Genomic DNA, 57,671 nt, shown 5'->3' with positions numbered 1-57,671 from the left:
ACCCACGGGTTAACCTCACCATACAAATAGAACCTGAATTTCTTAAGCTCTATCTTAAACTTCTTAAACCTGAACTTCTTCAATAGACCGGCCGACAGTTCCTCTAACGATTTGGCGCCGTCTTTCAGGCCGGTTTTAAGACCGTTCAGCACCAGTCGCCCGTTCTCCATAGCGGCTTTGGCGCCATCTTTGGCAATTGTGCCAAGTTTGGCTACGTTTTTAAGCTCTTTTGCGGCCAGGTTCCTGGCTGCCGATTTTCCAAACTGCATTAAGCCTTTCGCGCCACCCTCTTCGGCTGCTTTGATGCCCCCTTTTATGCCTTTTATCATTTCGCCGCCGCCAATCAGGTCGAAAATAAAGGCCATTATCAGTTTCACGAAGGTACGGGCGAGTGCCATTGCACCCTTCGCAATTTGCCCCTGCCATGCCGATACTACATACGTACCCAGGAATACTATGCCGTCCGCGATATCCTGTGCGGCAAACAGGGTGGCCAAAAGCTCCATTATCACCGGTATCGCCGCGGTAACAGCACCGCCGGTTACCACTTCGAGCACTATACCCGCAAGCAAGCCTGCAATAAGCCCTGCTATTACCTTACCGCTATTTTTACCCCACCATGTTGATATGGCAGTTTTTATCTGCCCCAGCACATATTGACCACGCTCCCATGCGTTTTTAAATGGCCCTACCTTGCCTGCGTTATCCACTACCTGCTCAGCTGCGCCTTTAGCGGCATCTATGGTTCCGCTATCGGCGCCCTTCATCGCTTCGGCCTTAGCGGCGTCTGCCTGCGACGCGTCGGCGCGGGCATCGTCAAGGGCTGTTTCATTTCCCGGCGTTCCTCCAAATTCTGTCTCACCATCGCCTTTGGATTGCAGTTGTTCGGCAAGCGCCGGGTCGAGCTGCAGGTTTTCAACTACTTCGTTGTTGACTACATCGTCAGCTGTTAATGCCTCTTGTTCTGGTCCCGGTTCTTTCTTGTCTTCTATGCCCAGCGCCTTTTTGCCATATTCCAGGGTTTCAAAACCATTACCGATCTGGGTTTCGTCCTTGCTCTTATCGTAGCCGATTTCATTTGGCAGCGGGTTGGTAATGTCCTGGCCGATCACCTCAACCGATACCTGCGACCAGAAATGATCAGGCGCCTGGCTTGCGGAGGTCACCAGGTTGGCAAGCCCCTGCAGAATCTTCATCAGCCCGACGGTTAAAAACTTTAGGGCATCTATTAGTAAATTGAACGCCTTCTGGTAAAGCGATAAAATAAAATCGAGCGCGGCACCAAGTGCATCCAGCAGCGCGTTCACCGCCTTTTTTAAATCATCGGCCCATTTATTTACAGCGTCAACGCTGTAGTCAACAGCGTCGTCAATATAGCCGTTGATTTTCTTGGCAAGGTCCGGGAAGGCGGCGAAGGCAATATTTACAAATGTTTTCAGCATTTCACCAAATGCTTTTATCAGGCCTACTACTATATCGCGTATGGCATCGATTAGAATATCTACCGCCGCCTTAACTTTTTCTATTATAAACTTTACGGCCTTGCGCAGCTCATCGAATATAAAGTTGACTGCATCTTTGATACTATCCCAAACATCACTTAAAAAGTCGCCGACGGCGCTAAAGAAGCCGCCGCTTTCCTGTTTTTCTTCCGCTTCCTTCTTTTTAGCCGCCGCTTTTTCATCAGCTTTAGCTTTTTGATCAGCTAAATCATCCTCGTTCTTTTTATATTCAGCTTCTATGTCATCGTTTGTCTTTTTTACTTTAGTATCTATTTCACCACTCTTCGAATCACTTTCCTGCTTTACAGAATCATTGTAGTCTTTTGTTATTTTTTCATTTTCAGCCGTCCAGGTCTCACGTTGCGTACTTACTTCTTTTTTTGCCTTTGCCTGCTCCTTTTGTTGATTTCGTTTTGCGAGTTCTGTTTGCTCGTCAATTTGCCGCATCTTGTCCTTTTTCTCCTTGTCCTTGTCATCCTGCATTTTGGCAGCTGCCTCGTCATTTTTTTGTACCTGGGCAGCGGTTTCAACCTGCATTTTTGATAGGGCGCCGGTATTAAATGCTGCAACAACTTCGGCCGATGCCTCCGGTGGTTTAACAGCCTCGCCGCTAACCCGGGCAGGCGGCGTTAACTTGTTTCCGGGCTTAAGCTTTCCGGGTTTAAGGTCGGGGTAGATATTATTTTCGCCGAAATCCTGTTTAGTAAGGGCATCGGCATTTGTTTGCTGTTGTGTTACAAGGGCTTCCTGCTCGGCGCTTTCCTTGTTAATTTCATTGGGGTCCGCATCATTGGTAAGGTCGGGTTTGCGCCTTGGCCCCAGCGAGGTGCTTATACTGTCATCAGTAGTGGGCAGCGATGCAATCGAATTGCTCAACGCCTTTTCAAAAACACCCCTGTCGTCAACCTGGGGCTGTGCCAAAGCCGGTGGGGTTTTCACAATCGGTTTTTCGGGTATTTTAATTTCCGGCGTGTCGGCTTTAGGCTTTTCACCACCAGCTTTTTTCGCTGCAGCAGCAGCTTTTTTTGCCGCAGCTTGTTCCATGGCTGCACGGGTGGCGATGGTCTTTTCGAGCGTAGGCAGGCCGGTCGGTTGGTCAATAACCGGCATATCTTTTTGCAGGTCGTCCTTCTCTTTACCGTGTATCTGGTTTACATCGGCATCGGCACTCTTCATCGAGCTAATGAAGTCCGTTGGCTGCTGGTGCTGTAATGATGCCAGGTAGGCTGTTGTGCTTGATGTATCGGCTTTCGGCGCTTCGGCCGACTTGTCTTTATCTTTTTCAACCGGCTTTACTTCCTTGCCTTTTTCACCGCCAGGTGCGCCTTTTGCAGCGCTACCACCTGGTGTTGCACCGGGGCTTTGTTTTGCCGATGGCGGAGCGCTCACAGCGCCCGGACCACCGGGGGCCGCTGTTGGAGCAGCCACAGCAGGTGCTGCCATTGCCGGGGCAACCTGTACTGCGGCTCCGCCGCCGACACCGCCATTCGACATTTTGCGCTGCAACAGGCTTGGAGCAACACCATTTTGCTGTTGCAGTACATGTGTCAGCTCGTGCGCCAGCAGGCGTTTACCTTCGGCATTTTCCGGTGTAAACTGCCCGGTGTTAAAATAGATATCGCTGCCATGGGTAAATGCCCTGGCTTGTATGCCTTTGCTCATTTCGGCGGCCCGGCTGTCGGTATGCACCCGTACCGACGAGAAATCGGTTTGGAAAGCACTTTCCATAAACCTTTTTGTACCAACCGGCAAAGGCGCACCACCCGATTTAGAGCTGTTTAAAGATGACTGCCAGGAGCCTGCGGCCTGCGGTTCGGCGGCGGATTTACCTGCCTCGCGCATAACTTGTTCTTCGTCGACTTCATCGTTTTTCGCATTGGTATTGGGGTCTTCCTCCTTGCGCATAACCTCATCGTCGTCCCCACCATCGTCTTCGCCGGTATCTGCGGATTCGTCATCCTTGCGCATTACTTCTCCGTCTTGGCCACCGTCATCTTCATCAGTATCAGCGGAGTCTTCTTCCTTGCGCATTACTTCGCCGTCTTCACCGCCATCCTCTTCATCTGTGTCTGCGGAGTCTTCTTCCTTACGCATTACTTCTCCGTCTTCACCGCCATCCTCTTCATCTGTGTCTGCGGCGCTTTCCTTTTTTCGCATTACCGCCTGTTCATCCGAATCATCAACGGCGCCTTCTTCCTTGCGCATCACCGGCGTTTTGTCCTTATCCTCATCCTCGCACGCATCGCATTTGCGCTGAACCACATCGCTGATATTACCGGTTAAAACTTCGCCGGCGGATGGCTCAGCCATCCGCATTACCTTATCGGCCATGCTGTCGGCTTCCTGCTCGTATTTATCGCCGGGTTTATTTACTGTAAGTTTGGGCTGAACAAAAGGCTGCCTGCCCGGGTATAACGGCACAACGCCAAAATTGTGGGTATATGGCGATGCCTCCCGTGTCCTCTCGGCGGTTGCTTCCTCCGTGTCGGCGGTTTGCTTAGCAGGCGGTTTGCTTTCAACACGCAGCGCAGTTCTTTTCGATTGCCCCTCTGCGGTAGCCTTCGATGTTAACTTTGCTGTTGCGGTTAAACTCATTTTAGCGGTGATGTTTCAAAAAAGTTGTGATAAAGAAAGCACCGGGGATCAGTCAGTGACAAATATCAAATTCTCCATATTTTGCACGGCTAACCTGTAGCCATTGCAATAGTTTGTAAACAAGTTCAGCAATTCTGGCTTGCTATTATATTCAATACATAAAACCTGGCAACCTACGGCCTGTAAATCAATTTGTTGAAGGATTGTCCAGTCGCTGCCCTCTGCATCTATCGAAATAAAGTGAAATGTTGGCCTCAGTTCGTTGTAAAATGTGTCCCATTTTACCAGTTCAATTTCGCATTCTGTAAACTCCACATGGGGCCAGCGTTTGGTTTCTTCAAAGTCGGCGGTTGAAACAAGCCCTTTGTCGTGCCCGTTTGGAACGTGGTTGCCGCTTTCCCAAAACTTTACTTTTTCATCGCGGTCGCCAATACCAAAATTGTAGATATGAACATTGGGATTTAGGCTATGGCGTAAAAACAAATCGGCGCAACTGCTTCCGGGCTCTACAAGATGTGCATGCCAGCCGTTTTCAATCAATAACTTTGAGTTACTCAGGTCAGTGCCATTATTGGCGCCAATTTCAAGCAGCGTGCCTTTAAAACCACCGAAATATTCTAAAACAAACTCATCTTCATTATTTTGCGAGTAGCCCATATTTTTTACCTGTATTTCACGATGCAATATTTAACCCGAAATTGATTTTCTGGCGTTCGCTAAACAGGTTAAGGCCCTGGTCCCAGGTGTTATCATTTCTTATGTAGAGAGCGTCCCTGTCGGCCTTGCCAACGCTGTAATGTTTGTGTTCAAATAACAAAGTTGAAGTGATTACCCTGCCCAAGATATGCCCAACAGCAGTTAGCTCGTTATCGCAAAACATATGCAGATAATCAGGGTGATAGATGTAGCCAAAACGGTTGTAGTAGGCCCTGTCCATTATTGGCAGGGTAATTAGTTCGGGTTGTATGCCGTCCTGGGTCTTCATTAAAAAATCGGCTTTTCCTCCTACTTCCGCAAGCAACAGCGAATCCCAATGGTCGAAAGGATAAAAATCGTCGGAGATAACGATAAGCAAATCGCTCGTTGCTATTTTGGCGGCGTTGTTTATGGCGTCGATAGCCGAACGGTTGGCATTTGAAGAAAACATAACCTGTTGCGGAAACAGTTCGAGGTAGCTTATCCTGCTTTCGTCATCATCATCCAGCGACAGGATGTACTCAACCTCGTTATCGGCGCTGTCAATCCAAAGCAACGCGGTTTCACAGGCCTGTTGCGCGCGATTGCGGCTGGGATGAATTAAACTGATTTTCATAAAATCCGGGGTCGGATTAGTTAGGGGACTATTTTACCCGCAACCCGTTCACCGGGTTGTGCAGGTGGTCGCATTTTATTTGATGCTCGTTCCACAGACTAAAAGCGCTGCCGGCATCAAAACTCATAAACGCATCGGGGAAGTGCCCAAGATTTTGCGGATCGTACCGGAAGGGAAATTTTTCAATCAGTTCCCTTTTATACACGCTGCAGCCCGACAGGCAATGACCGGTTGGCTCCAGGCTGGTAACAGTGCTGTCAAAATCATAGTTATGGAAGCCATGGTAATACAAGCCGCCAACTATTCCCCAATTTGGGTTTTGCGCGTCGAGCCTCGATATTCCGTCTTCAAATCTGCTCAGCAGGTCGGCAGGTGAGCAAACATCTGTTTCGATGATCAAAAAGTATCGCAGGCTGGTTTGGGTAAGGTAAATGTCGCGAAGGAAATTAACCGAATCGCATACGTTGCGCTGAAACTGGCTCACCTTAGGTTCCTCCGAAACTTCAAGGTGATAAACGCGGAAGTTGAAATAGCCCCGTTCCTTAAAACTGGTTTGCAGCTTGTTAAAATAGCTATCGCCAATAGTATTATCCACCACAAACACAGGCTGCCCCGCGGATACTTCAAATAAATTACTAAAAAATACCTCATCACAGTAATCCTTTACTTCGTTGGTGTAAACTGCTATGAAATATTTAGGCTCCATTTTTTATTGTTTCAAATTTAATTGTTTGCTCAGGTGGTTCATTCAGCCACTCAAAATATCCATTCCTGAAATTCGACTGGGTATTGGCGTGCTCAATAAAATAAAATTCTTCTTCGTTCAGGTCGCTGTAGCGAAGGTACCAGGGCAGGTGCCTTACCGTAAAGTCGCCGGCTATGCGCAGCGCATTAAAATCAGGATGTTCGGGTTTGTGCAGCAGGCAAAAAGTGGTGTCTACCATCGCTTTATAAACGTCTTTTTCCAGCTGGTTTATCCAGAATTGTTTTTCCCAGTTTATCGAACCTGTGAAACAGTTTTTATAACATTCTTCCGGCACATCATCAATCCTTAAAGCCAGGCCAATCTTTTTTTCGTCGTATTTTAACATCACCGCCTTCATAACTTCCAAAAAATCATCTGGCATCAACGGGTTCAGCTCCAGGTCAGAATCTGAATACACGATGTATTCGCTATCGATACTATTCAAAAAACCACTGTCAAATAAACATGCAGCACCAAAATTCTCCCTAAATCTAACTACTTCCTTGTCTGGCAACGTCTCGTACCAATCCAAAAGTGGTGGATAGCTTGAATTATTATCCAATATAACCACATTGGTAAATCCACGCTGCTTTAAAAACCCGTACATATTGCGGGTTGAGGTTAGGCGGTTAAAATTATTAAGGATGATAGGCGTATCCTTCATTTAAAAATCGGGGCTATTACGGATTACTAATTTTGGTTATTCCAGTAAGCATGGTTACAGAAATCGACATTTTTGCAATACAACGAGAGCACTCTTGGCTGTTCGCGGTACGAGCCTATCCAGAATTCGCAGCCCAGCCGTTTGTTATTAAAAGCATCCCACAGCTGAAATCGCGGGTTATCATAATACTGGCGGAAGTCGGCAAGTTTTCTGATGTGCCGGGTTGAGGCGTACCAAAAATTGCCACAAAAGTGCGGCACGGGCTGCATCTCGCGCCAGTTAACGCCGATGATATCGTATTCAGGCAATTGCGCCACGCATATTTCCCAGTTGTCAACCAATTCGCGCATCATCAGGCGGCGCCATTTAGCCTTGGTGGTATCGCCCGGATTGCTCACCCCTTTGCTGTGCAGGTACAATACAAAGCCCTCGTTTTTACGGGCAAACTCCTCAATGGCCAGCATAGCGGGCCTTTCAAAATTGGTAAATTCAGTATCATGGAAAATTACATTTATATCCATGTCCAGTTCACCTGCTTTAAAGTATACCCACAGCAGGTCATCATCGTTGCCCAATAAGGTGAGGTTGATATCGTTAAAGCCGTTTGAGCGCAACTGCTGCATCGCCTCGGTGAACACCTGTTTCCAGTTATGCATGCAAGCCACGTGAAAAAACACTTTTACAAAGGCCCGCATGTATTGTGCAACAGATACCTTGTAGGCCTGCAGCAGCGGGAAATGGTCTTCATAAGTCAGTTTTTCCGGCAGTTGCAGTAATTTTGGCTGTTGCTTTTGCGAGGTATCTATAACGGCGCAGCCCCAGTCCATGTCGACCAGCGTGCATTTATATTCAAGGGTATCAAAAAACCGAAGCGCAGCTTTCCAAACCGTACCGTTCCAGTTCTCACCTTCGCTAAATTCAGTCGCTTCTCGCTGGTGCCAGGCATCTGGTGGGTCGCAATCATGAATAACTATTACCCCGCCCGGCGAAATAGCGGCCAACGCATTATTTATCTCTTTAATCACCTGCTCCTCCTCGTGGTCGCCGTCAATAAAAATGATATCAAATTTCTCATTGTTGTGGTGAAAGAAATTATCGGGGCTACCATGGAAAGTAGCGCCGGGATGGGGCCCCACGCCTACCTTATAATCGCAGCAGATTTTATCAAAGTGAAAGTGCCGCTCTTTAAAGCCAATTTCCAGGTATTTGCGGCCCTTGCGCAGGCTTAAAAGCTGGTTAATTAACTGTGTTTTATTCATAAAAATTCAGGCAGATTGTTTTTCAAGTATGTTCTTCTGTAAAATCACCAGGCTGTCAACTGTGTTGATTTTACTGTATGTTCCGGTTGCCAGCAGTTCGCCAACGAACTTTTTAACGCCGGGAAAGTAGTCGGCATAGTCATGAAAAGCCACATATCCGCCCGGGACTACCCATTGCGAAAAGTGGCCAAAATCCATCGAGACATTCTTATAGTCGTGCAAGCCATCAATCAGCAGGAATGTTACCGGCTGCTCCCATTTTACGTTATACGATTTATCTACAATGACATTTACCTTATCGGATACCCTTGCGCTTTCAATGTTATTTTTAAACATTGATAGTGATGGCGGGAAAATGTTTAGGCCCGCATCTTCTGCTCCCAGCTTACCATCGTGGGTGTCAATGGCGTTTACCTTTGCATTCAAATTGAATGTTTTAACCACGCTGGCTAAAAGCACGGTAGCCTTTCCATGGTAGCTTCCTATTTCAACAATATTATGAGTATTTTCGGTCTCCTTACAGGCTTTCAGGGCAATCCCCATCAGCATATTGGCCTCCGCATCGCTCAACCAGCCCTCTATTTTTCTAATTTTGCTGATAAACGCTTCCGGGGGTTGTGGCTTAGGTACCATGTTGTGTGCAACATAAATGTCACCGTTTCCAGCTGTATAGCTTTGCCCCTGTTCCCTTAGTAAAGTGCGGATTTGGTTATTGTATTTGCGTTCAACCGGGTGTACCCAGTAGATATCATTTTTTTGCTGCGCGATTTTGATATCCTCAGTTGTTACCGGTGTTTTAAAACGCACAAAATCATAGCTGCAGGGGTTGTTTATCACTTCGTACCCCAGCATACTAACCATGGTGGGTAAAATAACCTCTTCGGTTGCCCATATTTTTGTGCGGCTCATTATGTGCTGCAAAAGCTTATTTTCTTTAAACTGCCTTGTCAAATCGCGCACGGCGTCAACCATAAAAACTGACGACGGCCAGAACGTCCAGTGTACAAATTTGCTTTCCCCATCCGGGAAACTATTTATTAAAGGCTTCCATAGCTCATACTCGTTATAAGCCTGTATAGCAACGCGGTTCACAGTATTGTCGGCCAAAACCCGTTCGCTATTACTCGACAGCATGCCGATACCGGTGGATGATGCCAACGATTTAGCCAAAAACGAAGCATAGCCGCTGCGTACCATAAGCTGGTCAGAGTCTACAATGGTAAAGGTGTCAAACTCAAAATTTGCCAATGCAAACTCCATGCATTTAAGGGCGAAGTTGTGCAGGTAACCCCACTTAAGCGGAACGGCGTTTGGATAAATAACAGCGCCAAATTTCTCAAACGGAAAATCGCTTTTAAGCAAACTATAGTTTGTTCCGCCGTTATATAATATTATCGGCGAAACCGGGTCGTGGTAGCGAAGATTTTTTACGAGGTCAATTACGCAATCAAGCTCTTCATGTACCAGGCAGGCATAAATATTTTTCAATGGCTTCACCGCCGGCTCACGCTTTGGCTGTTCATTTAAATACCAAAAAGGCTTTTGCGGATGGTACAGGTTTCCGTTTTGATAACATTCCCAGTCATCGCCCAGGGTTTCGCGTAACTTATCTAACTGGTATGGGTGCCACCACGCGCCTTCGGTTTTTTTAGGGCTAACATTACGGTCATGAATCATGTGTACCGCTATAGATGAATCGGGCAACACGCAAACTTTGTCTGGGGTCGTGCTCCAAACAAAAAGACCATCCATGCCCACGTTGATATCGGCAAACCGGTGCAACAGCCAGAATTTCTTCCGATAACAAAGCGAACTGCCAATCAGCCAAACGCGCTGATCGAAAGGATAAATATACTCGTGTGCGCGATTAAGGCGCACATCGTAATACAGCAACCTGTTGATGCCGCAAACCTGTATTTTGGGGTTTTGCAAGGCTTCCACCTGGTACTCCAGGCGGCGGTCGGCATACCAGTCGTCATCATCCCAGTTGGCAATAATTTCACCGCGTGCAAGCTCACAAGCCATGTTAAGCTTGGCCCCCAGGGTAATTTTACTGTGTAACCGGATATAGCGGATATTCTCCGCTTCGGGGATAAGGTCGTCAACGGGGCTTTCCCCGTCGTCAATAATAATTAGTTCTTTAGGTTGATAGGCCTGCCTCAGGAAATACCGGATTGCATGAGGTAGAAATTCCCTCCGGTTGTAGGTAGGCATTATGCAGGATACAAGTGGTAATTTTGTTTCCAGGGCTACTTATTGAATTTGGCATTAAACATTTCTTTAATTGACGCCTGCTCCTTGCGTACAGCCTCGAGCTGTGCGGTCAAGTCGGCAATATGCTTGTCCTTCGCGGCCGCATCGTTTTGGGTAGTGGTTAGTTGTTCCTGCAGCTTCGCTATGTCGGCAGAATGGTCTATTGTTGCAGTTGCCGCCGGAGCAGCTGAGGCGGGTGCCGTTGCAGTAGTATCAGTTACCACTGAATAATATTTTACCACGCCATTTTCCTGGTAAAGTTTAACAGATTCTCCCGGCGCCAGTACAGGGTTAATGCCACTTACCGATTGCAATAAGTCTTTATTCAAACCAGGATTGTAATCTACAACCTGGTATGGAATATTTTGATCGGTAAGAGTTTGCCCGGCTGCCGCCACATTCGTATTAACCACGCTGTTGGCCGGCACCGATACCTTCAGTGGAGTCAGGTTAATTTTTGATATCGCACTCATAACCGAATCACCCAAAACACCAAACGAGGTACCCACCTGGCTTTTTACCTGGGTCATTACTCCGGTGAAGTCCGACTGTGTTAAAAACACGGCTGCTTTCCTCATTTGTAAAGTATTCACGCGGTCTTTTCCTATGGGCTGTACGGCTTCACGGCGTATTTTAATGGTAACATCCTCCTGTGTGCTGCCATTCCATACCACGTAATCAGCAGTACTGGTTAGCAGTGTTTTACCATCCACATCATACACATTAAAAAAAAGATCAGGCGTTAGGCCACGGGCCAGGTTGGGGTCGGTCAGCGCCATATTGAACCTGCCATTTTCATCGGTTTTGGCTGTCCCGAGTATACCTTGATCCAATACATCTCCCGCAATTAGTGTTGCGCCGGTTGCAGCGTTTTCCAGGGCTGTAACTAACAGTCCTGCCATCCCTGTTTTTTCCACGCTATCAACCACCTGCCCGGTTACTGTTATATTGCTTATGTTAGTATCCATCTTTTCTACTGTTTAAATTTAAATCAATAATCAGGTCAAATTTTATTTTTGATAGTCATGCAACAAAATTTGGTAAGCGCTTCCTTCATAGCCAGTAATATTGGCACGGTCGAGAGCCAATGCCCTACCGTACGGAAGGTTTTTACATACTTGCGCTTACGGAAATTGCATATCTTGAATACCTTGTTTGTGTCAATATGCACCACGCCCAGGTAAACTTTATCATCAGGGCCGCAAGTTGGGCAATCAATAAGGAATTGGTCGCAGAAGGCATCCTTCAGGAATTCCAGCAAATGGGTAAATATCTGCTTGTACGCTTCATCCATACCTTTTTTGTAATTCGCAATATCCGCAGGCGGATAATTGGTGAAGTCAGGCGGATTGGCGAGGCTATAAACTTTTTCAAAATCAATCAAAGTAATTGTATTACCTACTGAATTTAAAACGTATCCCCTGCTGTTGTCGGCGCTTACGGCCACCACACTCGGGAATATCTGAACCGGGATACTTGCTTTGTCAAACTTAATATCACCGCCGTTCCTAAGACTGTCAAGCGGCACCCTCGGCATCCAACTGTTATCGCTATACAATACCAGCATTTGGTCGTTAAAACCGGCGAGGTGCATTGTGTCACTTGGCTGAGGAATCTCCTGGCTCGGATCAGCTGGAAACTTACTTATAGTAAACGCACCATTGTTCTCCGTCATTAAACTCCCCATAACCCTGATATTGGGCGATACAGTCTTATCAGTACCCGTTATGTACAAAACGCCTTTATAAAAAATAATATCATCGCTAAACTCTGTCCCTGTAAAAGCAATTGAAGGACCGTTTTCGCTATTTTTAGTGGGAAAGTAAATAAACAGTTGTACTGCAACAAAATCAAAGGTGGTATTCGGGGCTCCGTTGGTAAATGCAAATATCAACCCTTCGCCATCTACATTTATGGCAAAGGAGCCTGTTGCATTCAATGGGTTAACTGATATCATCTTTGTGGAAAAATTTGGAGTTCCAATCCCCGATATTTCGAAAATCCCTGTACCAACAACAGAACCATAAAGCACGCCCGGGCTTATGCCGAGCTTCTTTGCCTCATCAGGAGTTAATGGTGCAAATGTTATACGCCCGTATAACGCATTTGTAACCGGCGAACTTTCACTCCATTTATCGGTGGCAACATCAAGGGTGGCGAAATAGCTGTCTTTATTCAGTGTACCAACTGCTACCAGTTGTTTACCATCCGGCGACATAGCAATATCAACCAGCACAATGTGCGAATCGCCGGGAAAAACCAGCAGCTTTACCAGTTCCTCTGTTTTCAGGTCGTATTTGCTGATAGTGTTGTTTGCAACCGATGAGGTGTATGCAAATTTTCCATCCGGAGTTAGCTGCATACGCCCGTGGAAATTATAGGGCCCGCCATAAATGGTTTTCAGGCCGGGATCGATCTTGTAATCCGGAAAATCGGCGTCACCATCAAATTCACCGCAAAAAGTATCGCTGCCGAGTAATTTCCGCAGATCGTTAAACAAACACCATAATAACATGTCGTCGTTGTTGGCATTGGCACAGTTTTGCTGGTTGCGTGTGCCTTGGATGCCCGATAGAAACGAGAAAGTACCCGTATCTGCATTTATAAACTGGAATAAAAGATTTATTACCGCACTTAAGCGACGCTGGCCAACCGGCACGGGCACAACCCGATCTACCGGCCCAATCTGGGTTTGCAAAAATGTCAGCACCTTACCTATCGAATCATCAAAAAAGTCTTTCAGTAAAGATCCTTCAAGTATTTCTTCCCAAATAGTTTTCTCTACATATTTTTCAACCGATATAACAGGCTGGCCTGCTACCAGGCTAAGACTAAGCGCTACATCGCCTGTGCCTGTGTTATCCAGTAAGTTGTTGTTGATAGCGTTCTGAACAACAGCATATGGCTGCCCGACGCCGCCGTTCACTTTTATAACGTTGCCGCTGCAATCGAGCGCATAACCACTCTGTACGGTAACAAACTGGCGGTTATAGCCGCATACTACTTTAAGTCCGCACACTACGCCGTAGCCATGCAAAAACTTATTATGGTCGCGAATTTCGTTGGCGGCGCACAGCAAGTCGATTGCCTCCTGCACGTTATCTGCGCCGGACAAGTTGCAAACAGTGTCGTCGAACTGGATATCGCTGGCGGTAAGCTCCGTGAGCGCCGGGAATGGTTTGCGGCAATCGTTAATAATAATGGTGCCATTTTGCACCTGGATTAACGCAAGGCGGCAATAATGATGATGCGTGCCCACCGGGTGCTGCGGCTCAGGGCTTGCACCGGGCGATGAATATGGTGGCCACTCGATGTCGCCGGTAGCGGTGCGGGCGGGTATCAGCCAGTAGTCGCCTGCGTTATATGTGCCTACACTAAAGTTTACCTGGATACCGTCTTCCAGTTCAATCCATCCGCCGCCCGACATATCCAGTCCGTTTGCGGTGGCTGATGTTGTCTGGTCCCAGCGGCGTAATTTCAAACCCGATTTTCCGCTGTACTGGGCAACCGAAGTATTCACAGTTATCGTCAATTCACCGGGGTCAACCAGTTGGATATTCAACAAAGGATTCGGGATGCTTTGTAATGTCGACTCGTCGTCAACAATCTCTACCCATTGCCCCAGCCCAAATCCCAGCTCTTTGTCTTTACCCAGATCTGCTACGGTGATTATGCTATTATCTATGTTTTGGATTAATGTTTCAACCGTCGCGTTGTCCCTCGACCATTTAAATGTTGCCGAAGCCAGCGGACCGCCCTTTTGTACCTCAACGCGGTACAACTGGTTCTCCAACCGGCGGTAACCCGATGATGGTGGCAACTGGCAGGGGTTTTGGCCCTGAACAGTAATTGTTTTAGCGTTCAATTTGCCGGTGGCTTTGGCTGTTAGCTTGTCCCATTCGGTAAACGATGTTTTACAATCCGGGTTTACCGCTGATGGTGGTGTTACTTGCAATAACTTCACCTGCCACACATTTTGCATGCGGGTAGTGGTATCGGCTTCGCCAAGGGCAACTTCGTGAATGTGCGGGTCATCGTGAAAATTTATCTCGCGCTGCCAGGCATCCAGGTAAGCTATGTAGTCTCCGTCTTTAAGGCCGGCGAACGGCGGGCTTGCCGGGCTTTCGGGCGGGCTTTCACCGAGGTTAAAGAACGAACCATCAGGCGCCGGGTAAAAAGGCTGGTTAAAGTAGGTGGCGCCCGTAGCCTTGTGCAGGTCGAATAAAAGGCCATCTACATAAATGCGGCCCGGCGAAATAGTGAGGTCGTTACCGCCGGCGGTAACCCCTATTGCGAAACCGCCGCCCTTTTTGGGTACACCCGATGAGCCTATTACATCGCGGGTTGTTACCCGTGCTATTTCCTGCTGAATCTCCCATTGCTCGTTCCAATCGGCATCAAGTTGCACGCGGCCCTGCTGCATAAGCACGCCGCTATAGTTTTTTTCGCGGTTAAACGTTTTCCGTGAATAATCTCCAGCCATAATATGTGTAGTTTATTGTGATTTGATTATGAACCATAGTAGTCATGAAGCGCGAAGCTAAAGTCCTCTCCTTTGGAGAGGATTTAGGTGAGGCGACTACCATCAATTAATGAACAGTTTCATTATGAACCATAAAAAATGCCCGCTTCCATACTGAAGCGGAGATATTCATCAAGCCTGGCGCGCAAGTTTGATACGCGCTGCGGCTGGTATAAGCTGTGGAATGCGCCCATCTCGGCGGCGTCATCGGCACCTTCTTTTATCTCGCAGGGGCATATTGCATGTAACTGGCAATAGCCGGGGTCGCCATAGTTTAACGAAGTAAACAGGGGCTGAACGCGCACCTTATCGCCGGCTGTAGCAGGCTGGCAATTATAAGGCTTGGGAATAATAGAGCCCGGCGGGAAATACGAAAACCGCGCACAGCCCTGTTGCAGTCGCTCGGCCAAAACCGCGGCTGGCCAGGTATCATTTTTTAATAAAGCCGCAAAAAATATACTGTCCGATGCGTTCATTACCATAGTATACACTTTGCCGATAACCGTTGTATTAGTTACCGAAAGCGATGCGCCTGCGTCCTGGCCCGACAAATCGGAAAATGCTACTTCAGTTTTGCCAATGGCATCAACAATGCTGTTTGTTATGGTGATGTTCGCGCCATCTACCGACCGTATACGGCCAATAATGCTTTTATCAACCTGCACGTTCAGTCCCGGCAATTCAACAACGAGGCGGGGAATAGACGGGGCCGCTGTTACAGTACCTATTGCAGGCGTTGCGCCCGGCACAAGCGTGCAATGCTGTATTTGAAAGCCTGATAATTTATTAGGCTGATTGCCGCTATCGATTAAAGGTACGTGCATGTACCCACCGCTTATCAGCAAACCGTTCAATATAAAGTCCGAAGAATCGCCCCCGGTAATCTCTATGCCGCCGCTTGCTACCAAAACCGGCCGGCATTCATCAGCTGCCCGAAGTTCTATCTTTTTATTCGCGGGCACTTTTATTACCGGGGTTTCAAAGTAATAATCGTTGTACTCAACCTCAACTACGCCCCCCGAAACTGATAATGCATCAATAGCCTGTTGTATGGTTGGCTTGTCGGTAGGTACCCGGAGTAAAGGAAGCAGGCCAGTGGTAAACGTGTCCTGGCGTCCGTACTCGCCGCCACCCATGTTGGCGGTGAAGCCATAGTGATAACTCACCTTTACCGGCTGCGACGGCGCCGATGCAAACGCCACCCTGCCCAAAACCGGGTCGATGGCTGTTTTACTAGCCGGCATATTGTACCAGCCGATTACGTTGCCGTTGATATCTTTTTCATCGCCAAGGTCGCAAATTGAAATTGTAGCCGGGTCGACAATATTATTGCCTACCTGTACCGAAAGGCTAAGCCCTTTTCCGTAATAGGTGGTCATTTCCTTATGTAAAATCCGGCGTGCCAGGGGTATAGGCACGTTAACCGGTTTTGCTAAATGGGTGATCGTTTCTTCCGCTTCGGGCAGGTTGTATAGAGGGGTGTCTTTGCCAAGCGCATCAAACTGGTAGCGCAGGCTGTCGATCTTATAAGGTGTTGCCAGCGTTAGCGGGTGGCTGCCAATCCTCCAAAGAAATATGCCCAGGTTCGGAATATTGTATTTACCCCGTTTACGTTCAATACGCCTTACATCTGCCGTGTGCGGAATGGTATCAAATGGTGTATTTATGTAGAGTAACGATTTCCAGTCGCGCAGGTTAGCAATCGCAACGTTTGATGGACGCAGATGGTTCATGTATTGGGTAGTGGCCAATAACAGGAAGTATTCAACCACGCTGGCATTCCATTCGGTAACATCGCGGGCAAGCTGTTCAACTACCGATGCTGTCCCTTTACGCCTGCGGTAACCGATAGTGTTGGCAACAACAGGTCGCTGGCTAAATTCAGCATCCGAAATGGACAATAAACCGCGTGTACCTATCAGGTCGCCGATGTAAGGGACAACCCATTCGGCGCAGGTTTCTATAAATTGGTCGTCGTATAATTGCTCCAGGTTTTCATCCAGCACATCCAACTGCCCGGCAATTACAGCAAGCAAAGCTTTTAAAGGCCCACGTTGCTGCTCGTCAATTTCCCGGCGGATATCTGCTGCCTGCTGACCATATTGGTCGGCAAGCCCGTTTAACTGTATTTGCAGCTCACCGATATACTTCGCAACACTCTGGTTTACCGTGTTTTTCCCTGTCTCTATATCGCGCAGGCGATAGATGGATGGAAGCAGTTCGTATAATTTTTCCAGGTTAAAGCTCATGACGGGATTACATTAAATTTTAAAGAGCCGGCATCGATAGTTAATAATTCAGCAGGCGATGCCGAGTTTGCACCCGGTATGGGCACATTGGCATCAAGCCGCTGCTGTACCGGTGTGGCCACTGGGTCGGAAGAAAGCCTGAATGCAGTCAAATCAGCAGCCACAACGCCTTTTATATCCTGTATCACTGCAACTACCTCGCTATATGCCACCGACTGCCCGAAACTGCGTTTGCTGAACGAGAAATTATCCAGCAGGGCCGCTTCCACATCAGCTATTACATCAGCTGGCAGATATATTGGGTCTAATATCAAATTTCCTTCAATCACAAAAAACTTAGGTTGAAACGAAACGACGGTCAAAGGAACATCCGGATCGCCGACGTTCCATATAGCAGATTTTAGATTTTTAGTGCCGTTGGCATCAATCAATGCGCCATTTACACCTGCCACGGTTAAAAAAACGCAGCGTTTTTGCGCGCTCCAGGTCCAGGTAGCCAGCGCCTTGCCGATCCCTGCAAAGGCGCGGGAAAAATCTTCATAGTCTTTAAGCGACACTACCCTGTCCAGCGTCATTATCGGTAGCGTGGCATTTCCACGGGCGTCCTTAATGGTTTCGGGGTCGGCGGCGCCATTGGCTGCAATCGGGTTGTTTACCGATTTAACCCCGGCCGGCGCGTTTAGCATTTGAGTTAGCTGGTTTGCGTTAACCAGGCCGTCAAGCCCTATCCCTTTGCGGTATGTCGCCTTTATATTACTTATGCCCGATGGCAGGCGCGATCCGGTAATGCCATCGCCAAAAATTACGGTGGTATTGCCGGCATCGTCCATGCGGGTTATATAAATTTTTTCGTCGGGGCCGTGCAAGTAAAAATAAGGCGCCTCTTTCCACAATAAATCATTAACTCTTATTTCGAGCGTAGTGGCTATGCCGTTTGCACTTTCCGAACTGGTATAGGTTAACGGTGGCTGTTTTAAAGTGAATTGCTGGAACACCTGGGTAGCATCGCCGCTGCCCAGCGTTTCCAAAACCGATTCGCCGTGCGTTGCGGCAGCCACGTTTGCGTTTATGGTTACCGAGTTAATGGTATATGAATACGCTAATGAATTAACAAAAACCAGTTTGGTCAAGCCCTGCTCAATGGTTACTTTTTTTAGGGTGATCAGTTCGCTGGCAACAGTGCCGGGTAGGTCGTCCCTGTTACCCGCCAATATTGCGTTTTGACCGATGCTTAATTCGGGCAGGAAGCTACCGAGGGTAACATGGTTGCCTGCAATGGCATCCGTTATTGGCACATCGGCCAAAGTAAGCTGTTCGCTTTGGGCATAAACTGTAATCTGGCGGATAACATTGATAAGGACCGGGCTGTTTGAGTCCGGCGTCCACCACTGAAGGGCGCTGGCAAGTGTTAAGGCTGTAGTCTTGGCACTTAAACCATAATCACTTCGCGAGGCAACATTTGCTTGCTTAACCTGGGCCAAAGCAGCCGATTCAATTGCATTGCCAGGTTGTTGTACAGCGATGAAGCTTCCGGGCAATATTTTGTCGTAAGCGGTATCTAAATAGATGGTGCTTGTCGTTTCTTTAAGTTCCCACTCCTGCCACAGGCTTGGCACCTTCGGGTGATTTCCATCATACGTAACCTGTAACGGCGCGTTGTAGCCAAATATGAAAGCCCGCTGGCGCATTACAAAAACCTGTGTATCGTTAGCCGATGGTTGTGATAAAACATTCGCTATTCCCAGTGCCAAATCATTCATCGACCATTTTTGCATACCCACCACGGTGAGCAGGTCTTCGGCTGTCCAGATTGACGCTATAATTTGTTTTATAACCGCTTCGGTAAGGGCAGTATTTGCCGGAAAGGTGTTTATCTTGCCAATCCCGACGCTGGTTGCTGCAATAGTTCCTACATCGCTGCCCGCAGGCGATTGTGCCGCCAGGGTAACCAGCGTGGTATTTGCCTTGGGGTCGGCTATTGCTGATAGTACTTTTCTTATTTTACTTGCCGCGCTGCTTTTTATTAACAGGGTGTCGCCAGGGTTTAGCACGGTTGCTATGCCGCTTAAAAGTATGGTATTACTGTCGGTGCCGAGGACTTGTTTCCTGGTGAGCTGCGGCATTATGGCGTTCCATTCCACGCGGGCCTCAACATCTTCAACTGTTTCAAAGGTTTGCGCCTGCTCGCCTGGGGAGGGTACGCTTTGTACTTTTGTGCCTGTGTTAACCTGCACAACCGGCATCCGGGCGATAGCTGCCTGACCTGGTACCGGTAACGATGAATTGATGATGAAACTTAAGTAAGTTCCCGCCGCCAGCCCTGGTTGAAATTCGTAGCCAATCAGCCTTGCCAGTTCCAGTACCGACATCCTTTCAGTAGCAGTTCTCAGGTACGATTCATTGGCGATTCTTTCCTGGTAAAAGGTAAGTATATCGGCCACCATTGCCCATGCATCCAGCAGCGCAATACCAAAATCGTCGTTGTTGCGGGTTGTTAAAGGATAAAGCGCCGGCTGTTTGGAGGTAGACAATTGGGCCAGCATGCTTTCTTTAAACAAAGGCTGGGTGCCCACGCGGTAAGCTACTGCGTTCAGGCCGGGGCGGTTAGTTACCACTCCCGGTGTTTCGGTTGTTAGCCCTTCACAACAATTGCAGGTATTTGAATTACTCATTTTCCACCGTTCATAGTCAGTTTAAAAATACCCCGGTCGGGGAAGTTAGGGTCATTATCCAGGCGTGCAATTTCAAGCCTGTTGAGCTCCAGCTTGCCATCGGGTATACCGTTGCTGGTAACATCATCCTGCCGCCTGAAGGTCGTGATCTGTACAAAGTCGACGCCCGGTACATCCTGCGCGGCAGCGTATAGCGGGCTCAGGTATACCGTTTGCCCGAATGAAAAATTATCAGGAAAAAACACGCCGGTTTTTCCGTTCGACAGCTTGCGGTTACTGAACAAGTTCAGCAAGGCGGCTTTAACATCGTTGGCAAAATAGCCGGCGGTAACACAAACCGTCATATTTATTTCGAGCGATACATATACCGGCCCATCAACATCCAAATCCATCCCCGCCATGCGGTAAGGCTCCAGGCTGCTCAGTAAACCGGTTTTAAATTCGTCGTCCACTTTTAATACTGGCGTTGGGTCAACGCTTACAAAGGCCGTCCGCCAGCTTCCGGTCCACCTGAAGGTGCAAACAGCTTCCTGTATGTTCGGGTTAGATTTTTCTGCAAAACTGGCATAGTCGTCGGCCGTAACCGCCCGCTCCTGCGTGCGGAAAGCTTGCGGTGCATTTTGCCTGGCCTGCTCTATGCTCTCGGGCTCAACGCCGCCATGTGCGGGCATTGGATTCGCTACAGCATGTACGTGGGTTAAAACAGCCGTATCACGGGTGACTAAGTAAGCCAACGAGTTTGCCCCAACATTACCCATAGCGCCATTGCCTATGCGATAATTAGCTACAAACTCGCTGCCAGTTATTGGCCGCATCCCCTGCAAATCGTTACCAAAACGCAGGAAGGTTGAACCGTCTGATTCCACTTCGGCCACAAAACCAGGTGTATCGCCATTGATGTATAAAAGATCGCGTAATGGGTGCCAGGTAACACCACCGTGTACAGCCGGATCATATTGGGTAAGGGTGATAGCAGGGATAACATCCTTGAGAGCCCATTGCATACAAGCCGTAGCCGATGTAACAGCAGCCTTCACATCGAATGGTGCAGCCTGGGTTAAAGGCCCCCTTGCCAATTGCGGGCGAAAACGCGGCGGGGTATGCACCACTACCGGCTGCTCGCAATGGCTGCCGCATGAACCGGCAAGCGAATCGAGCGCCGGGTTTGCTTCGGGCACCATCGATGGTATCAGTGAACTCGTATTTGTGTCGGTTATGGTTAGGCCATAATCGGTAAGCACAATGTTACCAAGCACTACGCTGGTGTTGTTATATGAATTGGTGCCATTGCGCGATGATATGCATAAAGGCGCAGGCAATGCATCAGCATTGCTCCAGGTTATTTCGGTAACGTCCAGTCCGGGGTCAGCCGGTGAAGCAATATTGCCGTAAAGCGGGTCGTGCGACAGGGTTACCGATGTTAAACAAACTGCGTAGCAATGCGATGGGTCTGCATCCTCCGCGGCGCCGGTTTGTGGCCCGGCTATCTCTTTCAAAATAACAACCTGGCCGGGTTTAAGGTTCGGGAAGCTCCCGTTAAGCGTTGCACTTGTGGCTCCTTTTGGAAGGCAGCATTCCGAATCGCCCCAGGTGTAAAACTCAATTTGATTGTGATCAGTGTACAGGGTAACATCCTGCATCAGCTCAAAAACCTGTGCGCCCGCATTTATTGCAGATTGATATTCCTGTGAATCAGGATTGAACACCGAGGTATCATTAGGCAAAGTTTTAACGCGCGAAAGAATACTGGTAGCAAAGCCGTTGTTCTGTCTGTTTAGCTGCAACCCAAAAACCCCATCACCAACCTTTACCTGTACCCAGGTACGCGCATTGCAGCCGTCGCTCATAAAGTAATCAACGAGGCGCACATGCCGCCTTACCGATACACGCCGGCGGGCAGTGCCAAGGTACGCTTCGGTAGCTATTGCATCCTGTTTGTAGCTCAAGTAATCGCCGGTATATGCTAACAATTCAACCAGCGCAACGCCCAGATCGGCAGGGTGCCTTTCGGTCCAACTGGGCAGCAGCAGGGCCATCCTGTCGAGCATCAGTTGCCTGAAACTGGCATAGTCTTTAGCCAGGTAATTAATGGACGGTACGGGCGGCTGCTCTTCTTCGCAATCGCAACCGGGTTTGCAGTCAAAATCACTGGTGCATAACACCTTGAACGAGAAATCGACAGCAGACAACACCGGATCGAAACCTGCTGGCGGCAACAAATGTTCCGCATCCTGCACAAGTTTTAAAGTATAGGTTGAAAAGTCCCCGGCTGCGTTAACTTTTACGGCAATAATATTTTTGCTGTAGTCGCCCGGTGGCGAGAACGGCGTATCGGCAGGCGATACAAAAGTGACTTCGGTAACTTTAACGTGTTGCACGCGGTCGCCGCCGGTAATTATTATGTTTTTAACCTCAAGGCTTCCGGCAGCAACAGGTTTCAGGAAATGAACAAATAACGTAGTCTGCCGCTTGTCAAACGGGTCGGCAGGGTTATCCAGCACTTCCAGGAAATCGATACCGTTTAGGTAAGGATGTGCCTTTACAGCGTCGCGGCGGGAATTGTTACAGCATGAATAATTCACAATTTTATTTGTTAACTTGAGAATTGTGTGATAAAACTCTGTTGGGTACTGCGCACGGTATATGCCACAGTTACCAATATGGTCGAATCCTGGTTTTCAACACTTACATCACTCACGGCTATCAGGTCGCCCAGCCATTGCTGCAATGCGCCCTGCACCATAAATTGCGTGGTTGCAGCCAATTCGCTGCTATTAGGCTGAAAAACAAGCTGCATTAAATTAGTTCCAAACGTTGGCCGGTTAACCCTTTCGCCGGGTATGGTAAACAATACCTCCTCAATTAACTCGCGGATATGGCTGTTATCATCGGTTACGGCTGTGTGGCCGCTGTTATCGAACTGGAAAGGATATTTTATGTTCATATTTTTCGAGTTAGAATCAAGATTTTAGAACCAAGAGTCAAGAGCCAAGAAATCAAGGTGGACAGTTCGACTGCTACTCACCTCTACCTACTCACACCCATTATGTGGCTATCACCCTCACCTGCGTTTGCACTATCATCAACGGTGTTCCGTTTGGAACACATATGGCCTGGCTATCCAGCAATAATACCGGCATCCCCATAACCAGCACCCTTACCGATGCGGTTACCCATTGGGCGGTAACACAGGGCACCGGGGCGCCGGCCACTACAAAGGGGCAACCTGCTACAACATATGGCGCCGGCTGTGTAGTCACCGGCATCCCGGTCACCATTACCCTTGGGGCCGGCGTGGTTGGTTGTGCCTGTCCGCCGTGCGCGCAGAGTACTGTAGCTCCCTGGTGTAAAATTGGTCCCGGCATCAGCAGTTATTTGTATTAGTCATAATTTAATGTTTTGCACCTCGCCCCGCCATCTCCAAAGGAGAGGGTCCAATGGAAGGCGAAGCAGAAGTCCTCTCGGTTGGAGAGAATTTTGGTGGGGTAAAACGCAAGCCTATATGTAAATGATATAAAATCAGCATTTTAAGTGATGGTCAGTGCTCCCTGGTTAACAGTTATGGTTGGCCCCGTCATAATTATGCTGGCGCCTTTTCCGTTTTGGATATAAATTCCTGTATCATTTACTATTATAGACGCCCCTGTTGTGCTCTTGAGCATAATGCCACCCGTAGGCCCCGGCAGGTCACTAATTATCAATGAATTTTGCCCGGCCGTTTGAAACACAATGTTTGGCGATATTGGCAGCCCGGCATACGCCAGCGGCGGTATACTTCCCGAGCTCCCCCACCGGCAGCCCGACCATATCGGGTAATCGGGGTCACCCTGTTCAAATTCAACCCATACGGGTGTGCCAGGTGGCGGCACCATGTATGCACCCATTGGCGGCCCGGTTGGCCCGGCAAGGGGCACACAGGGCTCGGCCCAGGTCGAGGGTATAAGGCTTAGCACGTCGGGCACTTCCAGGGTAACACGTCCCCTAAACTCGGGATCCACGTTTACCAATATTGTGCCCCTGTATTTGCCATAATATTTTTGGTCGCTCATGGTAGTACTAATGGTGTATTTGAAATCAACCCATCGCGCGATAGGGTAAAGTTTTGTTTGTATTCGCCTGGTTTAATATTGTGGGTTACGCTGTCAACATAATACATCCCGTCGTACGCCAGCCCGGCCCCCCTTACCCCAACCATCAGGCGCGACCGCAGCATGTGCTCGTACCGCAAAACATCCAACGAGCCGGTGGCGTTTATGGCTGTCGAGTTGTTCATCATAAAACCAAGTATGGTTTGGGCAGCCTTTGCAGGGCTTACTTTTGAGCCTTCTTTCGATATCTCAATTTTTGCTGGCGGCGTAGGCCGTAAACCCAATGGAGGTTTAAATGCATTTACATTTGGCACCGGGATAGGTATCGGGATTGCCCCGGTAACCGGGTCGAGTATGGTGAAGATGCGTATTTTTTTCGCCTGCCCGTCCAGCGAGAAGCTCATCGATTCGACATTAGTTGCAGAATCCATGTTGATGGTTAAAGCAGGCTGAGGTATCGGCGCATTAACGTCGGGCCCAAAGTATGCGATGCTTTGCCCCGGCAAGGGCCCCGGTTCTACAAAAAATATGTAACCGTTTTGCTGGGCAAGTTGCTTTATATATGCCCTGTCTGTCCCCCGCTGTGTGCGCCACTTGTTGGTAGGAGAGTCAACAATAGGGATAATTGGCGGTATAACCAGCGGTATAATACCCAGGAACGCATATTTTGCCAGTATCAGGTTCAATATAGCTACTTCTGGTAAAACCGGATATGGAATTACAAGGTCCACAATATCCATCGCAAGGCTAAGGTCCTCGCCGGTAATAGTTATTTTTGATTGCCCCGGGTCGTTTGAGGGGGCATATTCCTGGTGAGTTATCAAACCATCCATAATAACATTGGGGATACCATTCAAAGTGACAATTATCATTACCCTGGTAATAATCGGATCAAAATAGCCGGCAGGCAACAAGGTGGTCAACAATAATGAGTTCTTTGCAACCGTAAACGACATCTGAAAACCGCTCCTGTCTTTACTGCTTGTTACCTGCAAACTGCTTAACGAATCGACCAGTTCTTTGGGCGCCGGTACGGGCACCCCCGGCCCAATCATTAACGATAAGTATATTCCTTTAAGCATCCGTTTTACCTGTTACCTTGTATGCCCTGTGGTAAGGTTATGCGTATTTGCTGTCCTGGTGTATTGGTTAAATCATCAGGATCCATCGCGATGTTGGCGTCGCAAAGCTGCCAGAATAAGGTTGGGTCGTTAATGTATTGACTAGTGATATTGTCCAGCCGTTCGTCTTTAACTACGGTATGATATTGCAGCAAATAAAAACTTGATGCGGGCGGGATAAAGCGCCGGCGCAGGTAGTTAACCGTTCTCCCGTCGGCGGTTTCTATCGTTGCGGTATCAATCGGATAGTAACGGCTGCCTGGGGTAAAATAGCTTATTTTTTGCCCGGTTTGCTGTAAAATTGCCTGTAGTGGGTTTTGGTTTACCATGGGTTGATGATTAGTAATTATTTAAAAAGCCGGGAGTTAGTTTGAACTGGTTTAGTTGACTCTTGGTTCTTGACTCTTGATTCTAACTACGGTATTGATTTTATACCGAGCTGGCTAAGACTGCCACCTGCAAACATACCGGCCAGCGCTTCCTTGTTTTGCTGATAACTCATATAAAGGCTGCTGCCTTTATGATTGTAGTCAAGGTCATCAATATTCAACACCCGCATGCCCAGGCTAACCTTGGCGCGAATGGGATTAAGATTTACATCGAAGGCTTCTTCGGTAACGCTGAAATCGGTAATACGTACAGGCAGAATCCTGTTTTTGTTCCAGATAAACAGTGTAAGCGCTGTTTCCATCGGCGCTATTTCGAGCGTGCCAATGTTGCTAAGCGTATTGTTACTTATAATTTGTGAACTGGACGGGTAAATCATGGTTTCTAAAGCGGCAAGTTGCGATAAGATGCCCGATTTTATCACCGTATCACTGGCATTTTTTACCATTTCGAGCTGGTCGGTTGCATCAATCTCTGCATCGATCTTTATCGTCTCTACCGGTGGCCCCATCAGGCGCAAAGCTTCCGAACGGTGACTGTTGCCGCCGCCAACACCCTGCACCTGCAAAGTACGAGAGATGCTATCGGGGTTATATTGCAGCGTGATTATCCTGATGATACTCGAAGTACCAGGGTCAATCAGCGCTATGCCGCCCTTCAAAATGTTGGGCGAACCCGGAAATGTGCCTATGTTGCTGTTCATATAACGTTTACCTCTTTATCTTGATTCCTGGCTCTTGGTTCTAAATCTTTATCCCACTTGCGTGCGTTGCAATCCTTTAAATACCGAGCCTGCTATTTGGTTGCCGACAGCGTTTGGCCTTACATTTTCTGCAACATTAAACTGGCCTACTGAAAGTTCGCCAAATTCGGCTTCAGCAGATAAAGAAGATGGCAGGCCATGCATTTGCAATAAACGGGTTAGTTCTGCCTGCACGGCCTGGCCTATGCGAAAGGTATCGCCGGGGGCAATTCCGTGTAGTATCAATTCTTCAATATGCAGTTCGATATCGTTATTCATCGTATTGCGCCTATTTCGTTATTATTTAATGGCTTCTCAAGCTTGGTATACTCGCTGTGGGCAGCCCGCGATATGTGCGACATCTGCACCGATCGTCCCTCGTGCGCCGCAATAAATGCTGCGTTCATGGCTATATTGCGGATATTACCGCCGGGGATATTTAGCCTTGATAATCTGCTGATATCGAGGTCGCGGGTTGGCGTGCCTGCCGGGAAAACCCTTTTCCATATTTCGGCCCGCTGGACCGCATCGGGGAACGGGAATTGCACCACAAACCTGATCCTCCGTAAAAATGCCTTATCCATTGATGACCGCATATTGGTAGTCAGTATTGCCAATCCCCGGTATGCCTCCATCCGCTGCAGTAGATAGCTTACTTCAATATTGCCGTAGCGGTCGTGGCTGTCTTTGACTTCGCTGCGTTTGCCAAATAAAGCGTCGGCCTCATCAAACAGCAGCACTGCGCCACCAGCTTCGGCAGCATCAAATATCCTTTTAAGGTTTTTTTCGGTTTCGCCGATGTATTTGTTTACCACCTGGCTCAAATCAATCCTGAATAAATCAAGGTTCAGTGCATTTGCCAGTACTTCGGATGCGAGGGTTTTCCCCGTTCCGCTCTCACCTGTAAAAAGTACGCTGATACCCAGCCCGCGCGGCCCCTTGGTTGCAAAGCCCCATTCATCGTAAACCTTGTTTCGGTTACTTACCTGTGCGGCTACTTCCCGTAAAATGTCCTTTTGGTCAGCTGGCAATACAATATCATCCCAACCAGCCGATGATTCAATACGCTGTGCAAGTTCGTCCACCTGCGGGCGTGTGTGTTTACAGCAGGTTTTCCATAGTTTGTCAGTAAAATCTCCGTCGGCTTGCTCGCCTGTAAATAACTTCGCCTCTGCACCGGCAAGGTTTATAGTTTTTGTACTCAGGTCAAATTGTGATGTAAGTTTTTCCAGTTGCAAATCAGGCTGCTCAACTGGCTTGCCGAGGTTAAATTTCCAAAGCATCAGCTGTTCGGCCGGGAATGGTTTGTTAACATTCGACACCATTACCGGGCGCATCAATTTTGGCGCCCATTGTGATGTGTTTATAAACAACATCCCGCTAACATTTTCAATCAGCCAGCTTATCGCGGTAGCCCGTTCCTTATCAAAAGCGTCCATCGCCGAAAGATCAACCATTAATGCAGCTGATGCCAGGGCAGCGTGCCTGTTCCAAAGCCGTACCCATTCGGCAATTTCCTGCGATTGGTGCGGGATAGAGTGAGCTGATATACTATATAAATCAAGCCCTAAAACGTCACAAACGTGGGTGGCAATGGCTGCTTTGTCAGTAATATTTTCGCCGCCCAACTGCATAACCGGCAACCGCGAAAATTCGGCACGGTTTGAGCAGGCTTCAATAATATTACCGGCCAGCACCAGGTGCGATGGCACCAATTCTGTTTTATCAGTAAGCGGTTCAACTATCCGGCGCAGGCGCTCATCAAGCTGCAATACACCGGTTAGGTAAAACAATATATTTTCATCAAGCTTCAGGTGATTTTTTGTCAGCATCTGCCCGTTGTTGTAGTCAATCAATTCAATTATCCGCCAATAACGCAGCGGCGAATTCGGGGCCAGCGCGCTCCAATGTGCGTCAGGAAATACCGAAAGCGCCATACCGAAAGAAGGCAGCATGGTTGATGCCGAACCCTGCAACCGGTTAACCAGTTTGCCAAAGCCGCCGTCAAGCTCAACCCCGGCACAGGTTAATATTATTTTTTTCTCGAACGATGAAAGGTTTAGCGTGTCAGCAAGCACATCGAGTGTTGCGGGTGCTGGCAGGTTTTCGCGCGCCTCCAACAGTTGCTGTTCAACATTTATTGTCGCGGCTCCCGGCGTTTTCCGCACATCGCCATCCGGCAGCGCGCGCTCCAGCTCTTGTTGCACCATTTTTAATGATGCCATCAGGTAGCGTTGGTTCGCCTCGTTCCAGTTTGTCAATTTGTTGATTGCCATAGTCTGCCTTGCGGCGTGGTGTTTATACTAAAGTGATAAGCGGGGTATTGTATTTACCGTTTGCGTCGGTATGCAATGGGCTTTCGGCTCCATCAATTTGAATGCGCGCCAGGTATTTACCCGGCACTACCCCGCTAATGTGCACTAATATACTGGCAGTAGGTACTGGGGGGCTTGACAGTTCTATAAGCTGCGCTTTAAAACTATACGATAGAGCCGTTGCGCTGCCGGTGCCCCCCGGAAAATATTGATTCAATATTAAAAATATAGTTTGATCGGGGTCGGCAATGGGGCTGACTTTTAATTTAAGGTCGGCCGATAACCTGCCGCCACTATGAACGATACCCGATATGCTAATCAATGCAGTTATTACCGGGCAAAGCGCAAATGTCGCCGGAGCTGAAGTAATACCTTTGTGCTGTGCCGGTGGCGAGCCCATTAATGCGGGATGGCTTACTGTTATTTCGTGAATACCTGCTGGTAAATTGGCGGGCAAAACGAATGATATCCTGGTATCGGTTACGTCAGTTTTATTCGGAATAATTACCAGGTCGTCGATGTTAATATGTACAACATCTGCGTCAAGTTGTTCACCATCGATAATCAAGGTATAGCCTTTCAATATCTTCTGATTCTCAACAACCGGCTGACCAGGTGCCGATTGGGACTGAATGTCATTTATAACGGGGGTTTTAAATGGCTGAACATACAGGTTGCGTTGCTTAACAGGCAAGGCTGTTTTGGTTGATTTTTCGCTCTCTATCAGTACAACTGTTACCCGGTAAGCCGTAGTAGGCCGGTAATTTGTCTGAAACGCAGTCCACAGTTTTGAAATCTCTTCGGTGTTTAATACCTCGGGCACTATTTTAATCATTTCCAGCTGGTCGGCAAGGCCCGAGGTGGATAGCGACCGCAAATTTGGCGGCAGCGTGCCCCCTGTAAAACCGCCGACCGGCGATGTAAGCGATTTACGTATGGCCTCGCGTGGCAGCACCGGGTTTTCGAACAGTAATTGCATGGCATAACCCAATAATATTTCCTGGTGAAGCTCAAACGGGCTGTATGCCGATAGCAGGTAATGCAAATCGAGCGCGAGATATGGATTGGTTATCCGGTCGCCGTTTGCGTTCATCGATGGAAAATTCTGGTTGCGCCAACCCTGGTTTTGCGATACCATGTACATAAACAGGTTCAACTGGCTTTTTTCGTCGGTACCCGAAGTTGGCACCCTGTCGGGCGGGAAAGAAGTTACCGCCACATCGACGCCGGTGGCGCCTGATACATCACGGTCGATAATTCCATTGTTTAACAAATCCTTGAGGACTTGTGTAACCGATGCGATTGCCAGGGCTGAACTCATTGTCCGTTACGTTTATGTTGACTTAAAAAATCGTCGAGCGTAAGCATAGGTTTTTGCGGCTCGCGGCGCTGAACAGGAGCCGGGGCCTGCGGGTGCACTGCCTTAACTTCTATACGCCCGATAGTTACTTTTATAACCGGCTGCGCCGTTTGCCCGAAAGACTTTTGGCCGCCATCGCGCAAATTGCCGTTGCTTAGGTTTGGGGGCGATACAGTATTGATACTATTTTGCACCCCGGTGTTCAGGCTTTTAAAACCGATTGCCGGTTGCACAGGATTATTGACTTGAACGCTCGATGCACCATCGCCCAATCCAATATTTTCGGCGGCCGCGGTGTTTTTTCTTTTACCTGTAAACGAAGCAGTTTCCCTCCTGTTTTCCGGAGCGTCCGGCTCGGGCCACATCAAGCTGCCTTCACTACTTTTTACAGAATTAGCCGGAGAATTTGAGTTGAAATTATGCTGATAAGGCATTGCGGTTTGTTGCTTGCCAGGTAAACCCGGTTCATTCAGAGTTGTGCTTTCCTGGTTGTTGGCGTTCGTGTTAGCGGGTTTAACATTATCTGCAACCGGGGTAACCTCAAACGCAGCCGGCCTTCTAAATGCCGCTTTGGCAGCGCTAAAAGTTACCCGCGAAGGTACTTCTGGTTCGGGATCGGGCTGCTGTCTCATTCCGCTGTCGCGCCGGGTGGTGTTAGCCACAGGGCGGTAGGTTGATGTTTCGGTGTCCGCATCAGGCCCCTTATTTTCATCGGCATTAACACGCTCCGAAAACGTATCAATAGCATTTGCCGGCGCCGGGTTAAAATCCTCATGAAAAGAGTTTTGCTCTGCCTCAAACCGGCCACGTAAACGGGGAACAATATTTGTTTCCGTATGCATGTGCCTGTTTATTAAATTACTTGCAAAACCTTTCATTAGCTTATCATTTCAATATAAAGCTGCCTGCGCCGCGGGCTCATTTTCAATATATCCTGCTCCGACCAATGGAACGATCTGGCCAGCAAATAAACCTCCTGCATAACATGCTTTGCCCAATTGTCAATTTCGGTCCACAAGTACCCCGCGATATCAAAATTTGCCGCCCACTCGTGCATACAAGCAGGGCAGGTCAAAGCCATTTGAATATCTGCTTGCGGGTCCAGTTTTTCCATCTGTTGTTCCAACGCGTCCCAGGTGCTTTCGGGCAATTCGTCTACAGCGATTTCTTCAACTCCTTTATTCGCTGCCATAATACATTCGACAAGCAGTTTTTGAGGATCAGCCGAATACGCCGGGTCGGAGGTAGCCCTGAAAACATCATGACTGTTAGGCAGGCGGAAACTAATATGCGTGCCCTCTACATCCAACTCGAAAATTTGCAGAGGCGTTTGCTGCTGCGGAACCTGGAGCCTAATGCCTTCCAGTTCAGTTGTCCACTCAAGCAATTCGCCGCATTTTGGGCAGTTGGCTTTATTCAACAATCTTGAGCCGAACATCCACTCACGTAGCTGCAGCAGCCGGGCATCGCGTTCGCCTATGCTCCAGTCGGCCACCTGGTTTAGGTCGGGCACACCACAGGCTATGCTCAGCAGTTGCAGCGACCGTTCAGTTAATGTAAAATGTATTCCATCCTCCCAAACCCGGAGCAATTCGATGGAATTGAGGGTACGCATTATTTACCTGTTGATATTAAGCTGCGGGATCGGTATAGCTTGGTTCACTTGGTTCGGTGACTGATGTATCGCGTTCCCAGCCTTCGTTTTCCAATTTAATGTGTTGAATTGCCACGGCATTAGCATTAGCATCCAAATCGGGCAGCGACTGGTATTCAGATACCCAGCAGCGGTGCACATTGTAGGCGATTGCCAGCTGGCCGGCTTCGTTATACATCTCGATCCGTACCTCCTTGCGGAAATCTTTCAGAGATACTTCCGAACCAAGTGCCGAACCATAGTTCCACACTTTATTGGCCCATTGCTCAAAATTAACATCGTGTGTTACACCACGTTCAAGCGTAATTGCGTCATATTCGGTGCGGCCCGGGGATTTGCGGCTGCTGCTCGGGTCGCCGCCTTCGCGGTGTTTAACAACCTCGGTTGTTTTTTTTAGCCCGCCAACTTTGCTTACACCTGCAACGTATTGGTTATCCCACTTAATGCGGAACTTGAAATTTTTGTAAGGATCGAAGCGCTGGGCGTTTACTGTAAATTGTGCCATAGTCTTTTTTATTAGGTTTAAACGTCTATTTGCCCAGCAAGCTGCTGGATTTGAATGATTACAAATTCAGCCGGCTTAAGCGGAGCAAAGCCAACCAGTATATTTACCACACCGTTGTTGATGTCGTTTTGGGTAGTAGTTTCAGAGTCGCATTTAACCAGGTAGGCCTGCTTTGGCGTTGTACCCTGGAAGGCCCCCTGCCTGAACAGGTTTTGCATAAATGCGCCTATATTAAGCCTTATCTGTGCCCAAAGCGCCTCGTCATTAGGTTCAAAAACCACCCATTGAGTGCCGCGGTAAAGGCTCTCCTCTAAAAATAAAGCGGTGCGCCTAACGGCCACGTATTTGTAGTCATCGGCAAACTGGTCGGCGCCGCGTAGTGTGCGCGCTCCCCAAACCACGCTGCCTGCCAGTGGGAATGTACGCAGGTTATTAATACCGAGCGGGTTCATCTGGCCATTTTCGGCATCGGTAAGAGATACCTGCAAGCCCTGCACACCATTTAAGGCGGCATCAATACCTGCCGGCGATTTCCATACACCCCGGGTGCTGTCTGTTCTCGACATTATACCTGCAACAATACCACTAGGCACAAACGTGTCGGTTTGGTTATTGCGTAGCGGATCGGCTTCTATTACACATGGGAAGTATAAAGCTGCATTGCGGGCGTAAGTACCGCTGAGGCCTAAACTGCTTAAACCAGCCAAAGCATTGGCGGTTGCTGTTGCCGGCGAACTGCCCCAGGCAATTGGTGGGTCAACCAGCAGCATAGCCCTCTTATCAACGCATAGTTTCATTGCTTTTTGATAAGTGGTTGCAGCGGTATCCCTGCCGCGTTCGGCTGGTGGTATACATAATATGTTAAACAAATCGGCCTTTATTAGGGCATACATTCCTGTCTTGTCGCCTTCATCGCCTTCATAATCCTGGAAGGTAAGTACGTCACCATCATTACCTGGTTGCGGAGTTTTTTTATCCACCGCAACCGGCCTGCCTCCAACAATCCATTTACCCAAACCGTTCTTTTCGACGTTTAAAAGTGCGGACTGCTGCTGCAATACCCTCGGCAGGTAAAGTACATCGTTAGCGTTCATACTCACACCCAGGTATTTTTCCTTAATGGTGGGTTGGCTGCCATCGCTGTTTTGCATAAAAATGGTAAGGTTAAACGGATCGTTTACTGTAGGCGATACCGGCGATGTTGGTGGCGCGGTAGGGTCCTGCGTATTGTAATCGATAGTTACCAGCAGGTTGTTTGCCCAGGCACCGGGGCTTGTTGCCACCAGTGTAAAAGGGCCGTCAACCGGGCTTGCAATACTGGTTTGCAATACAAATGAAGCAATTCCATCGTCGGTTCCTGTTTCGTTGAAAACCCTTACGATGATGGCCTGACTGCCGCCGTTCGAGAAAAAGTCGCGCACGGCGTAGCTCATAGTGCTCGGTATCCACAATCCGCCGAAACTTCGCTCAAAGTCGCTGAAGCTGTTTACGATTGTAGGCTCGTTAACGGGGCCGCTGAGGGCCCGGCCGATAAAAGCCGTAATGGAAGTGGCCACACCGGTAAGGGTGCGCACCCCGCTCGGTATTTCTTCGATGTACACCCCCGGATAAGTAGTTTGAACTGGCATATCTGTTAAAATTTGATGTGTAAAAAATAATGGACCGCAGGAAGATTATTTAAGAAAATAAAAGGTGATAAAACAACCCGGCGGCTGAAAACGGCATAAAGCTTCGCGTCCTCAGTCACATATGGCGTATGTGATTACAGCAACGGGTGTTACCGGAGTGCTGAATACTGAATAAAGCTTCGCTTCCTCAGTCACATATGGCGTATGTGATTACAGCACAACGGGTGTTAATTGCTCAACTTAGAAGATTACTTGGATGCCTGCAACAAAGTGCGATAGATGTTAAAAGTTGCAGGCGTAATGATCGTTTTCAAAGGTTTCTAAGTTTAAGTATAAGTTGAAATTAAAATTAATATTTAAGAAAATGAAATTTTTATGAAAAAAATTAATATTTAGCTATAAGCATTAAATTATATAACATAGTGTGATAACTACATTATTAACAAAGTGTTATAATATTATTACTTAATCAAAATTGTCTTTTAAGTTAAAATAGTTTATAAAAATAACTAACGTACTATTTCTTATTAGTTAATCACACAGGAACGATTTAATAAAGCATTTTGTGGAATAGTTTAAATATTACAGGTACGCCGCTGGCAAAGGGCGCTTATTAGGTTTGATAAAGTTAGCAGATGCTTAAATTGAAAAGAATGTGGACAACACTGAAATGCATTGCGGAAAATACGCAAAGAACAAGCGTAAAAACCGCAGGCAAAAATCTACGAATAAACGTTTTACGGTATTTTTTAATCAACCGTGGGTTGACCGCGTAGTTATTGGATAATTAACGCGATTCTTTACTTTTAAAACGATTCGTTCAAATTAAGAAAGAAACCCTTATTGCCGAATTTACCGAAGGCATAATCGAGCGCCAGGTTGGTGCGGGTAGCTTTGTTAAACAGCACGCGTAAGCCGCCGCCGTAACCGGGTTGAAATACCTGGAACAGTTTGGTGCCGTGTTCATCATTACCCGTTTGCATACTACCGAACACAACACCGCTGATAAATTTATTGGCTAATATGGGGAAGCGAAATTCGGCTTCAGTATCATTAAACTGGGTGCCTTTAAAATATTGCGAAGTATACCCCCTGCCGCTTCTGAAAGTACCATCCCGGGCTGTACCCGGCAACTCAAGGTATGGTATGCTGCCGCTTAGCAGGTATGAGCCCCAGTTCCAGAAAGCAAGTACAGTTTCGGGGCTGGAATCAGACAGGCTGAAGTATTTCCTGAAATCGGTGGTGAACTGCATCGCATTTTTTGTACTACCTATCCACGTTTGATTAACCCTTATCCCGGCATCAAAATAAATGCCGCTGTAGGCGCGGTTCGGATTATCGCGGGTGATGTACTCAACGTTAAAGAGAAAGCCGTTTGCTGAATAATGATCTTGCGGAAACCCATGCTCGTTATTGTACACACTTGAAGGGGTGGCATTATTAACTGTATCCTTATTGGTTATTTTCCCCCGTATTTCAAATGACAAGCCAGCTCCTAGAAAAAGATTCTTTGCAACTTCTTTGTAAGCCTTTTCCCTGATGTTGAGATAGTAGGAATGAATTGCGTAGCCTTTATGGGCGTTATCAGCTAATATTTTGTCGATTGCGCTTCCGCCATCATAAGGCCGGCCTATGCCCAGGCCAAAATCCGGGCTAACAGTTTTTGCAATTACAAAATTCCCCTGGAAATTCCATTTATTTCCCGGCGTGAAGATGTTATGGTTTACGTAAAAATAAATTATCCCTTTGCTGGTTATAGAGGCTGATGTTGCTGCGACAGACAACAGCGTTTTAGGGTCGTTACCTAATCTGCGTCCCGCAACTGCCTTGATTCCGAGCTGGGCACCGATGGTAGGATTAGCTGCTATATTTGGTACAATTGTTATACCCGACCCATGGTGCAGGCTATCTGCTTTTCTCTTGGGGTGAAGTATGTTACGGGTTAAATCGCCAAAATCGTATTGTTTGTTCAGGTTATCTGAGCGCCTTTGTTCCTTTAAAGTTTTGGCGCGTAATGAATCTGCTTTGAGGGAATCTGCCGGGGTGATTACCTGGCTATGAGCCAGCGTGCCCAGGCCTATAAATAATAATATCAGTAGCGACTTTACCAGGAAAACCTTTTTGTTGAGGGAGTTGGACTGCACAGTGGAGTATAAGTATTAATATAAAAAAATCAGATATAGCTGTAATAGCTTAAAGTACTTGTTAAACCAATACACGTGGTAAATGTTTTACTTTTACAGATTTGCCCAAGGCAACCAGCACTCGACGGTGGATGTCCCGATAGCTGTAACAGCTGCAGTCCAACAGTGGATTTTCGGACCACTTTTTATTATATGCCATTGATGAATTAAACTATATTTTTTAGTTTAGTTTCGGTATGACAGAAACGTTAAAAAAACAATATGAATTGCTGCAAGGGCCGCGGGGCATCCTGTTAAATTTTATTGAAACGGAAGTGGGTGCCGATATAGATACTCCGGTAGCCGCATACGAAAATAAAACCATCCGCAGCTTAATGGAGCACACCACTTCGTGCTATTTTGTTTGGCTTGCTTACTTTTGCTTACGCCAGCCTTATGGCTCTATAAAAGATAAGGGGACTGCGCCTTTCGAAGAATTGCGTGAACTTTATAAAAAAGCGGATGAAACCGTCGCCACTTTTCTGCAAATCTTTGATGGTAAAATGGAGATACCTATCACAGCCCCGCATTGGGACGACGAGATATTAACGTTTACACCGCTTCGATTATTTACCCATGTTGTTACCCACGAGTTTCATCATAAAGGGCAAATTGTGATGATGTGCCGCATGTTAGGCCATGTGCCGCCTGATACCGATATATAATGTGCGGTTTCCATCAAAAAAAAGCAGTGCGAGACGTGGGGCTTATTCTTTCCTTCCATAGTAATATATTTACCCTACCTTTATTATTACTAAAACTGTATACCAAACCTCAGCATCATGAAAGCAATTAAACTGACCTTGTTTTTGGCGTTCCTGTTAAGCGCCAGTGTTTTACCGGCCCAAAGCCTTTGGAAATACTTTACCCCTTCCGACTTTGCGGCTCGCCGGGCCAAATTAATGGAAAAGATTGGCGATGGAGTGGCCATTTTGCAGGGCGCCGAACCCACCGAAGCGTATATCAAATTCAGACAGGATAATAATTTTTATTACTTAACAGGTGTTGAGTTCCCCAGCTCGGTATTGGTATTAAACGGCAAAACAAAAACGGCTACGCTATTGGTTCCCGAGGGGCGTTTTGCGGATATAAAGGATGAAGCACTGATTAAGCCAGGCCCGGACGCCGCAAAGGAATACCAAATGACCAGCGTGTTGCCTAAATCGGCAATGACAAATTTGCTGGCACGCCTGGCCGGTGGAAATCAAACCTTTTACCTGGTTACTTCGCCCGGCGAAACTGCTGAAATGACCCGCGATCGCGGCGAAGTTTTCATCAATACCCGCCTTAGCGACCCATGGGATGGCCGGATTTCAAAAGAAGCCAACTTCGTCAGTAAAATTAAGGAACGTTTTCCGCTGGTAACTATTAAGAGCCTTAGTCCAACGCTTGACACTATGCGTTGGGTGAAGGATGCCAAAGAAATTGCTGTAATAAAAGAATGCGGAAAAATAGGCGCACACGGTTTTGACGAGGCGATGCGCGTTACGCGCCCGGGCATTTACGAATACCAGGTAGTTGCCGCCTGCGATTTTGTTTACCAAAATGAAGGCGCCATGGGGCCATCCTATTTCCCTATTGCCGCTTCGGCCGAGCGCGGTTTAAGCTGGCACTACAACGCCAACAACCACACCATAAAGGCAGGAGATGTAATGATGATGGATTATGCGCCCGAGTTAAACTATTACTCAACCGATATTACGCGCACCTGGCCCGTTGAAGGAAAGTTTACCGAAAAGCAATTGGCCATGTACAACTGCATTAAGGATGCATCCGAACAGGTAATAGCTGCTATGAAACCAGGTATAACCGTACAGCAGATGAATGATATTGCCAAACAGGTGTACGCCAAACATGGGTTCGATAAATATTACCCGGGCGGGATAGGTCATTACGTAGGCATGGCAGTGCACGATGTTGGGCCATACGATAAACCATTTGTGCCCGGCGTAGTTTTCAACGTTGAGCCTATAATAGAAGATAAAGACATGAAGATGCACCTGCGGATTGAGGATACCATAATCATCACCGAAACCGGGGCAATAAATGCAACTGCCGGTACCCCTACCGACCCTGAAAGCATGTATAAACTGATGAAGGAAAAAAGAATCGGCGAGAAATGAAGATTAAGTTGCTTACCTCTCGCAAAGCCGTCTTCCGGGAGGGTTATATGCTTGGCTATTTTATTAAATGGTACAGGAATATGTGATTATTTTACCAAAAGTATAACCGATTTCCGTAATGTGTCGCCCGCGCCATTAACGGTTTTTGCCTGTATAGTAAAAGTACCCGTAATTTTGTAAGGATTATTGACAATCGCAGTGGCCACCCCACTTGCAGAGCTTGCGTACGCAGGGCATACCAATGTCGCCCCCGGCGCAGAAGGCGAAACCGTGTACCAAACTTTAACAGGATCGGAAACTATACCTTTGCCGGGATTTCTGGAAAGCGTTGTAGTAAGGTTAAAGCTTGTCGAAGTGTCGCCACTATAAAGGTCGGCTGCTAAAAGTATATCGTCCGGCTGCGCCGCAATAAAAGTAACTACCGTATCTATAGACAAATTTTGTACAGAAAATGTCAGTTGCGCGATACCTGTTTTACCGGATTTTAAAAAAGCAGTTGCTTCCCCAAGGGAATTGGCAATAATCGTAGTCGACGCTTTTCCATCCACAAATGCTCCAAGTGTAGTGCTCAAATGTATCGTGTGCGAAACAGTGTCGGCATTTCCTGAAATTTTGAGTTTTATGGCAATGAGCGATTCGGTATCCGCCTCTTGCTGCAAAGAGCTTATCCCGGCAATTTTGAACAATCCCGCCGACTGGATCCCATTTTTATTGCCAATAGTATAAACGTCATCATCGCGTTTGCAGGCCGTGGCCAACGCTAAAACACAAAGTAACAAGTAGGCTATATTTTTCATTAATAATTAAAATGAGTTTGTTCGTCATCGCCGTTGCCACCACTCTTTGGCTGAAAATGCGCCACTACAGTGCAAACGTTCCCTGCATCGGCCGGGTCTATTCCAACAAAAATATTTTTACTCATCGGGCCCGAAGCGCCTTTGGGAAATGTTTCTGTCCATTGAAGCTGTTTTATTTCGGCTGAAATTGCCGTTTCAGCTATATAAACATTTTTACCGTCCTGCAGCGTCAAGGTAACAGTAACCGGGTTATCTGCATCCCCGTCTGCAAATCCGCTATAGCTAACTGTTAACGCCACTCTTGCAGGTGTTATGTTTTGCGGATCAATACTAAAAGTGTCTACTGTAATACTCATTTTATAGTTTATTTAAATATTGCATCACTTAGTCCGGTCAATAAAGGCTTTACATCTAAATCAAGTGAAAAAGACACAAACGGACTCATGGAAAAGTGGTAGTTATTTTGGGTTACCAAAGGATTTTGATCGTACCTGTAGTTTAAAAACCATCCACCATTAATTTTTAAAAAAGGGTTTAGCTTAAATCCAACACCGGTAACCAGTGCTTGCGTGCCGATTAGCCCTTTTCGCACGGTGGCCTTTTCTACAGACCCAAAAGTTACGCCGACAAGCAGCGATGTCCTTGTTGCAATCATATTCCACCCGCTGTAGGAACTAAGTGGAATAGTTTTATCTATCGGCCTGAAATAAAAATTAAAACCTGAATACGCCATTCCCCTGTCAATTCGCCAAACATATGCGTAACCTAAATCAAGGTTTACATAAAAACTCGCATTTGCCACAAAATCAGGGTTATAAGTTGTTGACAAAGGATTTTCAACTTGCACGTTTGGCAAAATTACGCTGTCCAGCAAATCATCAATCAATTGATCGCGGGTTGCAATAACTGTCTGTAACTTGCCATTTAAATTAGTAGCGGTATTATGTGTGGCGGAAACATCACCTATAGCAAAGGTGCCGAGTAATGCAGTTATATCTGTTTGTATCTCATTATTTTTCGTAATGGTGTACCAATCCGCCGCTCCCAGATCGGCTTTTAATTTGTCGATGTCAGCCTGACCGGCCGGTACATTATCAAGTGCATGCAGTTTATTTTTTAAATTAACCATCGCATCCTGAAAGTCGGCAAGGTGCCCAAGTGTTAATGAACCGGCCGCGTCAAGATTATATGCGGGATTAACCAATTTTACCGATTGCCGTAACTGTTTAATAATTTCTGCCTGGTAGGTTGTTACTAAATCATTTGCGCTCAGCCCCGGGATTGCCAGTGTTTTTTTCGCAAAGTCATTCACAACGCCGTCAAGTTGATGATCGGTTTTTAATTTTTCACGGAGTGCTATGCTTTCCGGGCTTCCCACTACCAATTTCTGGCTCGAACCCAGTTCAATGGCAACCTGGTAGGCCGAACTCGGGTTCAGCAGAAACGGCTCAAGCACATCAATAGATGTCAATGAATTTTGGCCTGCTGCACGTGTCCAATCGTTTAATTTATAAGTTGTTCCGGCATTGGCAGGGTCGTCCTCTCTAATCACATTGTTAACTGCGGTAGGTTTGGTAGTTTTCAGCCTTATTATTGATATCCTTATGTAATTAAATACAGGCGTTGTAGTAGGCAAGTCCGTTAAATGAAAAACAAATGGCCTATCGAACGGTAGTACATCCATTTTCCTGGTAGAAAAGCTATAGTTGACTATCGTCCTGTCGGGAGCGGCTACAGGCGGGGTTTGTCCAAACCCAAATTGAACAAAAAAAACAAAAATTAAATATAAAAAATATCTGTACATATATTAAATCGTGATAAGTTTAGTACCCCACTTGCAGCTAACTTACTTTTTGCAAATGGATTACGTTATAAATTTAGGTATCCGGAATCTATTTTGCAAGTATTTGTCGTATACACATTAATTTGCATTAACGGAACTTTGAAAAACCCAAAGACCGGTTACCAGCTTGAACAATTCTAACACCGGGCATAGCGGCTATAAAGGATCCCCCAGCTCAAACTTGACTGCCCACCGACATTTCCTGCTGAAACGTAATCAAAATAAACTCAGCCGGGTGAATAACCGCGACTTTTACAACAACGTTCATAAATCCGTTTAAAATATCATCACCGGTCATAGTTGTTCCCAAACCGCACGCAACTGAGAATGCTTCACTTGCACTGGCTCCCATCAGCCCTCCTTCTTTCCATACGGTCGTTAAAAAGCTGCCAATCATTGATGTCACGGCCTCCCAGGTATTTTTATCATTGGGCTGATATATATATGCCTGTGCTGCAAGTTTGCAGGACTGCTCAATAAAAATCAATGTTCTTCGTACAGGCAGGTATCTCCAGTCCTGGTCGTTGCCATCGAGCGTGCGGGCGCCCCAAACCAAAATGCCGAGGCCGTTAAAAAATCTTATGGAGTTAATTGATTTCCCTGAAACTGCGTCCACATTTAAGTTTGCTTGTTGGGTGTCTGTCAAATTAATTGGCAGCGAGGCCGCGCCAACTATCGATGTATTTGCCGGGGCCTGCCACGGGCCAACCTCGTTATCAGTTGTAGTTATAACCCCGGCCATCGCCCCGCTTGCCGGCAATAAATTGGCATCCGCCAGTATATAAGTAATAACCTGGCTGTAGGTGCGGCTGGCATTAAGCAGCGCACTATTATTTTGTGCAACTGTTAAAGGTGGATTACCGGGGTTTTGAATATTGTTTAAAATGGCGTTTATATTAGGATCGGGATTTGTGGGCGGATTGATTATTGGAGCCAACTGTGATACATCACCGCCAAAAAGGTTAGTATAATCAATATCCGGTGATTGCATAACGGTGGTACCAATAAAGGGATAGTAGGCCGTGCCATAGTCGAGGCCCACAACGCCGGTACCATTCCTGAAGGTTTCAATATCAGATGTATATAGGATAGGGTCGGGCGCCTTACCCCCTATAATGTCAAAAATACTGACGGCGGCTCCCATGTTCGAACATTGCTGCAGCATGGCCTCCATCAGGGTTGAATTATCTGCAACAGAAAGTAAAGTAGCCTCGGGGCAAATGTACATGGTTGGTTCCTGCTCATTCAGCAGTAAATAAAGGCCGGCCATCAAGTCGTTTAATTGGACGTTTGGATTTATTATTTGCTCTCCCGGGGTAATGGGTTTTCCGGATGGCGGTCCGTAACTACCTACTGAAATGATATAGGCATCGCCTCCCCCATTTTCATAAAAAAGCCGGATGCTGTTATACAGGTAATATATGGTATTGGGGTCGGGTACTATTGAATAATAGTCACCATTTATAACCATATAATTTTTGTCTGTCGGCTGACTTTTTTGCTGCACCAGGTAATATTGCGGGCTGTACTGTTTAGCCGGCGCGGAAGGTACTGGTGGGTCGGGAAAACAATAAAATGCCTGGAAGTCGGCAAATGAAGTAATTTTTTGAGCCACATTGGTGTACGACTTTCCTTCGTAAGATGCCAGTGGGGTATAACCAATAAATGCCGGAACCGCCGTGGGAACCCCAACTACAGAATTTGGGAAAGCATTTATTTCGTTGATGTATACGCCGGGCGATTTGATATTAGATAAATTCATAGCTTCCTGTTTTTGTATAGGAGGTGTAATGATATAGGTTTATTAGATCTGAAATATACGACAAATAATTATTTCGCCATTATAATTGTAGGGAATTTATCGACTTTAATCAAATGATTAAATAATTTGATTAAATCAAAGATACTTTTTATTTTTGTCCCGTCAACTATCGCAGAAAAAGGAAATGAACGAACAAGAAAAAGCTGAAGTCAACCTGTCGACCGAGGAAAAGTTTAAAGAAGCTGCGCGTATTGTATTCACTAAAAAAGGATATGCGGCAACTAAAACCAGGGACATTGCAGAGCAGGCCGGGCTTAATTTAGCACTATTGAATTACTACTTCCGCAGCAAAGAGAAACTTTTCGAGATTATTATGATCGAGAAAGTGCAACAGCTTTTTGCCTTTATATCGCCTGCGTTGAATGACACAAACACCAGCCTGGAAGAAAAAATTGATTGGGTGGCTGTTAATTATATCGAAATGCTGACCAAAAACCCCGACCTGCCAATTTTTGTATTGAGCGAGATAAGGACCAACCCCGAGCGTTTTGCCAAAATAATACAGCTAAACACGTTTGTTTTAAAATCGCACTTTGTAAAACAATTGGCAGAGCGTAAACCAGGCATTAACCCGGTACAGCTTTTCCTCAACTTTTTAGGTATGCTGATATTTCCTTTTATTGCCAAGCCGGTTTTTCACTCAACCAGCGCGATGAGCGACGATATGTTTAACCAATTATTGGAAGACCGTAAAACACTGGTTCCCAAATGGATGAAATTAATGCTTGAGTAGGAGAAAAAAATTTGCCCTAAGTTTAATCAAATGACTAAATCAAAATATTAAATAAATTAATACTACATGAAAAAGCGAATATTTTTATGTGCCTTTTTTACACTGATTACTGCATTTGCAGCTCGGGCACAATCGCAGCAGCAGCTAACACTGGCCGATTGTTATAAGCAAGCCGAACAAAACTACCCGCTGATAAAACAACGCGGGCTGATTGCCGAAACATCGGAATATAATATCGATAACATACAAAAGGGCTACCTGCCGCAACTTAGCTTTACCGGGCAGGCTACTTATCAGTCGACGGTAACCCAAATACCTATTAAAGTACCAGGGGTTAACATACTCGCGTTAAGCAAAGACCATTACAAGGCTTACGGCGAAATTAACCAGGTGCTATACACCGGCGGCGAACTGGAGCAGCAAAAACAATTGCAAAAAACCAGCGAAGCTATTAACCGCCAGCAACTGGAAGCCGAATTGTACCAGCTAAAAAGCCGCATCAACCAGTTGTTTTTTGGCGTACTGCTGCTTGATGAGCAGATAAAGCAAAACGACCTATTTATTAAGGATTTGCAGCTGGGACTGAACAAGGCGGAAGCATCTATAAAAAACGGCACGGCTTTTAAAAGCACCGGCGATATAATAAAGGCAGATATTTTAAAGAATAAGCAGCGTACCATCGAACTGCAGGCATCGCGCAAGGCTTATATGGATATGCTGGCATTGTTTACAGGAACCAACACAACTTCCGAAACCGTATTGGTTAAACCACAACCCATCAATGTATCGGAACAAATTAACCGGCCCGAGTTGCTGGTTTACAATGAGCAGGCAAAAAACCTGGATGTGCAAAACAAGTTGCTCAGCTCAAAAACGCTACCCCGGTTGGGACTATTCCTGCAGGGTGGTGTAGGCAGGCCCGGGCTCGATATGCTGAGCAATAGTTTGGACGCTTATTATATCGGCGGCATCCGCTTAACATGGTCACCCTCGGTTTTTTACACGCTGAAGAAGAGCCGGGCGCTTATCGATGTCAACCGCAAAACCCTTGACGTGCAGAAGGAAACCTTCCTGTTTAACACCAATTTAACTGTAAAACAGCAGGATGCCGAGATTGGCAAATACCAGCAGCTACTGGCCAGCGACGATGAAATTATCAACTTGCGTAGCAGGGTAAAAACAACTGCGATGGCACAATTGGAAAACGGCGTTATCAACGGCAACGACTTTTTAAGCCAGGTAAACGCCGAGGACCAGGCCCGTCAAAGCAAAATACTGCACGAAACACAGTTATTAATGTCGCAATACAACCAGCAAACAACAACCGGTAATCAACAATAAAACTTGTCATGAAAAAAATACAAATATTATCAACCATACTATTAATAGGCCTCACAGCCTGTAATAAGTCCGAAGAAAAATACGATGCGTCCGGCACATTCGAAGCTGTGGAAACCATTGTATCCGCCGAAGCTACCGGAACTATAAAACAGCTTGACATAGAGGAGGGCCAGGTGTTAAAAGCCGGGCAGCAGATAGGCTACATCGATAGTGTGCAGCTCTATCTAAAAAAGAAACAACTACAGGCCCAGGCTAAGGCCGTTTTAAGCGGCAAACCCGATATAGCGGCGCAAACCGCTGCCCTGCAGGAGCAATTGCGCCAGGCCGAACGCGAGCAGAAACGTATTACCAACCTGTTAAAAGCAGATGCGGCTACGCAAAAACAACTGGACGATGAAAATTCGCAGGTGGCGGTTGTGAAAAAGCAGATATCAGCCCAGCAATCGTCGCTGGGTATTATGTCGGCAAACCTTAACGAACAGACTGCGCCTCTTGATGTGCAGGTGCAGCAAATAAACGACCAACTGGAAAAATGCCGCATCATAAACGGCGTAAACGGTACGGTGCTCACCAAATATGCCGAGGTAAACGAAGTAACCACCAATGGCAAGCCTATTTACAAAATAGCGGAGCTGAATTCTATTATCCTGCGGGCCTATATTACCGGCGACCAGATTTCGCATGTAAAAGTTAACCAACAGGTGAAAGTGTTGGTGGATGATACGAAAGACACCTACAAAACCTATCAGGGTACTATTGAATGGGTAAGCGATAAGGCAGAGTTTACCCCAAAAACCATCCAGACTAAAGACGAGCGCGCCAACCTGGTTTACGCAATTAAAATCAGGGTGAAAAACGACGGATACCTCAAAATAGGCATGTACGGCGAAGTAAAGCTATAATTATGGAAGCGGCTGTAATTGTAAAGGATTTAACCAAGGTTTACGGAGAAACTACCGCGGTAGATGTGGTTTCATTTTCAGTAAACCAGGGCGAAATATTCGGCTTGATAGGCCCGGATGGCGCGGGCAAAACCAGTATCTTCCGGGTTTTGACTACCCTGCTGCTGCCTGACGGCGGCTCGGCCACGGTGGATGGCTTCGACGTGGTGAAGGATTACAGCCAGATACGAAGTCGCGTGGGTTATATGCCGGGTAAGTTTTCGCTGTACCAGGATTTGAGCGTTGAAGAAAATCTTAATTTTTTCGCCACACTGTTTAATACCACCATTAAAGAAAATTATCACCTGATAAAAGATATCTACGTACAGCTGGAGTCTTTTAAAACTCGTCGCGCGGGTAAACTATCGGGCGGGATGAAGCAGAAGCTGGCGTTGTGCTGCGCGCTGATACATAAGCCTACCGTACTGTTTTTAGATGAACCGACAACCGGGGTCGACCCTGTATCGCGCAAGGAATTTTGGGAGATGCTGAAACAGTTGAAGGCGCAAAACATCACCATCGTGGTATCCACTCCTTACATGGATGAGGCAAATTTGTGCGACAGAATTGCGCTGATACAGGGCGGCAAACTCTTGTCAGTTAACACGCCAGGTAACATCATTAAAGCATATCCCGACCAGCTTTACGCCATAAAAGCCGATAACATGCATGCGCTTTTAAAAATACTGAACGGGTATGACGAAGTATTGGCCAGTTATGCATTCGGCGAATTTGCGCATGCATCATTTAAAAACAAAGCAGTCGATTTAGAGGGCGTAAAATCGTATTTAACAAAAAAAGATCTGACCGGCCTCGAACTTAAAAAAACCGGGGCGACCATCGAGGACAGCTTTATTAAATTATTAAAGGATTAAACCATGGGCGAAACCGTTATAAAAACCGATAAACTAACCAAACGCTTTGGTGACTTTATTGCCGCTGACGAGATAACCTTCGAGGTGGAAAAAGGCGAAATATTTGGCTTTTTAGGGGCAAACGGCGCCGGGAAAACGACGGCTATGCGCATGCTTTGCGGGCTTTCCATCCCCTCGTCGGGCAGCGCGACTATTGCCGGGTTTGATGTGTACAAGCAAACCGAGCAGATAAAACGGAACATCGGCTATATGAGCCAGAAGTTTTCGCTGTATGAAGATTTGACTGTAATTGAAAACATAAAATTCTTTGGTGGAATTTACGGGTTGACCGATCTGCAAATCAAAACAAAAAGTGATGAATTACTTCATAACCTTGGGCTTAAACAAGAGGCTAAAAAGCTGGTGGCCTCCCTCCCGCTGGGCTGGAAACAAAAGCTATCCTTTTCGGTAGCGGTACTACACGAGCCTAAAATTGTTTTTTTGGATGAGCCAACCGGTGGCGTCGACCCGGTTACCCGGCGCCAGTTTTGGGATTTGATTTATAATGCTGCCGACCGCGGCGTAACCATATTTGTGACTACCCACTACATGGATGAAGCCGAATACTGTAACCGCATATCATTGATGGTAGATGGTAAAATTAAAGCACTGGATACCCCGAGGAATTTAAAAAACACCTTCGGGGTGGAAACGATGGATGAGGTATTTTATAAACTGGCACGCGGCGCAAAACGCGGCGATTAAACATATTGCAATGAAAAAGTTTTTGGTATTTATAAAAAAGGAGTTTGCCCATGTGCTGCGTGATAGGAAGACCTTGCTCATCCTGTTCGGCATGCCTGTAGTGCAGATACTGATATTCGGCTTCGCGCTTACCAACGAGGTAAAAAACAGCCGGATAGTGATAATGGACCAGGCCAACGATGCCGCATCCAAAGAAATTATTACCAAAATTGGGGCAAGCCGGTATTTTGATATTGTGCGGACTGTTATGAGTCACCAGCAAATGGAAGATGCCTTTAAACGGGGCGATATCCGGATGGCGGTTATTTTCCCTGCAGGTTTCAATAACGATTTGCTGCACCAAAATGCTGCCCAAATACAGGTAATAGCCGATGCATCTGACCCGAACAATGCCACTACACTAACCAGCTATGTAGGCTCGATAATACAGGATTACCAGGCACAACTTAGCAAAACATCAAAAATTCCTTACCGCATTCAACCCGAAATACGGATGTTGTATAACCCGCAACTTAAGGGCGCACCTAATTTTGTTCCCGGTGTTATGGCGCTGGTACTGATGCTGGTTTGTGTTATGATGACCGCCGTATCTATAGTAAAAGAAAAGGAAACCGGCACTATGGAGATTTTGCTGGTATCGCCGTTCAGGCCTATACTGGTAATCATATCAAAGGCGGTCCCCTATCTTTTATTGTCGCTTATTAACGTCGCATCAATTTTATTGCTGAGTGTTTTTGTACTTGATTTGCCTGTAAACGGCAACATACTTTTGCTTTTTGCCGAGAGCACGTTGTTTATAATTACCTGCCTTACCGTAGGCATTTTTATATCGGTTAAAACCAATTCGCAGCAGGTAGCCATGTTGATTTCGCTCATGGGGATGTTGTTGCCTACCATATTGTTCAGCGGCTTTATGTTCCCCATCGAGAATATGCCCGTGCCGCTACAGTGGTTTTCAAATATCATCCCGGCCAAATGGTATTACATAATTGTAAAGGACATTATGATAAAAGGTCTTGGCTTCAACGCTATCTGGAAAGAAACGCTTATCCTTTCGGGGATAACTGTTGCGCTGCTTATCATCAGTTTAAAAAGTTTTAAAATACGCCTGTCATGAGGACTATCAAATTTTTATTGCAGAAGGAGTTCAGGCAGATATTCCGCAACAGGGCTATACTGGCTATGGTGATGGTGATGCCGGTTATGCAGCTTTTGATATTGCCGCTGGCTTCCAATTACGAAGTAAAGAATGTAAACATTGCGGTTATTGATAACGACCATTCCTCCTACTCGCAAAAGCTGATCTCAAAAATCACCGCATCGGGATATTTTAAACTGACCGGCTACGATTTTTCTTTCAAAGAAGCATTCAAGCTGATCGAAAGCGATAAGGCCGATTTGATCCTCGAAATTCCGCACGGCTTTGAACGCAACCTTGTGCGCGAGGATGAGCAAAAGCTGTTTATCGCCGTAAATGCCATCAACGGCACAAAAGCCAATTTGGGTGGGGTTTATCTCACCGGCATTATCAAAAATTTTAATGCCGATGTTCGTGTTCAACTGGTACAGCCCGGCAAATTTAACCAGCAACCAACCATAACTATTGCCTCATCCAACTGGTTTAATCCATATTTAAATTATCATGTGTTTATGGTACCTGGCATATTGGCGATTCTGGTGACCATGATAGGCGGCTTTTTAACCGCACTGAACATAGTGAAGGAAAAGGAAGTGGGCACCATCGAGCAGATAAATGTAACCCCTATAAAAAAGCATCATTTTATATTAGGCAAGCTCATTCCCTTCTGGATATTGGGCAACATCGTATTTACACTGGGACTGATAGTTTCATGGTTGATATATGGCATCACCCCGTTGGGAAATATATTATTGCTTTACGCATTTATCGCGGTTTACCTATTGGCCATATCCGGCTTTGGGCTACTGATTTCTACTTTTTGCGATACCCAGCAGCAGGCCATGTTTGTGATGTTTTTCTTTATGATGGTATTTATCCTGATGGGCGGCCTGTTCACATCGATTGACAGCATGCCCGACTGGGCCAAGTTTGTCACGAAGTTTAACCCTGTGGCCTACCTGATAGATGTAATGCGGATGATAATACTAAAAGGCAGCGGATTTAAAGACATAGCAAAGCAGTTAGGCACTATCGGGTTGTTTGCCGTAGTGCTTAACAGCTGGGCGATTATTAATTATAAAAAGACGAGTTGAACACCGGACTACCCCCATCGGGCAATCTCACTAAGTTAGCACGGGTTCGGGCGAAGAAACCCGGCAAATCGTTCCATTTTTCTCAGCGGAACACCCCGAACGCTGTGAAACATATTGATTATCAAATGTTTATTTTACAACAGATGTTCCTATTGTAAAAATGGAACGCTTAAACTGGCAATAAAGCACTATAATATTAACCCTTATATCGAATTCACCTTAAGTTAAGCCCTTCCACCAGGAACCGATATTGGACTCTTAACGGAGCCGATTATCGGGTTTTAAAGATCGTTTGTCTTAGCTCTTGATTCTTGACTCTTGATTCTCGGCTCTTAATCCTTGATTATTGACTCTTGAACCTTATCAATGCAAATTAAAAGCAACCATAGCCCTGATGGTGTAACCATTTTGGGTACCCAATGTGCCAACATCCCTTATTGCTTCCGAAGGTAATACGGTGCTGTGCGTGGCATGAAACACCGGCCCGCCTGAAACAGAAAAAGAGAACTTTGAGTTGGTCGGAGCCACATGTATTGACGGACCAACCAGCAGCTTGGCGCCACCCTCGGTCTCGTCTGCTTCCCAAAAACCTTCCAGGTCCTCGCCTACGGCTTCAATCCCGGCGAAAATCGGCCCGGCTATGCGGTGCTGGAAACCGATGCTGCTAACAAGGTCGATGCCATCACGGGTTTTGCTGAAGGCTTTTTCAAACCTCATGTTACCGCCAACCCGCCATGAGGCAGCCTCGAATGATGCAGTAACCCTGCTGAAAATAGCACCCGTGTTTGAAAAATCACGATTTACGCCCAAACCTAATCCAAACCTGGCTCCCGAAAATGTTTTGCCACCGACAAAGTCGCGGATTACTTCCGCTTGTTGCGCTGTTGTTGTGCTGCCATTATGGGCAAAGCCCAGGTCGGCGTTGGCAAAAAGGGTAAAGCGGTTGCCCAGATAACCCTTAACAGCAAACTGCTGGTCGACGCCATCGTAGCCAAAAGGGCCTGCGGTATGTTCGCCATAACTGCCGGTGTAATTAAAATTCCAGGCAGGGGCATCTGCTGTGAGGGTGTTAACCGAAAACAGAAAAGGTTGCGTGGTGCCGCCAGATGTGGAGCCTAATGATTTTGAAAATTGTTGATTCTGCGCTTTTGCAAAAACGCTTGTTAACAGTACAACAAACAGAGCAGGGATGTATTTTTTCATAAAGTAGAATTAGGTTTCTATTAACTTGGGGCAACGTATGATAGCCAAATATACATTTGAATGAGCTTTATTTCATAATAGATCGCATCGAAAATGCATCCCGCCAATCCCATTGCCAAAACTATATTTTCAATGTTAAGTTAGTTTTAATTCAGTAAAACGGTATTGATACCAGTGTTACTTGCTTTTATTTATTTCCTATCTTCGGTTAATTAAACCATCACCGTATGAAACCTTTAAAGCTAATCTCAGTGTTACTGCTAGTTGCAATTACGTTTGGTTTTACCATTGTGAAAAAGGACGGCTGGAGACCGCTGTTTAACGGCAAAGATTTAACCGGCTGGGACACCTACATAGGCCCCGACCTGGACGACAACGGCAAACCCATTACCGGCACTCCAATTGGCCTGAATAATGACCCTAAACATGTTTTTACTATTGTTAACGATGAAAGCGAAAACGTCATCCGCATATCAGGCGAAAACTGGGGCGCTATATCAACCCAAAAAGAATACGAAAATTACCACCTGCAATTGCAGTTTAGATGGGGACAGCTTTCTTGGGGGCAAAAGAAAGGCAAAAAGAAAGACAGCGGACTGCTGTACCATTCAGTAGGTAAATATGGTGCAGATTATGGCGCGTGGATGCGGTCGCAGGAGTTCCAGGTGGAGGAAGGAAATTGCGGCGAGTATTGGGGCGTGGCCGGAGGATTTGCAGATATTCCGGTAATAAAAAAATCCGAAAATGAGTACGTTTACGACCCCAAAGGAACCCTCACTACCTTTAAAGAAGGCGGCCAGCAAGGTCGCCATTGCATGAAATCCATCGATGCCAAAAAGCCATCCGGCCAATGGAACACACTTGATCTATATTGCCACGGTGACACCAGCATACATATCGTAAATGGCAAAGTGATGATGATTTTATATCATAATAAACAAATGGATAATGGGCAGGAATCGCCTTTGGTTAAAGGGAAAATACAAATACAATCGGAAGGGGCGGAGATTTTTTATAAGAATATTAAGATACAGGCGATTACAAGGCTTCCTGCAGTTTTTACTAAATAAACACCGCAACATTCTTATTTTTTTCGGACAATTTCTCCCGGCGCCCTGTTAGGCGCGGGGTTTACATTCTTTTTTAAAATAGATAACACGAAAACTGCAGCTATTATTACTATAAAGCTAACTGCCGAAAACTTTAACGAAGGTGCCATAAAAATTCTTGATCGTAATTTTAGCCTTTGTCGCAGCTAAACTCCATTCCTTACAATTATTTATTGTGCCCGTAAATATTTACGAAGCTGTAAGGTTTTCTTCGTAATCGCGACCAAGTAATTGGCTGCCAACCTGGTCAATCCACACAATATTTAAACGATTAGCTTATGAGATTTTTCTTCCTGTTTATTATCACTGTCGTTATGTCTTACAATGCCTTTTCGCAAGGCTGTAGCGATGCCGGATTTTGCAGCCTTGGGGTATTAAAAAACAACACTAATGACTCCGTCACTTTACGCAACAAAAAACATGTAATTGATATTGGCGCCAATTATGGGTTGGGTGAACAAAACACCAGCACGATTAACAGCTATTTGGAATATCTTTTCAACGTAAATAGCTGGTTGTCTTTCCAGTCGAAACTTACAGCGACTTACGCTAGCGGCTTTCTTGGCAGTAACTTTGACATTGGGGATCTGTACGAAACTGTCAACTACGCACCTAAACAAAACAGCGGCAACAAGTTAGCTTTCGTGGCCGGGGTCAAAATTCCACTAAGCAGGAGCAACGATAAAAACAGCGACGGTAAGAGCCTGCCACTGGATTACCAGGCAAGTATCGGCACTTACGATGTCATTACCGGGCTAAACTATGTGGTCAACAAAAAATGGGAATTTGATGCGGCCGTACAGGTGCCGGTTGTGCAGGTAAACCAAAACAGTTATTCGCCTGCCGAATTTTCAGATCCACGTGTGCTCAAATTTGTCCCTACAAATGATTTTAAACGTAAAAGCGATCTTTTGGGAAGATTGGGCTATTATTTCTATTTACAAAAAGATAATGTGAGCGTAAAACCAAGCCTATCATTAATTTATCACGTGGGCGAAGACAGCTACGTAAACATAGCCGGTCGGCGGGCAGCTATCATTGGGTCGCGGGGGCTTACAGTAAACGGGAGCGTTGTGGTAACCAAAAACTTCAATAATGGCAATCGCTTCGAGGTGGTGGCAGAAGCTCCTTTTAAAACCAGGAAAGTGAGGCCGGACGGTTTAACGCGGGATGCGGTTTTAAACCTCCAGTATTCTATAGTTTTTTGATCGGATATGTGACTTTTACTACCAACAATGCCGGATGACCTGGCTAACAACTGTCATAAATTTTTTTTTAATCTGCTGATATCGTTCTTTTCCGCCGATGTCCTGCTACCCTAACCATCTGCAACACTACGGAAAGTATGATCAACCCAAGGCCGCAATAAAATCCAACGGTGAGATCCCTGTTCTCTTTAAAAATTAAGATAGCCAGTATAATACTGTATAACGGTTCAAGGCCAAAGGTTAGGTTAACAGTAAAGGCCGAAATTGTTTTTAGCGCATAGGTCGACATCAGGTAAAGCAACACTGTACAAAACAAGGCCAGTATCAGCAAATAGCCAAAATCCGGCAACGAAGGCAATTCCATTTTAACCGAAAAGAGATAAAGATATACAGGCAAAAATAGCGTGACACCTGCAAAGCCGCCAAACATGGTATAAAGTGTAATGGTTTCATTAGCAAATACTTTTGTAAGCCGCTCATTAAATATGGTGTAAAAGGCCACTAACAATGAAGATATTACTCCAAGAATAATACCGGTACGATAATGTGCATCCAGCCCGAAAATAAGCCCAATACCGCATAGGGTTAGTCCGCTTAATATCAATTCGGCCAATGAGAATTTCTTTCGGTTGAGCAGCGGCGCTAAAATAGATGTAAAGAAACTTGTAAGTGAAAAGCAAACCACACCTACCGAAATATTGGAATACTTAATGCTTGCGTAAAAGAAAACCCAATGCAAACCAAGAAAGGCACCTGCAGAACCAATCCTGACCGCGTTTTTAAAAGTGATTTTTTTGAGTCGGCCGCTTGCCGTCAAAATCAGCAGCAATAACAATCCTGAAAGCATTAACCTGTACCAGCTGATTAGCCCGGCATTAAGCGTTATCAACCTGCCAAATACCCCCGTAAAACCTGCAAGTACCACAGCGAGGTGCAATAAAATGAATGCTTTCTTCATTATAGAATTATTCGGACTGGTTATTTAGGCGCTTTATCTCGCATTTGCGTGGTGCGAATGGCAACCGGCTGCAATGCAGGTAAATTATCAGCAGGCTTATCCAGGTAAAAATAAGCGGTTGCAGATACATCGTCCGAACGGTAGAAATTCGCCCATCCATCAGTCAGCTCGATTTTATCCAGTTGCTGCACTTCGCCTTTTTTATAAAACATGTGGAGTTTGTCATCATACGTGGTTATTGGTATTAATGGCGCTTTCGCCGCCTGGAAACCGGCAACCTTTTGCTTTGTGTCGCCGCCAATTTGCTGCATAGTTATGCGGCAATCAGTTTTAAAATAAACCGGATCGGGCACATGGAAGCGGTAAAAAGCCCATTGCAGCAAACTATCGCTGGCAACGGTACAGCCCGAATATTGGTTAATAAACTTCGCTTGTCCCCAGCCTGTGCCGATATAGTCTTCGGTACCGGTACCATTTATAGATGGATAATCCCTGTCGCCATCCAAATACATCTTTACCTCACCTTCGCCAAACCACGATTTGCCATAAACCGGATTAGCGTTAACACCCATATTTACGCCCAAAAACCTGCCGCGGCCCTTAACGCGGGGCAGTATCTCAAAATCCTGCGCCAGCGTGGTTGCGGTATCGCGGCGCCAGGCGGCATGGAAATACATATTGCTGTTGTTCCATTCGGGCAGCAGGCTATAGTCCACGTCGAAATAGATATTATGCAGCTTAAGTTTCGATTCATTAGTTATCACAATCCTGGCACCTTTCTTAAAAGGCATAGGGATATAGCATATAAACGAGCGGGCTTCCGGGTTAGCAAAAAAAACGTTCTGAAAAGCTGTCGTGCGACCAAGGCCAACGCCAAAAAAATCGCCAATAGGAGCAGAAACTGCCGGTTTTTTCTCACCATCCCAAAACATTTCGATTTTTAACGAGCGCAGCATTTGCGGCGACCTGTCGTCAATAGTTATCCATATACGATTAATGATGCCAGTTCCCCGGATATCAAGTAAAGCTTTCGAACTGCCCGCCTCTATCCAATCTGCCGGATGGCCCTTGGCACCGTTATTTTCTTTACCACCAGCCCCTTTTTTACCGTTCAGATTTTCGGGGCTGCTCCAGCGGGTTTCGGCATTGCCGTCAAATTGATAAACACTGCCGGCCGAGCTGCTTTGCGCCATTGTTGCATGGGCAAACATAATAACCAAAGCAAATATCAACGACCATTTTATGGCTAGTTTTACTGCGATATTTTTTTTGATGCTCATTCGGATATTTTTAAGTCGTTCTCATTATCCAGCATGTAACAGTGCTCGTGCCGCGTCATCCCTATTTTAGGATAGTAGCCCACGGCAGCGGGCGCCGAAAGTAAAATCAATTTTGCCTGTGGCGTAAGCCTTTTGGTTTCTTTTATCAGCCGGGTACCTATCCCCTGCTTTTGCAGGCTTTCGTCAACCGCCAAATCAGACAAATAGGTACAATAAATAAAATCGGTTAATGAGCGCGCCACCCCTACCAGCTTGCCATCTTTACGCGCGGTAACTATCAAATTAGCGTTTTGGCACATAGATTTTATCCGCTCCAGATCGTCCACCGGCCTGCGTGCGGCAAGAGTACTGCGTTTTAAGACATCAATAAATTCTTCGGGATGCAGGGTGAGTTCCCGTGCGTAAACTATTTCGTTTTGCTCCATATTATTTTATGCAGATCGGTTGCGTTAATGCACAGCAATTTATAAGGTTATCTGCAATTAAACAATGGGCATTGGTAATTATTCGGGGAAGGTTTATCATCTGCAAAATAACCAGGAAGTGCGTCGCTGATATACCTTATACACAATTATTTGGCAGATATAGAGCAGAGCGTAATTTGGCTAAAGCCCGACTTTCTTAATCTCTTCCCCGTCGGTTAAAACCGACGGCAATGAAGACAAAAAACAAGGCATAACTCATTGCCGTCTGGCTTAAGCCGACGGAACTTAAAGCGTAAACTAAGATGGCTTTAGCCAAAGTTCTTAGCGAATAAACAAGGGGTCAAACTAACCAGGACGCTACAATTTTCCGTCTGCTTTTGCCGCTATTTTTGGCATATCGTCTTGCAGTTTTATCATCAGCTCATCCACAGCATTTTCGCAAAGGGGCAGCACTTTTTTGGGAGTGAGGAATGAAATACCTGCAATCTGGCTCCCTGTCAGTTGCGATATGGCAGTTTCGGTTGTTGAAAACACTTTTTTGCCGTTTTTATCAAACAAAAGAATGTGAACGCTGGCATTTACCTTCACCAAAGCCACACCGCCAAGGCCTTTTTTCTCCATGCTAAAATCGAGATAAACCTTCATTATGCCATCGGCGGAGGCAAACATTTCAGCCAGTTTTTTCTCATTGCCATTATCTTTCAACGGCAATACAACTTTATAACCTTTCGCGGCGAGAGTCAGTTCATCTCTTAAGGCACCTACCGTAGCAGGGTCGTTTGGAACAAAATCTTTGTAGTCAGAATTATCTATCACCTCGCGCTCAGGCAACAGTTGGAAATTAAATTTTTTGGCGTAGTTTTTGAAAAACTGATCGTGAAAGTTTTTTAAAAACGAACTCATGTCAAAATCAGGATCATTACAAAGCTTTGTAACACTAGCCTCAGCAGACTTTGTGGCAACCCTGCTGATATCAATTTGTTTATCAGCATAAAAAGTAACAACCACCACTTTTTTATCCTGGGCATAAACAGATGCTGACAAAATAAGTAAGGATAAATTAAAGAATATAAATAGTTTTTTCATTTCGTTGTTTTGGGTAGCTATTAACCAAATATTTACAGGGTAAATGTAACTAAACAAAAATTAAGCCCATTTTATTACTCCATCATTTTTGGCTCTAAAACCGCAGCCCTTATTTAAAGCCGGCAATACCGTCAACTGGCTTACAATTTATTATCAACCATCCATTTAGCAATAAGTTCTTTGTAAGTCCCTATGCCGCCTGTTTTGCTGCGGATGCCATAGCCGTGGCCGCCGGTAGGGTACAAATGCATTTCTGCAGGGACTTTTGCCTGCTTAAGTGCTAAATAATAGTACAAAGCATTTTCAACATTAATGGGGTCGTCTTCGGTTTGAAAGATAAATGTTGGTGGTGTTTTGGCCGATACCTGTATCTCATCAGCCAGTTTGCCTGGTTGTTTTTCGTCAATTAAATATGCAGGGTAAGTTAGTATGGTAAAGTCGGGGCGGCAACTTATATCATCTGCAACATCCACGTGCAGATAAGTCCTTTTCTCATTATTATTGCTTACCAGTGCTGATAAATGCCCACCTGCCGAAAAGCCCATGATGCCTATATGATCCGGTCTTATGCCCCATTTATCAGCATTAAAGCGAACAAGGCCCAGTGCCCTTTGCGCATCCTGCAGCGGCAGTTCGTACCGTAGCTTGCCGGGCGGGGTCGGTACCCGGTATTTTAACAATATAGCTGTTACCCCTATCGAGTTAAACCATTCGCAAATTTCGGTACCCTCCAAATCCATGGCCAAAATGTAATAGCCACCACCGGGGCAAACCACAACAGCCGTTCCATTTGGATTTTTTGGTTTGAAGACTTTTATTGTAGGATTGGTAATATCGCCCAGCCTGATAACCGCCTTGCCCGATACTTTGTCATCGTTTGGCTTGCTGATGTCATGCTCAACCAGTTTTTTTCCTTTGACGGTATCAATAAGCCTGTCTTTTGGCCATAAGTTAATTTCAACCGGGGTTTGGGCGTTTAACATGGTAGTCATAAAACAGGCTAAAATTATTAAGTATTTTTTCATCCGGGGGCAAAAAGTAAATGGCGGTGGCCTAAGATAAAGATATGCAGATTATGCTGCAATAACCTACAATTAATCTAAAAATGTTACAATAGAGCCTAAAACAAATGATTTGTACGACGTGTTATTACCCTACCAATTATAATTTCTATGTCTCAAAAAATACTTGTAGT

At 46.2% G+C, this 57,671-nt stretch carries 48 protein-coding genes (2 of these 48 cut by a window edge); 12 read left to right on the top strand and 36 right to left on the bottom strand.

The window, feature by feature from the left end:
- From NAF19_RS09685 to NAF19_RS09560, 26 genes are all read right to left on the bottom strand, one after another.
- Nucleotides 1-4,097: the 5' portion of an eCIS core domain-containing protein gene (locus tag NAF19_RS09685; protein ID WP_252789845.1), read on the bottom strand. The gene continues 778 nt to the left of window position 1, outside the view; only the first 4,097 of its 4,875 coding nucleotides appear in the window; its start codon is at nt 4,095-4,097; the stop codon falls past the left edge of the window.
- A gap of 48 nt (nt 4,098-4,145) precedes the next feature.
- Nucleotides 4,146-4,781 (bottom strand): FkbM family methyltransferase, encoded by a 636-nt coding sequence (locus NAF19_RS09680; protein ID WP_252789844.1) that lies wholly within the window; start codon nt 4,779-4,781, stop codon nt 4,146-4,148.
- Entirely contained in the window at nt 4,771-5,409 is a 639-nt protein-coding gene (locus NAF19_RS09675) for a hypothetical protein (RefSeq protein WP_252789843.1), read from the bottom strand. The genes NAF19_RS09680 and NAF19_RS09675 overlap by 11 nt, the downstream gene beginning before the upstream one ends.
- Before the next feature lie 28 nt (nt 5,410-5,437).
- A complete protein-coding gene (locus tag NAF19_RS09670; RefSeq protein WP_252789842.1) occupies nt 5,438-6,115 on the bottom strand; it encodes a hypothetical protein in 678 nt (225 codons plus the stop codon).
- Nucleotides 6,105-6,818, bottom strand: a complete 714-nt coding sequence (locus NAF19_RS09665) for a glycosyltransferase family protein (protein WP_252789841.1) — start codon at nt 6,816-6,818, stop codon at nt 6,105-6,107. The genes NAF19_RS09670 and NAF19_RS09665 overlap by 11 nt, the downstream gene beginning before the upstream one ends.
- 26 nt (nt 6,819-6,844) lie before the next feature.
- Entirely contained in the window at nt 6,845-8,077 is a 1,233-nt protein-coding gene (locus NAF19_RS09660; protein ID WP_252789840.1) for a class I SAM-dependent methyltransferase, read from the bottom strand.
- Nucleotides 8,078-8,083: 6 nt separating this feature from the next.
- Complete coding sequence (locus NAF19_RS09655) at nt 8,084-10,291, bottom strand: glycosyltransferase (RefSeq protein WP_252789839.1); 2,208 nt, start codon at nt 10,289-10,291, stop codon at nt 8,084-8,086.
- A 35-nt stretch (nt 10,292-10,326) separates the two neighbouring features.
- Complete coding sequence (locus tag NAF19_RS09650; protein WP_252789838.1) at nt 10,327-11,298, bottom strand: hypothetical protein; 972 nt, start codon at nt 11,296-11,298, stop codon at nt 10,327-10,329.
- Between the two features lie 35 nt (nt 11,299-11,333).
- A complete protein-coding gene (locus tag NAF19_RS09645) occupies nt 11,334-14,813 on the bottom strand; it encodes a DUF6519 domain-containing protein (protein WP_252789837.1) in 3,480 nt (1,159 codons plus the stop codon).
- 122 nt (nt 14,814-14,935) lie between these two features.
- Entirely contained in the window at nt 14,936-17,101 is a 2,166-nt protein-coding gene (locus NAF19_RS09640) for a phage tail protein (RefSeq protein WP_252789836.1), read from the bottom strand.
- Nucleotides 17,098-19,773 (bottom strand): baseplate J/gp47 family protein, encoded by a 2,676-nt coding sequence (locus tag NAF19_RS09635; RefSeq protein ID WP_252789835.1) that lies wholly within the window; start codon nt 19,771-19,773, stop codon nt 17,098-17,100. The genes NAF19_RS09640 and NAF19_RS09635 overlap by 4 nt, the downstream gene beginning before the upstream one ends.
- Nucleotides 19,770-22,355 carry a putative baseplate assembly protein gene (locus tag NAF19_RS30735; protein ID WP_252789834.1) on the bottom strand — a complete coding sequence of 862 codons (2,586 nt, stop codon included), beginning with the start codon at nt 22,353-22,355 and terminating at the stop codon, nt 19,770-19,772. The genes NAF19_RS09635 and NAF19_RS30735 overlap by 4 nt, the downstream gene beginning before the upstream one ends.
- Before the next feature lie 11 nt (nt 22,356-22,366).
- Nucleotides 22,367-22,717: a GPW/gp25 family protein gene (locus NAF19_RS09625; protein WP_252789833.1), complete on the bottom strand. Its 351-nt coding sequence runs from the start codon at nt 22,715-22,717 to the stop codon at nt 22,367-22,369.
- 100 nt (nt 22,718-22,817) lie between these two features.
- Complete coding sequence (locus tag NAF19_RS09620; RefSeq protein ID WP_252789832.1) at nt 22,818-23,138, bottom strand: DUF4280 domain-containing protein; 321 nt, start codon at nt 23,136-23,138, stop codon at nt 22,818-22,820.
- Nucleotides 23,139-23,300: 162 nt separating this feature from the next.
- Nucleotides 23,301-23,822, bottom strand: coding sequence for a phage baseplate assembly protein V (locus tag NAF19_RS09615; RefSeq protein ID WP_252789831.1), 522 nt, complete (start codon nt 23,820-23,822; stop codon nt 23,301-23,303).
- A complete protein-coding gene (locus NAF19_RS09610; RefSeq protein WP_252789830.1) occupies nt 23,819-24,943 on the bottom strand; it encodes a hypothetical protein in 1,125 nt (374 codons plus the stop codon). The genes NAF19_RS09615 and NAF19_RS09610 overlap by 4 nt, the downstream gene beginning before the upstream one ends.
- 5 nt (nt 24,944-24,948) lie before the next feature.
- Complete coding sequence (locus NAF19_RS09605; protein WP_252789829.1) at nt 24,949-25,311, bottom strand: LysM peptidoglycan-binding domain-containing protein; 363 nt, start codon at nt 25,309-25,311, stop codon at nt 24,949-24,951.
- An 86-nt stretch (nt 25,312-25,397) separates the two neighbouring features.
- Nucleotides 25,398-26,072 (bottom strand): hypothetical protein, encoded by a 675-nt coding sequence (locus NAF19_RS09600; protein WP_252789828.1) that lies wholly within the window; start codon nt 26,070-26,072, stop codon nt 25,398-25,400.
- A gap of 48 nt (nt 26,073-26,120) precedes the next feature.
- Nucleotides 26,121-26,390 carry a hypothetical protein gene (locus NAF19_RS09595; protein WP_252789827.1) on the bottom strand — a complete coding sequence of 90 codons (270 nt, stop codon included), beginning with the start codon at nt 26,388-26,390 and terminating at the stop codon, nt 26,121-26,123.
- On the bottom strand, nt 26,387-28,387 hold the full coding sequence (locus tag NAF19_RS09590; protein ID WP_252789826.1) for an ATP-binding protein: 2,001 nt from the start codon (nt 28,385-28,387) through the stop codon (nt 26,387-26,389). The genes NAF19_RS09595 and NAF19_RS09590 overlap by 4 nt, the downstream gene beginning before the upstream one ends.
- A gap of 22 nt (nt 28,388-28,409) precedes the next feature.
- Nucleotides 28,410-29,747: a Pvc16 family protein gene (locus NAF19_RS09585; protein ID WP_252789825.1), complete on the bottom strand. Its 1,338-nt coding sequence runs from the start codon at nt 29,745-29,747 to the stop codon at nt 28,410-28,412.
- Nucleotides 29,744-30,628 (bottom strand): hypothetical protein, encoded by an 885-nt coding sequence (locus NAF19_RS09580; RefSeq protein ID WP_252789824.1) that lies wholly within the window; start codon nt 30,626-30,628, stop codon nt 29,744-29,746. Before NAF19_RS09580 ends, NAF19_RS09585 begins: the two co-directional genes overlap by 4 nt.
- 35 nt (nt 30,629-30,663) lie before the next feature.
- Nucleotides 30,664-31,401, bottom strand: a complete 738-nt coding sequence (locus tag NAF19_RS09575) for a T4 family baseplate hub assembly chaperone (protein WP_252789823.1) — start codon at nt 31,399-31,401, stop codon at nt 30,664-30,666.
- Between the two features lie 16 nt (nt 31,402-31,417).
- Nucleotides 31,418-31,945 carry a phage tail protein gene (locus tag NAF19_RS09570; RefSeq protein ID WP_252789822.1) on the bottom strand — a complete coding sequence of 176 codons (528 nt, stop codon included), beginning with the start codon at nt 31,943-31,945 and terminating at the stop codon, nt 31,418-31,420.
- A gap of 17 nt (nt 31,946-31,962) precedes the next feature.
- Complete coding sequence (locus tag NAF19_RS09565; RefSeq protein ID WP_252789821.1) at nt 31,963-33,573, bottom strand: phage tail sheath family protein; 1,611 nt, start codon at nt 33,571-33,573, stop codon at nt 31,963-31,965.
- Between the two features lie 806 nt (nt 33,574-34,379).
- A complete protein-coding gene (locus tag NAF19_RS09560; protein WP_252789820.1) occupies nt 34,380-35,717 on the bottom strand; it encodes a BamA/TamA family outer membrane protein in 1,338 nt (445 codons plus the stop codon).
- A 236-nt stretch (nt 35,718-35,953) separates the two neighbouring features.
- Between NAF19_RS09560 and NAF19_RS09555 the strand changes: the two genes are divergently transcribed.
- Both NAF19_RS09555 and NAF19_RS09550 read left to right on the top strand, forming a co-directional pair.
- The gene (locus NAF19_RS09555; RefSeq protein ID WP_252789819.1) at nt 35,954-36,421 is read left to right on the top strand and encodes a DinB family protein; all 468 of its coding nucleotides are present in this window, start codon (nt 35,954-35,956) and stop codon (nt 36,419-36,421) included.
- Between the two features lie 117 nt (nt 36,422-36,538).
- Nucleotides 36,539-37,879: a M24 family metallopeptidase gene (locus NAF19_RS09550; RefSeq protein WP_252789818.1), complete on the top strand. Its 1,341-nt coding sequence runs from the start codon at nt 36,539-36,541 to the stop codon at nt 37,877-37,879.
- 86 nt (nt 37,880-37,965) lie between these two features.
- Here NAF19_RS09550 and NAF19_RS09545 read toward each other — a convergent pair whose 3' ends face one another.
- From NAF19_RS09545 to NAF19_RS09530, 4 genes are all read right to left on the bottom strand, one after another.
- Entirely contained in the window at nt 37,966-38,676 is a 711-nt protein-coding gene (locus NAF19_RS09545) for a hypothetical protein (RefSeq protein ID WP_252789817.1), read from the bottom strand.
- Nucleotides 38,676-39,032, bottom strand: coding sequence for a hypothetical protein (locus tag NAF19_RS09540; protein WP_252789816.1), 357 nt, complete (start codon nt 39,030-39,032; stop codon nt 38,676-38,678). Before NAF19_RS09540 ends, NAF19_RS09545 begins: the two co-directional genes overlap by 1 nt.
- An 8-nt stretch (nt 39,033-39,040) precedes the next feature.
- Entirely contained in the window at nt 39,041-40,480 is a 1,440-nt protein-coding gene (locus NAF19_RS09535; RefSeq protein WP_252789815.1) for a hypothetical protein, read from the bottom strand.
- A gap of 214 nt (nt 40,481-40,694) precedes the next feature.
- On the bottom strand, nt 40,695-42,281 hold the full coding sequence (locus tag NAF19_RS09530; protein ID WP_252789814.1) for a phage tail sheath family protein: 1,587 nt from the start codon (nt 42,279-42,281) through the stop codon (nt 40,695-40,697).
- A gap of 184 nt (nt 42,282-42,465) precedes the next feature.
- Between NAF19_RS09530 and NAF19_RS09525 the strand changes: the two genes are divergently transcribed.
- The 7 genes from NAF19_RS09525 (at nt 42,466) to NAF19_RS09495 (ending at nt 49,207) form a co-directional block, all read left to right on the top strand.
- Nucleotides 42,466-43,074 carry a TetR/AcrR family transcriptional regulator gene (locus NAF19_RS09525; RefSeq protein ID WP_252789813.1) on the top strand — a complete coding sequence of 203 codons (609 nt, stop codon included), beginning with the start codon at nt 42,466-42,468 and terminating at the stop codon, nt 43,072-43,074.
- A 66-nt stretch (nt 43,075-43,140) separates the two neighbouring features.
- Nucleotides 43,141-44,415 carry a TolC family protein gene (locus NAF19_RS09520; protein ID WP_252789812.1) on the top strand — a complete coding sequence of 425 codons (1,275 nt, stop codon included), beginning with the start codon at nt 43,141-43,143 and terminating at the stop codon, nt 44,413-44,415.
- Between the two features lie 8 nt (nt 44,416-44,423).
- The gene (locus NAF19_RS09515; protein WP_252789811.1) at nt 44,424-45,317 is read left to right on the top strand and encodes an HlyD family secretion protein; all 894 of its coding nucleotides are present in this window, start codon (nt 44,424-44,426) and stop codon (nt 45,315-45,317) included.
- Nucleotides 45,318-45,319: 2 nt separating this feature from the next.
- On the top strand, nt 45,320-46,231 hold the full coding sequence (locus NAF19_RS09510) for an ABC transporter ATP-binding protein (RefSeq protein WP_252789810.1): 912 nt from the start codon (nt 45,320-45,322) through the stop codon (nt 46,229-46,231).
- Between the two features lie 3 nt (nt 46,232-46,234).
- Entirely contained in the window at nt 46,235-46,975 is a 741-nt protein-coding gene (locus NAF19_RS09505; RefSeq protein WP_252789809.1) for an ABC transporter ATP-binding protein, read from the top strand.
- A gap of 10 nt (nt 46,976-46,985) precedes the next feature.
- On the top strand, nt 46,986-48,092 hold the full coding sequence (locus tag NAF19_RS09500; protein ID WP_252789808.1) for an ABC transporter permease: 1,107 nt from the start codon (nt 46,986-46,988) through the stop codon (nt 48,090-48,092).
- Nucleotides 48,089-49,207, top strand: coding sequence for an ABC transporter permease (locus NAF19_RS09495; RefSeq protein WP_252789807.1), 1,119 nt, complete (start codon nt 48,089-48,091; stop codon nt 49,205-49,207). Before NAF19_RS09500 ends, NAF19_RS09495 begins: the two co-directional genes overlap by 4 nt.
- A gap of 363 nt (nt 49,208-49,570) precedes the next feature.
- Here the strand turns inward: NAF19_RS09495 and NAF19_RS09490 are convergent, their stop codons facing one another.
- Complete coding sequence (locus NAF19_RS09490; RefSeq protein ID WP_252789806.1) at nt 49,571-50,410, bottom strand: hypothetical protein; 840 nt, start codon at nt 50,408-50,410, stop codon at nt 49,571-49,573.
- A gap of 227 nt (nt 50,411-50,637) precedes the next feature.
- On the opposite strand from NAF19_RS09490, the gene NAF19_RS09485 reads away from it, so the two are divergent.
- The gene (locus tag NAF19_RS09485) at nt 50,638-51,480 is read left to right on the top strand and encodes a 3-keto-disaccharide hydrolase (protein ID WP_252789805.1); all 843 of its coding nucleotides are present in this window, start codon (nt 50,638-50,640) and stop codon (nt 51,478-51,480) included.
- Nucleotides 51,481-51,833: 353 nt separating this feature from the next.
- Nucleotides 51,834-52,727: a hypothetical protein gene (locus NAF19_RS09480; protein WP_252789804.1), complete on the top strand. Its 894-nt coding sequence runs from the start codon at nt 51,834-51,836 to the stop codon at nt 52,725-52,727.
- Nucleotides 52,728-52,794: 67 nt separating this feature from the next.
- On the opposite strand, the gene NAF19_RS09475 is transcribed toward NAF19_RS09480, so the two are convergent.
- From NAF19_RS09475 to NAF19_RS09455, 5 genes are all read right to left on the bottom strand, one after another.
- Nucleotides 52,795-53,685, bottom strand: a complete 891-nt coding sequence (locus NAF19_RS09475) for a DMT family transporter (RefSeq protein ID WP_252789803.1) — start codon at nt 53,683-53,685, stop codon at nt 52,795-52,797.
- A gap of 20 nt (nt 53,686-53,705) precedes the next feature.
- Nucleotides 53,706-54,965, bottom strand: coding sequence for a glycoside hydrolase family 172 protein (locus NAF19_RS09470; protein ID WP_252789802.1), 1,260 nt, complete (start codon nt 54,963-54,965; stop codon nt 53,706-53,708).
- The gene (locus tag NAF19_RS09465) at nt 54,962-55,390 is read right to left on the bottom strand and encodes a GNAT family N-acetyltransferase (protein WP_252789801.1); all 429 of its coding nucleotides are present in this window, start codon (nt 55,388-55,390) and stop codon (nt 54,962-54,964) included. The genes NAF19_RS09470 and NAF19_RS09465 overlap by 4 nt, the downstream gene beginning before the upstream one ends.
- A 357-nt stretch (nt 55,391-55,747) precedes the next feature.
- A complete protein-coding gene (locus tag NAF19_RS09460) occupies nt 55,748-56,476 on the bottom strand; it encodes a hypothetical protein (RefSeq protein ID WP_252789800.1) in 729 nt (242 codons plus the stop codon).
- Nucleotides 56,477-56,616: 140 nt separating this feature from the next.
- Complete coding sequence (locus NAF19_RS09455; RefSeq protein WP_252789799.1) at nt 56,617-57,501, bottom strand: alpha/beta hydrolase; 885 nt, start codon at nt 57,499-57,501, stop codon at nt 56,617-56,619.
- Nucleotides 57,502-57,648: 147 nt separating this feature from the next.
- Here NAF19_RS09455 and NAF19_RS09450 point away from each other — a divergent pair, with 147 nt between their 5' ends.
- Nucleotides 57,649-57,671, top strand: the start of a protein-coding gene (locus tag NAF19_RS09450; protein WP_252789798.1) for a response regulator. It continues 355 nt past the right edge of the window; only the first 23 of its 378 coding nucleotides appear in the window; it begins with the start codon at nt 57,649-57,651; its stop codon lies off the right edge, out of view.

Origin of the sequence: Mucilaginibacter flavidus, assembly GCF_024055575.1 — a bacterium.
Taxonomy (GTDB): domain Bacteria; phylum Bacteroidota; class Bacteroidia; order Sphingobacteriales; family Sphingobacteriaceae; genus Mucilaginibacter; species Mucilaginibacter flavidus.
The sequence above is the reverse complement of the archived record's forward strand: the minus strand, read 5'-3'. Positions and strand labels throughout refer to the sequence as shown.

Excerpts from the sequence above, each read along its gene's own strand:
- NAF19_RS09675 (WP_252789843.1), bottom strand. The coding sequence starts at position 5,409 with ATGAAAATCAGTTTAATTCATCCCAGCCGCAATCGCGCGCAACAGGCC.
- NAF19_RS09670 (WP_252789842.1), bottom strand. The coding sequence starts at position 6,115 with ATGGAGCCTAAATATTTCATAGCAGTTTACACCAACGAAGTAAAGGAT.
- NAF19_RS09665 (WP_252789841.1), bottom strand. The coding sequence starts at position 6,818 with ATGAAGGATACGCCTATCATCCTTAATAATTTTAACCGCCTAACCTCA.
- NAF19_RS09660 (WP_252789840.1), bottom strand. The coding sequence starts at position 8,077 with ATGAATAAAACACAGTTAATTAACCAGCTTTTAAGCCTGCGCAAGGGC.
- NAF19_RS09655 (WP_252789839.1), bottom strand. The coding sequence starts at position 10,291 with ATGCCTACCTACAACCGGAGGGAATTTCTACCTCATGCAATCCGGTAT.
- NAF19_RS09650 (WP_252789838.1), bottom strand. The coding sequence starts at position 11,298 with ATGGATACTAACATAAGCAATATAACAGTAACCGGGCAGGTGGTTGAT.
- NAF19_RS09645 (WP_252789837.1), bottom strand. The coding sequence starts at position 14,813 with ATGGCTGGAGATTATTCACGGAAAACGTTTAACCGCGAAAAAAACTAT.
- NAF19_RS09640 (WP_252789836.1), bottom strand. The coding sequence starts at position 17,101 with ATGAGCTTTAACCTGGAAAAATTATACGAACTGCTTCCATCCATCTAT.
- NAF19_RS09635 (WP_252789835.1), bottom strand. The coding sequence starts at position 19,773 with ATGAGTAATTCAAATACCTGCAATTGTTGTGAAGGGCTAACAACCGAA.
- NAF19_RS09625 (WP_252789833.1), bottom strand. The coding sequence starts at position 22,717 with ATGAACATAAAATATCCTTTCCAGTTCGATAACAGCGGCCACACAGCC.
- NAF19_RS09620 (WP_252789832.1), bottom strand. The coding sequence starts at position 23,138 with ATGCCGGGACCAATTTTACACCAGGGAGCTACAGTACTCTGCGCGCAC.
- NAF19_RS09615 (WP_252789831.1), bottom strand. The coding sequence starts at position 23,822 with ATGAGCGACCAAAAATATTATGGCAAATACAGGGGCACAATATTGGTA.
- NAF19_RS09610 (WP_252789830.1), bottom strand. The coding sequence starts at position 24,943 with ATGCTTAAAGGAATATACTTATCGTTAATGATTGGGCCGGGGGTGCCC.
- NAF19_RS09605 (WP_252789829.1), bottom strand. The coding sequence starts at position 25,311 with ATGGTAAACCAAAACCCACTACAGGCAATTTTACAGCAAACCGGGCAA.
- NAF19_RS09600 (WP_252789828.1), bottom strand. The coding sequence starts at position 26,072 with ATGAACAGCAACATAGGCACATTTCCGGGTTCGCCCAACATTTTGAAG.
- NAF19_RS09595 (WP_252789827.1), bottom strand. The coding sequence starts at position 26,390 with ATGAATAACGATATCGAACTGCATATTGAAGAATTGATACTACACGGA.
- NAF19_RS09590 (WP_252789826.1), bottom strand. The coding sequence starts at position 28,387 with ATGGCAATCAACAAATTGACAAACTGGAACGAGGCGAACCAACGCTAC.
- NAF19_RS09585 (WP_252789825.1), bottom strand. The coding sequence starts at position 29,747 with ATGAGTTCAGCCCTGGCAATCGCATCGGTTACACAAGTCCTCAAGGAT.
- NAF19_RS09580 (WP_252789824.1), bottom strand. The coding sequence starts at position 30,628 with ATGCATACGGAAACAAATATTGTTCCCCGTTTACGTGGCCGGTTTGAG.
- NAF19_RS09575 (WP_252789823.1), bottom strand. The coding sequence starts at position 31,401 with ATGCGTACCCTCAATTCCATCGAATTGCTCCGGGTTTGGGAGGATGGA.
- NAF19_RS09570 (WP_252789822.1), bottom strand. The coding sequence starts at position 31,945 with ATGGCACAATTTACAGTAAACGCCCAGCGCTTCGATCCTTACAAAAAT.
- NAF19_RS09565 (WP_252789821.1), bottom strand. The coding sequence starts at position 33,573 with ATGCCAGTTCAAACTACTTATCCGGGGGTGTACATCGAAGAAATACCG.
- NAF19_RS09555 (WP_252789819.1), top strand. The coding sequence starts at position 35,954 with ATGACAGAAACGTTAAAAAAACAATATGAATTGCTGCAAGGGCCGCGG.
- NAF19_RS09550 (WP_252789818.1), top strand. The coding sequence starts at position 36,539 with ATGAAAGCAATTAAACTGACCTTGTTTTTGGCGTTCCTGTTAAGCGCC.
- NAF19_RS09545 (WP_252789817.1), bottom strand. The coding sequence starts at position 38,676 with ATGAAAAATATAGCCTACTTGTTACTTTGTGTTTTAGCGTTGGCCACG.
- NAF19_RS09540 (WP_252789816.1), bottom strand. The coding sequence starts at position 39,032 with ATGAGTATTACAGTAGACACTTTTAGTATTGATCCGCAAAACATAACA.
- NAF19_RS09535 (WP_252789815.1), bottom strand. The coding sequence starts at position 40,480 with ATGTACAGATATTTTTTATATTTAATTTTTGTTTTTTTTGTTCAATTT.
- NAF19_RS09530 (WP_252789814.1), bottom strand. The coding sequence starts at position 42,281 with ATGAATTTATCTAATATCAAATCGCCCGGCGTATACATCAACGAAATA.
- NAF19_RS09525 (WP_252789813.1), top strand. The coding sequence starts at position 42,466 with ATGAACGAACAAGAAAAAGCTGAAGTCAACCTGTCGACCGAGGAAAAG.
- NAF19_RS09520 (WP_252789812.1), top strand. The coding sequence starts at position 43,141 with ATGAAAAAGCGAATATTTTTATGTGCCTTTTTTACACTGATTACTGCA.
- NAF19_RS09515 (WP_252789811.1), top strand. The coding sequence starts at position 44,424 with ATGAAAAAAATACAAATATTATCAACCATACTATTAATAGGCCTCACA.
- NAF19_RS09510 (WP_252789810.1), top strand. The coding sequence starts at position 45,320 with ATGGAAGCGGCTGTAATTGTAAAGGATTTAACCAAGGTTTACGGAGAA.
- NAF19_RS09505 (WP_252789809.1), top strand. The coding sequence starts at position 46,235 with ATGGGCGAAACCGTTATAAAAACCGATAAACTAACCAAACGCTTTGGT.
- NAF19_RS09500 (WP_252789808.1), top strand. The coding sequence starts at position 46,986 with ATGAAAAAGTTTTTGGTATTTATAAAAAAGGAGTTTGCCCATGTGCTG.
- NAF19_RS09495 (WP_252789807.1), top strand. The coding sequence starts at position 48,089 with ATGAGGACTATCAAATTTTTATTGCAGAAGGAGTTCAGGCAGATATTC.
- NAF19_RS09490 (WP_252789806.1), bottom strand. The coding sequence starts at position 50,410 with ATGAAAAAATACATCCCTGCTCTGTTTGTTGTACTGTTAACAAGCGTT.
- NAF19_RS09485 (WP_252789805.1), top strand. The coding sequence starts at position 50,638 with ATGAAACCTTTAAAGCTAATCTCAGTGTTACTGCTAGTTGCAATTACG.
- NAF19_RS09480 (WP_252789804.1), top strand. The coding sequence starts at position 51,834 with ATGTCTTACAATGCCTTTTCGCAAGGCTGTAGCGATGCCGGATTTTGC.
- NAF19_RS09475 (WP_252789803.1), bottom strand. The coding sequence starts at position 53,685 with ATGAAGAAAGCATTCATTTTATTGCACCTCGCTGTGGTACTTGCAGGT.
- NAF19_RS09470 (WP_252789802.1), bottom strand. The coding sequence starts at position 54,965 with ATGAGCATCAAAAAAAATATCGCAGTAAAACTAGCCATAAAATGGTCG.
- NAF19_RS09465 (WP_252789801.1), bottom strand. The coding sequence starts at position 55,390 with ATGGAGCAAAACGAAATAGTTTACGCACGGGAACTCACCCTGCATCCC.
- NAF19_RS09460 (WP_252789800.1), bottom strand. The coding sequence starts at position 56,476 with ATGAAAAAACTATTTATATTCTTTAATTTATCCTTACTTATTTTGTCA.
- NAF19_RS09455 (WP_252789799.1), bottom strand. The coding sequence starts at position 57,501 with ATGAAAAAATACTTAATAATTTTAGCCTGTTTTATGACTACCATGTTA.